This window comes from Pseudoalteromonas sp. PAB 2.2 (assembly GCF_001938575.1).
Taxonomy (GTDB): domain Bacteria; phylum Pseudomonadota; class Gammaproteobacteria; order Enterobacterales; family Alteromonadaceae; genus Pseudoalteromonas; species Pseudoalteromonas lipolytica.
On sequence record NZ_LYPI01000008.1, the window covers coordinates 1 to 57,671 of the forward strand.

45 protein-coding genes and 1 pseudogene (1 of these 46 running past the window's edge) are annotated in these 57,671 nt (G+C 41.8%); 21 read left to right on the forward strand and 25 right to left on the reverse strand.

The annotated features are described in order from the left end of the window. From BWD47_RS04085 to BWD47_RS04095, 3 genes are all read right to left on the reverse strand, one after another. A partial coding sequence (locus BWD47_RS04085; RefSeq protein WP_178387078.1) for a transposase domain-containing protein occupies positions 1 to 204 on the reverse strand: 204 nt, incomplete at its 3' end. A 130-nt stretch (positions 205 to 334) separates the two neighbouring features. Beyond that, a complete protein-coding gene (locus tag BWD47_RS04090; RefSeq protein WP_074989413.1) occupies positions 335 to 733 on the reverse strand; it encodes a DUF2750 domain-containing protein in 399 nt (132 codons plus the stop codon). A 632-nt stretch (positions 734 to 1,365) separates the two neighbouring features. Beyond that, positions 1,366 to 1,947 carry a TetR/AcrR family transcriptional regulator gene (locus BWD47_RS04095; RefSeq protein ID WP_036967802.1) on the reverse strand — a complete coding sequence of 194 codons (582 nt, stop codon included), beginning with the start codon at positions 1,945 to 1,947 and terminating at the stop codon, positions 1,366 to 1,368. A 126-nt stretch (positions 1,948 to 2,073) separates the two neighbouring features. Here BWD47_RS04095 and BWD47_RS04100 point away from each other — a divergent pair, with 126 nt between their 5' ends. The 5 genes from BWD47_RS04100 to BWD47_RS04120 all read left to right on the forward strand — a co-directional run bounded on the left by BWD47_RS04100 (position 2,074) and on the right by BWD47_RS04120 (position 12,589). Continuing rightward, entirely contained in the window at positions 2,074 to 3,117 is a 1,044-nt protein-coding gene (locus BWD47_RS04100) for an alkene reductase (protein ID WP_075593470.1), read from the forward strand. A gap of 120 nt (positions 3,118 to 3,237) precedes the next feature. Then, the gene (recC, locus tag BWD47_RS04105; RefSeq protein ID WP_075593471.1) at positions 3,238 to 6,540 is read left to right on the forward strand and encodes an exodeoxyribonuclease V subunit gamma; all 3,303 of its coding nucleotides are present in this window, start codon (positions 3,238 to 3,240) and stop codon (positions 6,538 to 6,540) included. Beyond that, positions 6,527 to 10,108: an exodeoxyribonuclease V subunit beta gene (recB, locus tag BWD47_RS04110; RefSeq protein WP_075593472.1), complete on the forward strand. Its 3,582-nt coding sequence runs from the start codon at positions 6,527 to 6,529 to the stop codon at positions 10,106 to 10,108. Before recC ends, recB begins: the two co-directional genes overlap by 14 nt. A gap of 5 nt (positions 10,109 to 10,113) precedes the next feature. Continuing rightward, positions 10,114 to 12,147, forward strand: a complete 2,034-nt coding sequence (recD, locus tag BWD47_RS04115) for an exodeoxyribonuclease V subunit alpha (protein WP_083633640.1) — start codon at positions 10,114 to 10,116, stop codon at positions 12,145 to 12,147. Continuing rightward, a complete protein-coding gene (locus BWD47_RS04120; RefSeq protein WP_036967814.1) occupies positions 12,134 to 12,589 on the forward strand; it encodes an N-acetyltransferase in 456 nt (151 codons plus the stop codon). The genes recD and BWD47_RS04120 overlap by 14 nt, the downstream gene beginning before the upstream one ends. Before the next feature lie 53 nt (positions 12,590 to 12,642). On the opposite strand, the gene BWD47_RS04125 is transcribed toward BWD47_RS04120, so the two are convergent. Next, on the reverse strand, positions 12,643 to 13,932 hold the full coding sequence (locus BWD47_RS04125; protein ID WP_075593473.1) for an amidohydrolase: 1,290 nt from the start codon (positions 13,930 to 13,932) through the stop codon (positions 12,643 to 12,645). Between the two features lie 54 nt (positions 13,933 to 13,986). On the opposite strand from BWD47_RS04125, the gene BWD47_RS04130 reads away from it, so the two are divergent. The 6 genes and pseudogenes from BWD47_RS04130 to BWD47_RS04155 all read left to right on the forward strand — a co-directional run bounded on the left by BWD47_RS04130 (position 13,987) and on the right by BWD47_RS04155 (position 20,017). Further along, positions 13,987 to 14,649, forward strand: coding sequence for a Crp/Fnr family transcriptional regulator (locus BWD47_RS04130; protein ID WP_065978513.1), 663 nt, complete (start codon positions 13,987 to 13,989; stop codon positions 14,647 to 14,649). A gap of 53 nt (positions 14,650 to 14,702) precedes the next feature. Continuing rightward, entirely contained in the window at positions 14,703 to 15,107 is a 405-nt protein-coding gene (locus BWD47_RS04135; RefSeq protein WP_075593474.1) for a hypothetical protein, read from the forward strand. Positions 15,108 to 15,199: 92 nt separating this feature from the next. Further along, complete coding sequence (locus tag BWD47_RS04140) at positions 15,200 to 15,703, forward strand: DUF962 domain-containing protein (RefSeq protein ID WP_075593475.1); 504 nt, start codon at positions 15,200 to 15,202, stop codon at positions 15,701 to 15,703. Positions 15,704 to 15,738: 35 nt separating this feature from the next. Beyond that, complete coding sequence (locus tag BWD47_RS04145) at positions 15,739 to 16,527, forward strand: SDR family oxidoreductase (RefSeq protein ID WP_065978510.1); 789 nt, start codon at positions 15,739 to 15,741, stop codon at positions 16,525 to 16,527. A gap of 176 nt (positions 16,528 to 16,703) precedes the next feature. Then, a pseudogene (locus BWD47_RS04150) lies at positions 16,704 to 17,705 on the forward strand (branched-chain amino acid aminotransferase); the annotation flags it as partial. A 158-nt stretch (positions 17,706 to 17,863) separates the two neighbouring features. Further along, positions 17,864 to 20,017 (forward strand): prolyl oligopeptidase family protein, encoded by a 2,154-nt coding sequence (locus BWD47_RS04155; protein WP_075593477.1) that lies wholly within the window; start codon positions 17,864 to 17,866, stop codon positions 20,015 to 20,017. A 79-nt stretch (positions 20,018 to 20,096) separates the two neighbouring features. Here the strand turns inward: BWD47_RS04155 and BWD47_RS04160 are convergent, their stop codons facing one another. Both BWD47_RS04160 and BWD47_RS04165 read right to left on the reverse strand, forming a co-directional pair. Continuing rightward, positions 20,097 to 21,188 (reverse strand): YdiY family protein, encoded by a 1,092-nt coding sequence (locus tag BWD47_RS04160; RefSeq protein WP_083633631.1) that lies wholly within the window; start codon positions 21,186 to 21,188, stop codon positions 20,097 to 20,099. Positions 21,189 to 21,285: 97 nt separating this feature from the next. Continuing rightward, positions 21,286 to 22,581: an anti-phage deoxyguanosine triphosphatase gene (locus BWD47_RS04165; protein ID WP_036967839.1), complete on the reverse strand. Its 1,296-nt coding sequence runs from the start codon at positions 22,579 to 22,581 to the stop codon at positions 21,286 to 21,288. A gap of 214 nt (positions 22,582 to 22,795) precedes the next feature. On the opposite strand from BWD47_RS04165, the gene BWD47_RS04170 reads away from it, so the two are divergent. From BWD47_RS04170 to BWD47_RS04185, 4 genes are all read left to right on the forward strand, one after another. Then, positions 22,796 to 23,614: a glucosaminidase domain-containing protein gene (locus BWD47_RS04170; RefSeq protein WP_075593478.1), complete on the forward strand. Its 819-nt coding sequence runs from the start codon at positions 22,796 to 22,798 to the stop codon at positions 23,612 to 23,614. Positions 23,615 to 23,696: 82 nt separating this feature from the next. Further along, the gene (locus BWD47_RS04175) at positions 23,697 to 24,275 is read left to right on the forward strand and encodes a DUF2987 domain-containing protein (RefSeq protein WP_371915636.1); all 579 of its coding nucleotides are present in this window, start codon (positions 23,697 to 23,699) and stop codon (positions 24,273 to 24,275) included. A 387-nt stretch (positions 24,276 to 24,662) separates the two neighbouring features. Next, the gene (locus tag BWD47_RS04180) at positions 24,663 to 25,022 is read left to right on the forward strand and encodes a MerR family transcriptional regulator (RefSeq protein ID WP_075593480.1); all 360 of its coding nucleotides are present in this window, start codon (positions 24,663 to 24,665) and stop codon (positions 25,020 to 25,022) included. A gap of 46 nt (positions 25,023 to 25,068) precedes the next feature. Further along, on the forward strand, positions 25,069 to 25,644 hold the full coding sequence (locus BWD47_RS04185; protein WP_075593481.1) for an NAD(P)H-dependent oxidoreductase: 576 nt from the start codon (positions 25,069 to 25,071) through the stop codon (positions 25,642 to 25,644). Between the two features lie 74 nt (positions 25,645 to 25,718). Here the strand turns inward: BWD47_RS04185 and ttcA are convergent, their stop codons facing one another. From ttcA to ccoN, 11 genes are all read right to left on the reverse strand, one after another. Then, entirely contained in the window at positions 25,719 to 26,624 is a 906-nt protein-coding gene (gene ttcA / locus BWD47_RS04190) for a tRNA 2-thiocytidine(32) synthetase TtcA (RefSeq protein ID WP_065978506.1), read from the reverse strand. A 95-nt stretch (positions 26,625 to 26,719) separates the two neighbouring features. Further along, a complete protein-coding gene (uspE, locus tag BWD47_RS04195) occupies positions 26,720 to 27,643 on the reverse strand; it encodes a universal stress protein UspE (RefSeq protein WP_036967857.1) in 924 nt (307 codons plus the stop codon). A gap of 102 nt (positions 27,644 to 27,745) precedes the next feature. Beyond that, the gene (locus tag BWD47_RS04200; protein ID WP_036967860.1) at positions 27,746 to 28,480 is read right to left on the reverse strand and encodes an FNR family transcription factor; all 735 of its coding nucleotides are present in this window, start codon (positions 28,478 to 28,480) and stop codon (positions 27,746 to 27,748) included. Between the two features lie 38 nt (positions 28,481 to 28,518). After that, the gene (locus BWD47_RS04205; RefSeq protein WP_036967863.1) at positions 28,519 to 29,190 is read right to left on the reverse strand and encodes a sulfite exporter TauE/SafE family protein; all 672 of its coding nucleotides are present in this window, start codon (positions 29,188 to 29,190) and stop codon (positions 28,519 to 28,521) included. Then, complete coding sequence (gene ccoS / locus BWD47_RS04210) at positions 29,183 to 29,350, reverse strand: cbb3-type cytochrome oxidase assembly protein CcoS (RefSeq protein WP_036967866.1); 168 nt, start codon at positions 29,348 to 29,350, stop codon at positions 29,183 to 29,185. Before ccoS ends, BWD47_RS04205 begins: the two co-directional genes overlap by 8 nt. After that, positions 29,347 to 31,722 (reverse strand): heavy metal translocating P-type ATPase, encoded by a 2,376-nt coding sequence (locus tag BWD47_RS04215; RefSeq protein WP_075593482.1) that lies wholly within the window; start codon positions 31,720 to 31,722, stop codon positions 29,347 to 29,349. Before BWD47_RS04215 ends, ccoS begins: the two co-directional genes overlap by 4 nt. Before the next feature lie 9 nt (positions 31,723 to 31,731). Beyond that, positions 31,732 to 32,223, reverse strand: coding sequence for a FixH family protein (locus tag BWD47_RS04220; RefSeq protein WP_036967874.1), 492 nt, complete (start codon positions 32,221 to 32,223; stop codon positions 31,732 to 31,734). A 150-nt stretch (positions 32,224 to 32,373) separates the two neighbouring features. After that, complete coding sequence (ccoP, locus tag BWD47_RS04225; RefSeq protein WP_065978503.1) at positions 32,374 to 33,339, reverse strand: cytochrome-c oxidase, cbb3-type subunit III; 966 nt, start codon at positions 33,337 to 33,339, stop codon at positions 32,374 to 32,376. Continuing rightward, positions 33,336 to 33,521 (reverse strand): cbb3-type cytochrome c oxidase subunit 3, encoded by a 186-nt coding sequence (locus BWD47_RS04230; protein ID WP_010373992.1) that lies wholly within the window; start codon positions 33,519 to 33,521, stop codon positions 33,336 to 33,338. The genes ccoP and BWD47_RS04230 overlap by 4 nt, the downstream gene beginning before the upstream one ends. 5 nt (positions 33,522 to 33,526) lie before the next feature. Beyond that, entirely contained in the window at positions 33,527 to 34,201 is a 675-nt protein-coding gene (gene ccoO, locus BWD47_RS04235) for a cytochrome-c oxidase, cbb3-type subunit II (RefSeq protein ID WP_036967880.1), read from the reverse strand. Positions 34,202 to 34,213: 12 nt separating this feature from the next. Next, positions 34,214 to 35,647: a cytochrome-c oxidase, cbb3-type subunit I gene (ccoN, locus tag BWD47_RS04240; protein ID WP_036967883.1), complete on the reverse strand. Its 1,434-nt coding sequence runs from the start codon at positions 35,645 to 35,647 to the stop codon at positions 34,214 to 34,216. Between the two features lie 343 nt (positions 35,648 to 35,990). On the opposite strand from ccoN, the gene BWD47_RS04245 reads away from it, so the two are divergent. The 3 genes from BWD47_RS04245 to BWD47_RS04255 all read left to right on the forward strand — a co-directional run bounded on the left by BWD47_RS04245 (position 35,991) and on the right by BWD47_RS04255 (position 41,168). After that, positions 35,991 to 36,413, forward strand: a complete 423-nt coding sequence (locus tag BWD47_RS04245; RefSeq protein WP_083633632.1) for a hypothetical protein — start codon at positions 35,991 to 35,993, stop codon at positions 36,411 to 36,413. A 576-nt stretch (positions 36,414 to 36,989) separates the two neighbouring features. Further along, a complete protein-coding gene (locus tag BWD47_RS04250) occupies positions 36,990 to 39,692 on the forward strand; it encodes a TonB-dependent receptor (RefSeq protein ID WP_075593483.1) in 2,703 nt (900 codons plus the stop codon). A gap of 108 nt (positions 39,693 to 39,800) precedes the next feature. Further along, the gene (locus BWD47_RS04255; RefSeq protein ID WP_075593484.1) at positions 39,801 to 41,168 is read left to right on the forward strand and encodes a hypothetical protein; all 1,368 of its coding nucleotides are present in this window, start codon (positions 39,801 to 39,803) and stop codon (positions 41,166 to 41,168) included. Positions 41,169 to 41,194: 26 nt separating this feature from the next. On the opposite strand, the gene BWD47_RS04260 is transcribed toward BWD47_RS04255, so the two are convergent. The 8 genes from BWD47_RS04260 to BWD47_RS04295 all read right to left on the reverse strand — a co-directional run bounded on the left by BWD47_RS04260 (position 41,195) and on the right by BWD47_RS04295 (position 52,932). Beyond that, positions 41,195 to 41,458, reverse strand: a complete 264-nt coding sequence (locus tag BWD47_RS04260; protein ID WP_036967891.1) for a lipoprotein — start codon at positions 41,456 to 41,458, stop codon at positions 41,195 to 41,197. Positions 41,459 to 41,469: 11 nt separating this feature from the next. Then, positions 41,470 to 42,303 (reverse strand): peptidoglycan binding protein CsiV, encoded by an 834-nt coding sequence (locus tag BWD47_RS04265; protein WP_075593485.1) that lies wholly within the window; start codon positions 42,301 to 42,303, stop codon positions 41,470 to 41,472. Next, complete coding sequence (mfd, locus tag BWD47_RS04270; protein ID WP_075593486.1) at positions 42,303 to 45,776, reverse strand: transcription-repair coupling factor; 3,474 nt, start codon at positions 45,774 to 45,776, stop codon at positions 42,303 to 42,305. The genes BWD47_RS04265 and mfd overlap by 1 nt, the downstream gene beginning before the upstream one ends. Positions 45,777 to 45,798: 22 nt before the next feature. After that, positions 45,799 to 46,692: a carbon-nitrogen hydrolase gene (locus BWD47_RS04275; protein WP_036967897.1), complete on the reverse strand. Its 894-nt coding sequence runs from the start codon at positions 46,690 to 46,692 to the stop codon at positions 45,799 to 45,801. Next, positions 46,685 to 47,743, reverse strand: coding sequence for an agmatine/peptidylarginine deiminase (locus tag BWD47_RS04280; RefSeq protein ID WP_075593487.1), 1,059 nt, complete (start codon positions 47,741 to 47,743; stop codon positions 46,685 to 46,687). The genes BWD47_RS04275 and BWD47_RS04280 overlap by 8 nt, the downstream gene beginning before the upstream one ends. An 84-nt stretch (positions 47,744 to 47,827) precedes the next feature. After that, complete coding sequence (locus BWD47_RS04285; protein WP_065978500.1) at positions 47,828 to 48,421, reverse strand: hypothetical protein; 594 nt, start codon at positions 48,419 to 48,421, stop codon at positions 47,828 to 47,830. Positions 48,422 to 48,538: 117 nt separating this feature from the next. After that, positions 48,539 to 51,712 carry an efflux RND transporter permease subunit gene (locus BWD47_RS04290; RefSeq protein ID WP_036967904.1) on the reverse strand — a complete coding sequence of 1,058 codons (3,174 nt, stop codon included), beginning with the start codon at positions 51,710 to 51,712 and terminating at the stop codon, positions 48,539 to 48,541. A 14-nt stretch (positions 51,713 to 51,726) separates the two neighbouring features. Further along, positions 51,727 to 52,932, reverse strand: a complete 1,206-nt coding sequence (locus BWD47_RS04295) for an efflux RND transporter periplasmic adaptor subunit (RefSeq protein ID WP_075593488.1) — start codon at positions 52,930 to 52,932, stop codon at positions 51,727 to 51,729. A gap of 673 nt (positions 52,933 to 53,605) precedes the next feature. On the opposite strand from BWD47_RS04295, the gene BWD47_RS04300 reads away from it, so the two are divergent. The 3 genes from BWD47_RS04300 to BWD47_RS04310 form a co-directional block, all read left to right on the forward strand. Beyond that, the gene (locus BWD47_RS04300) at positions 53,606 to 54,166 is read left to right on the forward strand and encodes an RNA polymerase sigma factor (RefSeq protein ID WP_075593489.1); all 561 of its coding nucleotides are present in this window, start codon (positions 53,606 to 53,608) and stop codon (positions 54,164 to 54,166) included. Next, entirely contained in the window at positions 54,163 to 55,233 is a 1,071-nt protein-coding gene (locus BWD47_RS04305) for a FecR family protein (RefSeq protein ID WP_075593490.1), read from the forward strand. Before BWD47_RS04300 ends, BWD47_RS04305 begins: the two co-directional genes overlap by 4 nt. 125 nt (positions 55,234 to 55,358) lie before the next feature. After that, on the forward strand, positions 55,359 to 57,671 hold the 5' portion of the coding sequence (locus tag BWD47_RS04310) for a TonB-dependent receptor domain-containing protein (RefSeq protein ID WP_075593677.1). 594 nt of this gene lie beyond the right edge of the window; only the first 2,313 of its 2,907 coding nucleotides appear in the window; the start codon lies at positions 55,359 to 55,361; its stop codon lies beyond the right edge, outside the window.

Below are 57,671 nucleotides of genomic sequence, written 5' to 3' on the forward strand. Positions count from 1 at the left end.
AGCCATGGACTTATCGTTATAGATTGCCATTCCAACCAGTAGCCATGCCATCGACTCTAAAGTGAGCTTTCGCTTTCTTAGAGTAACCGTATCAGTGAGTTCGTAAGCACTATTGATAAGTTCAATGGGCAAAAGGTCTGCGAGTGTTTCAACTTGATTTGGTTTGTAACTGTTAATAATGTTGAGGGCTTGAGATACGTGCATAAAAAAATCCGATAAACAGGGTCTATCGGATTTTTACATATAGAGGGGATCATTCAACTGATCCGCCGATTAAAGTCTTAACTGATCGGCATTAGAGCTATTGCTCCCTTTTTTAAGTTATAAGCATGATTTAAAAACGTCTTTTTGGCACTCTTAGTTGCGAGTCAAATTCGTCAGGGAATAAAATAGTACCGTCATCTTGTTCAGTTGGAAAAACGGCAATCAGTAAGTCATCTTGTTCAAGGCCTGGCGTCCAGCGGCTCAACCAATCTTTGACGGGTATCGCTTTGGGCTCGCAATCTTGCCACTCTCCGGTTGCCCAACTTTGTGCAAACTCACGGCTAGGCCAAACGGGTACGCAGTCATCGTCTTCATTGGTAAGCATTACACAGCCGTGCTCATCATTAAGGATCCAAATCTGTTTAAATTCGTGAACCATTTCAAACATATAAGCGAGTCGTTTTTTTGTACCAAGGGCAAGGATTTCGTCTAATTCTGTTTCAACACGTTTTGCAGTTGCATTATTCATGACAGGCTCACTCTTTTTAGTTATACACAGCATTATCTTAATCATAAGGTGATAAATTAATATGACAAGTAATAAAGCGATTATCTCTGTGCAATGAATGGTGGTTAATGCGCCTTCACGGCTATTAACGTAAGCGGCCAGCCATTGGTGCATTCGTTGTTTATAAATTAGATAGTTGTTGGTTCGGTATGTGTTGATTTCGCACTTGTCGATTTAGATTTAAGTAACTGAAATCGTTCACTGGAAGGTGGCACCAATGCAAAAGATAAATCATTTATCCACGAAGAATTAATATTAACAGTGACATAAGCAGGGTACACGTGCACTTTTTCTACAACAGTAATCGTGCTGATAACGCTGTGAGTTGGGTCGTTAGGAAGGGTCAATTTATCGGGATGAGTAAACCTACAAAGTGGGATTATGGGGCAGGACAGTTAATTTAACACTGAGCTGTTCAATGAAGTCATGGTTACTTGCTGTGATTGTAAATATATATTTTCCAGGCTCAGTTGCTTTATGTGTATGTGTAATAAGAGAAAAGTGGTCTCCTAAATTGATCTGCTTTTTTGTAAGATAACTATTCGCTATTGGCGTGGCGACATAGTAGTTATTAATAGTGCGAGTGCCGTGAGTTAATTAAGAAGGGCACAATATAAATCATCGGCAAGCAGCTGTAGCGCTTTCGGATCGCTATTAGTGAGCGCATAAGTACGAATACCATAAATACCCATAACTAAAAAGCGCGCCAATTGCTGCGCGGTTTTACTGCTTTTAAATTCGTTGTTATCAAGGGCTTTTTGAATTTGTTCGGCAAGCGTATTTTCGTAGGCATTTAAGTTGCCACGTAGCACGCTGCAAATTTGTGGATCGTTGCCTTCTACCTCTGAAATACTCTTGGTGAGCAAGCACACTTTTGCTACTTCGCCTTTGATACACTCATCAACAATGAGGGTCAGATAATTTTTAAGTGTCTCTAAAATAGGTTGTTTATTATGAAATAGCGCTGTGAACTGTTGATTACGATCTTTTTGATATTGTTCTATAGCTCTTAAAAATATTGCTTTTTTATTGCCAAAGGCGCCGTACAGCGAACCGGGGTGAAGGCCAGTAACGTGCGTTAGTTTTTGCATGCTGGTTTTAGCATACCCAAACTCCATGAAGGCTAGCATGGCTTGTCTTAACACATAGTCATTATCAAATTCAGCGGTTCTCATTACGTCAACTTTTTGAGGTCATTATTTGCAGTCTACTTAATCTTGAACAAATATTCAAAAATAGCCTTGAATAATGATTCAAGAATCCCTATCTTGAATGTACATTCAAAAATAATTGAGACATTTATGGCTACTGATTTATTAACTCCCTTTAGGTTAAACGACACTATTGAATTGCAAAACCGTGTATTAATGGCACCGCTTACGCGCTGTATGAGTGATGATGATTTAGTCCCCACTCAAGCAATGGTTGACTACTATGCACGCCGTGCCGATGCCGGTTTAATCATTAGTGAAGCGACAATTATTCGCCCTGATGCACAGGGTTACCCAAATACCCCAGGGCTATTTACCAGCGAACAGATTCAAGGCTGGAAAAAAGTCACCGATGCAGTGCATGCGAAAGGCGGCAAAATGTTTGCTCAGCTTTGGCATGTAGGGCGTGTGGCTCACCCTCATTTTTTTGGTGGTGATGTACTTGCTCCTTCGGCAATCGGTGTAGAAGGGTCTGTGCCACGCATGCGTGAATTAACTTACGTGACACCAAAAGCAGCAACCATTGAAGACATTCAAGGTTTAATTGCTGATTACGCTAAAGCGGCTGAAAACGCTATAGAAGCGGGCTTTGACGGGGTTGAAATCCATGGTGCAAATGGGTATTTAATTGATCAATTCTTACACTTCGCTGCCAACCAACGCGATGACCAATACGGTCAAACACCTGAAAATATGTCACGTTTCGCCTTAGAGGTGGTAGATGCTGTAATCGCAGCCATTGGCGCAGATAAAACAGCATTACGTTTATCTCCGGGTGCATATTTTAATATGAGTGAAGATAACCGCGATAAGGCCGTGTTTGATTATTTATTAACAGCGCTTGAAAGTCGCAATCTTGCCTATCTTCATGCGGGTATTTTTGATGACAGTATGCGTTTTGCAAGCCTTGAAAATAAAACGACATCTGAATACTTACGTAGTGGATATAAAGGGACATTAGTGGGTGTAGGTAGTTATACGTTTGAGTCAGCTAATCAGGCAATCGATAACAACCAATTTGACTTAATCGCGATTGGACGCCCCTTTATCGCAAACCCAGATTACATTAGTAAAGTTACCCATGGTGAAGCATTAACACCTTACAGCGAAGAAATGCTGGCAGAACTTATCTAATCTGCAGATCGCTTAAATTGTCACCTAAGAGCGTACTTAGGTGACTCTTATACCTATCCCATCTAATTAAAATATCTTACACTGTGTCAATTAGTTAGTTTCAAGCAAGGACAGTGTAAAGTGCTGAATATAATTCAATCAAATCGCATGGAAGCACTGCAAGCGCGGTTTCACGCTCTTCTTAAAGTTAATCCGTTAACGAGTCCATTCAAAAAAGAAATTGTGCTTGTGCAGTCACCCGGTATGTCGCAGTGGCTAAAAATAGGCTTAAGTGAACATTTAGGCATTGCCGCACAGGTTGATTTTCCACTGCCATCTAGTTTTATTTGGCAGCTGTATCAGCAACTATTGCCCGATGTGCCCAGTGAATCTCCCTATAATAAAGCAAACCTTGCGTGGAAGCTGTTTGCTATTCTGCCTGATTGTATTGATGAGCCGTTGTATTTACCTCTAAAAACGTATTTAGATGGCGATACTGATGGCCAAAAGACCTTCGCATTATGTGAAAAAATCGCCGATGTGTATGACCAATACCTAATGTATCGTCCACATTGGATTGCCACGTGGGAGCAGGGCACAGATCAACTCGATGATGTTGATATAGGCATAGCACCTTGGCAGCCTGACCTTTGGCGTAGGCTGGTGGCGCACAGTAAACAACTTGGCCAAAGCCAATATCATCGTGCCAATATGCAAGACCAATTACTCGCTGCGCTTGAAACGATGGATAGCAGCTTATTACCCGAGCGTATTAGCTTATTTGGTATTTCGGCGATTGCCAGTAGTCAGCTTGAAGTATTCCAAGCCATTGCGAAAAAAACGCAGGTGTTTCTGTTTTTCTTCAATCCAAGCGAGCACTATTGGGGTGACACTTTAGATGAAAAAACGGCTGCTAAAATTGCTGCAAAATATGCCAAACGTCCGCACCTAGATGCGCTTGAAGACCACGCAAAAAATCCCGACCATGAGTACTTTTTTATTGGCAATCCGCTGCTATCGTCGTGGGGGAAATTAGGCCGAGATTACTTTGAGCAATTATTGCAGCTAGACGCGCAGTGGTTAGATGGTTTTGAGAATGAATTTGATGACACTTTATTATCGCAAATTCACGCCGAAATTTATCAATTAGCGTTTAAAGGCGAATCGCTTACACCCGATAAAGAATGGTTTATTAACGATGAAGGTAAACTGCCAATTAAAGCAGGTGATACCAGCATTGTGCTCAGTGACTGTCACACGCCACTGCGTGAAGTAGAGCGGCTTCATGATTACTTACTAAATTTGTTTAACCAAAACCAACACTTAACGCCGAAAGATATTATTGTGATGATGCCCGATGTTGGCACCTACAGCCCGTATATCGAGGCCGTTTTTGGTGGTGCAGAAGGTCGTCGTTTTATTCCTTATGCGTTAGCCGATTTAGCCATTGAACAAGAAAAACCTGTACTGAGTTCATTTGCAAGTTTGGCCGATTTACCTTACTCACGGTTTGGTGTGTCTGACATTCTTGATTTACTGCAAGTCACACAAATAGCCGAAAAGTTTAACTTAGAGGCTCATGAATACGAACAAATTGGCTTTTGGCTTGAGCGAGTGGGCGTTAAATGGGGCTTAGATGCCGCGCATAAAGACAGTTTTGGTCTTCCTGCTATTGATTTAAATACCTGGCAGCATGGGTTAAACCGGTTACTGCTAGGGGTGGCACAACGTGATGAGCACCTGCCATTTTCGGGAATTTACAGTGCCGATGAAGTCGAAGGCATGGCGTTAAATACCCTTAATAAATTAATTGAATTTATTGATGTATTGGCTCGTTATAAAGAAAAACTACACGATGATGCACCATTAAACGAAAAAGCCGCGATTTTAAAAGCCCTGCTTGGCGAAATTTACAGTGATGAGGGCGAGCAAAGCTGGGATTTACTGGTACTGCAAAAAGTGCTTGATACGTTAATTAAGCACTACGAAAACGGTGATTACCAAGGGGATGTTTCGCAGCGTATTGTTAGCTATTTAGTGAAGCAAGGTATTCAAGAGAAAGGCGTAGGACAGCGCTTTTTAGTTGGGCAAGTGAACTTTTGTACGTTGATGCCAATGCGTGCCGTGCCCTTTAAAGTGGTGTGTATGCTGGGTCTGAACGATGCCGATTACCCTCGTACCGTGCAGCCCATTGGTTTTGACTTAGTGCCGTATTCAAAACGCCAAAAAGGCGACCGTTCGCGTAAACTAGATGACAGGTATCTGTTTTTAGAAGCCATTTTAAGCGCCCGTGAAAACTTATATATCAGTTATATTGGGCGCTCGTGTTTTGATAACCAACCAAGAATGCCCTCAACACTCGTCAGTGAGCTGTTAGAATACATCGCCCGTAGCTTTAAGTTTGACGATGAAAAAGACTGTCACGCAGCACTGCCCGAGGCGCTGATTAATTATCAGCACTTGCAACCGTTTAATCCTGCTTATTATCTCAAGACTAAACAGCCTACGGTAACACAATTACACAGCTATAACCCGGTGTGGATACCCGCTCAAAGTATTACGCCAGAGCCACAGCAAGACCTGTGTGTATCACCCGAGCAAATTGTTGAGCTAAACCAGTTTATTCGCAGTGTGTGTCAGCCGCACGAAAGCTTTTATCAGCAGAGTTTGGGCTTAAGGTTGCCGCAATTTAATGATATTGCGAAAGATGAAGAGCCATTTAGCCTTGATGCACTGCGTCGCTATTTCTACTTAGATGAAATTTTAGAAGCCAGTATTCTAGAAACACCACTTAATAAAGCGCAAATCATGCAACGCGGTGAGTTGCCCCAAGCGCATGTTGGCGATTTGGTGTTTGAAAGTATGCAGCACCGTGTTGATGCGTTAGCAGGGCAGGTGAAAGCCCATATTCAAGATGATGAGTTGCTGCCAATTGAAGTCAAAATAACTCTTGAAAATACCACCTTAGAGGGCTGGCTTAACCACATTTACGGGCAAAAACAGGTGTTTTATCGTACCGCAAGCATTAAAGCCAAAGACGTGATTAAGGGCTTTATTCAGCATTTAGCTGCACAGATCATGGGCCAACATGTTGAAACCTTAATACTTGGTTTAGATAAACAAATTAGTTTTTCAGCGCTTTCACAAGACGATGCACGTGGTTATTTGAACGATTGGTTTATGCTCTATAAAGCATTACTTACACGGCCAGTGGCATTTTTTCCAGTAAGTGGCTACGAGTACATTAAAACAAATAAAGACATGGCAAAAGCGAATAATAAATTTGCCCCGCAATATATCGGTGTAGGTGAAGGAGAAAACCCCTATATTCGCCTAACCATTCGGAATCTAAAAGACTGCGAAGACGAGTTTATTCATTGGAGTGAGCTGCTTTTATCGCCGCTGGTTGAATTAGCGCAGGAGGCTGACCATGCAAACGCTTAATCCTATTAGCATGGAGCTTTGTGGGCAAAGCCTGATTGAAGCCAGTGCCGGTACAGGTAAAACGTACACTATAACGGGGTTGTATTTACGTTATATATTGGGCTTACAAAAAGCGACGGACGAAGATGGCACTGCGCTTTTAAATACCCCGCTCAGTGTTGAACAAATATTGGTTGTTACTTTCACTGAGGCGGCTACTCAAGAAATAAAAGACCGTGTGCGCGCACGTATAATCAATGCCAGAGATGCACTGCTGGGCAAAAATCCTGAAGATGAATTAATTAGTCAAATTATTAATGAAGTTAATGACAAACACGCGGCGTTTGATTTACTCGACGCTGCGGCCAAATCAATGGACGAAGCGGCGATTTTTACTATTCATGGCTTTTGTCAGCGCATGCTCAAACAGCACGCATTTGAGTCGGGTGTAGCGTTTAACTTAGAATTTATTTTAGATGAGCGAGAGCTCATTCAAGAAACACTCAATGATTTTTGGCGTGCCTTTGTATACCCACAGTCAAAAGCGCGCACAGAAGCTATTACTGATATTTTCCCGGTGCCAGCGTCGATGTATCCGCACGTGGTCAGTTTGCTCAGCAAACAAGGGGCGATTATTACCCCTGAATACAACCTTGATGAAATATGGCAAGCACGCGATAACTTTGTCGCAAAAGTACCTGCTTTTAAAAAAGCATGCCGTGACAGTGAATTTATCAATGCTGTAAAAGCGTCTGATCTGAGTGGTTCTAAAACGCCAGGCCGCAAAAACAGCCTTGCAGCGCTTGAAGAATATCTAAACAATGACGACACCTTTTTTGTATTTGGCACCAGCAAGTATTCGTTTGAAGTTTGGAGCACAGAGAATTTAAGCGACCCTGCGAATTATAAGAAAAACGGCAGTTTGCTTAATCACGCAATGACGACACAGTTTGATGAAATGGCCAAACTGAGTAGCCTTATTAATAACGGCTTGAATATTGCGATAGTGCAATATGCAACAAAATGGGTTGCGAATGCACTTATAAAACGTAAGCAGGAGCAAGGGGTTATCACCCCTGATGATTTGCTAACTAACTTGTATCAGGCACTTTGTAGCGACCAAGGAGACGTGCTAAGCGAAAAAATAGCGGCCTTATTTCCTGTTGCCATGATAGACGAATTCCAAGATACCGACCCAGTGCAATACGGTATTTTTAGCCGCATTTATAACGCCAAAAATACCACACTCGCTATGATAGGCGACCCAAAGCAGGCTATTTATGGTTTTCGTGGTGCAGATATTTTTACCTATATTGGTGCCAAAAAGGCGGTTGTTGCGCAAAAACAATACACATTAGACACTAACTTTCGCTCAAGTGAAGGGGTGGTCGAGAGTGTAAATCGCATTTTTTCTAAAAACGCTAATAGCTTTATTTATAACGATGCGATTCCGTTTCAAGCAGTTCATGCAAAGGGGAAGCCTGAAAACAAAGCGTTTTTAATCAATGGCGAAACCACCAATGCATTTGAGTTTTCAGTGTTTGTTGATGAATACGCTCAGGCTAATAATAAGCCAACCAGCAAAGGGGTTGCCCAGCAGGCGCTTGCCCAGCACTACACACAAAAAATCACACGCTTACTTAAGCAGGCGCATTCAGGTGAAGCCACAATTGCTGGCAAAGCGGTCACCGCTGCCGATATTTGTGTATTAGTGCGAGATAGAAACGAAGCACAACTGATGAAGTCGGCGTTGAGTGAGGCAGCCATTGCCAGCGTGTATTTATCTCGCGATAGCGTGTTTCAGCAAGAGCTTAGTCATCATTTATTAAACTTTTTAACAGCGCTTCATGGTCAGTACGATGAATCATTATTGCGCGGCGTACTGGCAGGCCCCTTGTTTTGCTTAAGCTATAACCGTATTTATGCGTTACATGAAAACGAAAGCGAATGGCAAGAACATTTAAACTTTTTCGCTCAGCTTTCACATATTTGGCATAAGCAAGGTGCGATGGCGATGCTTGAGCGCTTACTGAGCCACAATCAACTCGCTGCACGCTGGCAGGGGCTTGGTTATAACGTGGAACGTTGGCTGACAGATTTTCGCCATTTAGGTGAAATCTTGCAGCAAAAGCAAATTGAACTAGAAGGCACTCACCGATTATTGCGCTGGTTTGCGCAAAAGGTCAGCCAACAAGAGGGTGAAGCGGTGCAAGTTCGTCTTGAAAGCGATGCCAATTTAGTAAAAATCGTCACGATGCATGCTTCAAAGGGCTTGGAATATCCGATAGTGTTTATGCCGTTTGCTTGTGGCTACCGTGAAACCAAAGAAGCGCTTTATCATCATAACGGAAAACTGGTTTACGACCTTGCTAACAGTGATGAGGCCTTACAAAAAGCAGAGCAAGAACGCTTAGCTGAAGACTTGCGTTTATTGTATGTGGCGTTGACCCGTGCGGTACATTTTTGCTCAGTCGGTGTGTATAACATTGCACAAGGGCGCAGTAATCGCCCTGGTATACAAAGTACCAGTATTGGTCATGTACTGTTTGCAGGGGAAGAAATTAAATCGGCTGATGAGTGGCACAGGTTATTAAGCGATTTTTGTGCTCAGTCGGCGCATATGCATTTTGAAGCTTTTACGCAACCCGATGAGGTCACTGTGCTTGACCTAAGAAGCACAGATGCTGAGCAGTCATATCAAGTCAACACACTCGAAACCCACATTGAACGAGATTGGCGTTCAACCAGCTTTAGTGCATTAACCTTTAAAAAGCAGACTGATCATATTGAACTGGGGCGCAGTGATGAAGATCACGAAAAAGATGAATTTTTAGCGCAGCAAGCAGTGCAACTAACCCCCTATAGTTTCCCGAAAGGTGCAAAGCCGGGCAGTTGTTTACACGAAATATTTGAGCAATTGGACTTTACGGATCCCTATGCATTGAAACGACCTGACAACGAGCGTGACGACCATGCTCTTGATAAGGTAATAACAAAACTGTTTGCCAAGTATCACATTGATGATAGTTGGGAGGCAATGACCGAAAGCTGGATCAATGCCGCTTTAAAGTGTCCACTAAACGATAAAGGGCTTTGTTTATCGGCGCTTTCGCCTGAAGTGTGTTTAGTCGAAATGGAGTTTAATTTACCGTTATTATCGCTTTCAAGTGATAAGTTAAATCAAATTTTGGTAAAGCATTTTGGTTTACCGGGCAAACTCGACTTTACTGATGTGCAAGGTTTACTAAAAGGCTTCATCGATTTAATTTTTTGTTGGCAGGATAAGTATTACATTCTTGATTATAAGTCGAACTTTTTAGGCAACAGCGCAGCTGATTATCAACATGATCAGCTTGAGCAAGCGATGAGCAGTCACCAATATCATTTACAGTATTTGATTTACACTGTTGCACTGCATCGCTTATTACAACAACGTGTTAAAAATTACGACATAGAGACCCATTTAGGCGGCGTGTATTACACCTTTTTACGGGGCATGAGTGATGGCCAAGGGGTGTACTTTAATCAGCTTACAAAGCAGCAAGTAATTGAGCTGGATAGTTTATTTGCACGAGGAGCAATGTTATGAGTCAGATGACATTTGGCTTTGATGAACGTGAACCAGAGCAACCTCGCAAACACAAAGAACCGTTAAAGGAGCCTGTACAGGCATTAGAGGGGACTGAGGTTGAAATGAAAACACAGCCCTTACTGGACTTTTTGTTAGAGACGAAACGTATTCGCTTAGTGGATGTAAAACTTGCTGAGCTTTTAATAGGCACTGATACCTCCCAGAAAAATGAGGTGTTCTACCTTATTTTGTTGCTTGCCGTCGCTCAGCAAAGCCAGCATAGTTGCTTAGATTTAAACGCTATTAATTGGCAAAATCCGTTTGCAATTAGAGAACAGGCAGTATCGGAGGCAAGCATTGCTGCACCTGATATTATTTCGCCGTTTTCAGAAAACTATGACGCGCAGCAAGCTGAAACACAGCTCATGGCTGCAGCTTGTGTGGGTGATGACAAGCCACTGCTGCTGTTTGCTAATAAGTTATATTTTGCGCGATTAGCTCAGTATGAAACTGTGTTAGCGTCACGTTTGAGTCATTTGGCAGCAAAACCACTAAACATCGATGAAACGGCGTTAACTGCGCTTTTGACAGAGTATTTCCCTGATGAAGCTCACCGTGAAGACCCCGCAGATCCTATTAAAACGTTAAATTGGCAAAAAGTAGCGTGTGCCATAGCCGCCACCAAAGGCTTTAGTGTGATTACCGGAGGGCCAGGCACCGGTAAAACCACAACTGTCACCAAATTATTAGCTATTATGCAGTCGTTGTATGCCAGTGCACCGTTGACAATTAAGTTGGTTGCACCCACGGGTAAGGCCGCGGCTCGTTTAAGTGAGTCAATTTTGGGAGCGAAGCAAAAACTCAGTATGATCCCAAAAGACATCGCACCGCTTATTCCTGAAACGGCACAAACGATTCACCGCTTACTTGGCGTGATTCCGCACACGAATAAATTTCGCCATAACAAACGTAATCCACTGCATTTAGATGTGTTGATCATTGATGAAGCCTCCATGGTTGATTTATCGTTAATGGCAAAATTAATTGAGGCGCTGCCAAGTCATGCTCGGTTAATTCTGCTGGGAGATAAAGACCAATTAGCCTCAGTTGATACTGGCAGTATTCTCAGCGATTTATGCCAAGGATTAACACTTGAAAAAATGCCCGCCTACAGCCAAGCGCGGGCAGAGCAACTCAATCGGGTGTGTTTTAATAATCGCGCCGTGCTTTCACACAGTGAAGACAGTTACTTGTTAAGCGACTGTATTGCGTTTTTACAGCAAAGCTACCGTTTTGACGGCAAAAGCGGCATAGGTCAATTAGCGCAAGCTGTTAATACCAATAGCCAAGGGTTACTTGGGTATGTTGAGCAAACGGTGAACGAGGGCGGCTTTAGCGACCTTAAACTTAATTACAATGTGATTAACAAACCGATTGAGCATTTTGTTCAGTTAGCAGCCCAGCATTATCAGGCGTATTTAACACTGATACGCGAAGGTGCTGGGGTGGCTAAAGTGCACAATGCTTTTTCTGACTATCAATTACTGGCAGCGGTGAAAGAGGGCGATTATGGCGTAAACAGCCTTAATCTTCGAATTGAAAAAGCACTTTCACAACAAGGGCTTATTTCACCGTATCAGCGCCATTACCTGGGCATGCCCATTATGATCAGCCAAAACGATTATCAGTTAAAACTGTTCAATGGTGATATTGGTATTTTAATGCACGATGAGCAAGGTCAACTAAAAGCAATGTTTATTGATGAGCAAGAAAACATTCGTGCTTTTTCGCCAGCTCGTTTACCCGCTCACGATAAAGTGTATGCCATGACTATTCATAAATCGCAGGGCTCTGAGTTTGCGTATACGGCGATGATTTTACCGCCAATAAATCAAGCAAACCAAGGGATTAACAGACAGCTTGTGTACACGGGGATCACTCGTGCAAAAAACACCTTTGAGCTGGTGGCAGATAAAAACGTGTTACTAATGGCAATGAATAAATCAGTTACCCGAGCATCGGGTTTATTCGATAGGTTAAAACATGCAGCTAGTTAGCGTGACTGATGAGCATTTAACTAAGCTAATGGGTTGGTTTAACACAGAGGCGGAGCTGCGTATTTGGTCTGGGCCATTTTTTAACTTCCCATTTGATGCACACAGCTTTAAACAAGATTTAAATCTTGATGAACTGAACTCATACGCGCTGGTAAATAATGAGGGCCAGATGTTGGCTTTTGGCCAATATTACTTACGTGAAGGATGCTGTCATTTAGGACGTTTGGTCGTGGCTTTGAATATGCGGGGGCAAGGGCTTGCAAAAATACTGATTAATTTATTAAGCGAGCAAGGCAAACAGCAATTGCACTGTAATACAGTGTCGCTGTTCGTATATACCCACAATACCTTGGCCATTGCAGCTTATAAAAAATTAGGCTTTCAAGAATCCAAGTACCCAGCCCTAATGCCTTTGGCAGATTGTATCTACATGGTTAAATAAAAAGAGCCGATTAGTTCGGCTCTTTTTACAAGATTATTATTTAAGATAATCAACTATTTAAGGTAATCAACCACTAATTGCGTCATGGCGTTGACACCCAATTGTAATGCTTTCTCGTCTGCAAAAAAGTGTGGTGAATGGTTACTAGGCGCTGTTACGGCATCTTGACCTTTTGGCGTAACTCCTAAAAAGAAGAACATTCCTGGTGTTTCTAAGGCATAGTAACTAAAGTCTTCTGCCCCTGTTATTAATGGCGTTGTGATCAGGTTTTCTTTGCCAACCACACCTGCAAGTGTTGGTGTCATTTTCTTGGTTAATTCAACATCGTTCACGGTGACTGGGTAACCGTGATCAATGTGAACATGCGCTTCTGCGCCACCTGATTCAGCCACCATTTCGGCGGTTTTAGCTAAGCGTTTTTTAATATCAGCACGCATCTTTTGATCAAAAGTACGAATTGTACCGACCATTTCAACTTGATCAGGGATTATATTATTACGTACACCCCCATTAATGGCACCAAAAGAGACAACAGAAGGGGCTTTTGTTACATCAACTTGGCGTGATGCAATGGTTTGCGTTGCCATAATAATTTGTGATGACGCGACAATGGGGTCAACCCCATTCCAAGGACGCGAGCCATGAGTTTGGCGACCTTTTACAGTAATCGTAAACTTATCGGCGCTGGCCATTAGCGGCCCTTCACGAAAACCAATTTGCCCTGTGTTTAGTGAGCTGGTGACATGTAAACCAAAGATGGCTTCGGGTTTTTCTTTAAATAAGCCTTCTTTTAGCATTAGTTCAGCACCCCCTTCTTCGCCATCGGGTGCACCTTCTTCTGCAGGTTGGAATACAAATAGAATATCGCCAGCGAGATTATCTTTAATTTTTACCAAAGACTCAGCAGCAGCCATTAAGATTGCGACATGATTATCGTGGCCACAGGCATGCATAACACCCACGGTATTACCTTTATATTCAGTTGTTTGTGTTGATGCAAAAGGTAAATCAACTTGCTCTTTAACCGGCAGGGCATCCATATCTGCACGAAGCGCGATAAGTGGCCCTTTTTTGCCGCCTTTTAATTTGGCCACCACACCGGTGTGAGCTACGCCTGTTTGCACTTCTAGTCCTAATGAGCGAAGGTGTTTAGCAACATACTTTGCCGTTTCAAATTCACGATTGCTCAGTTCTGGATATTGATGCAGATGGCGGCGCCATTTTATGACCTTTTCACTGACACTATTGTTGGCTGATTTAAGTTCTGCCTCTATATCACTGGCAAATGCAGGAGCAGACATAGCACTGAGCAGTAAGCTGGTCGAAAGTAGTTTGTTAAACATCCTGTATCCTCTTATTATAAGTAATTGCACTCATAACAATGTAAGTATAAATAATTGAATGAACAAGACCTTTCGATAATTAACCACGATAAATGGTTTAAAAATCGCAGCCAAGAGTTTAAGCAACACTTACTTAAAAACGCTAAATTAATCACGTGTAATGCAGGTGATGCCTTATTTTTGCGCGGTGATGAAAATACGGGTTTGTATTGTGTAATAAGTGGGGTGTTACGTGTATCGGGCGTAAACAAACAAGGTAAAGAAGCGGTGCTTAGTTTTGTAACAAGTGCCATGTGGTTTGGTGAAGTGGCGCTTTTTGATGGCGGCAAACGCACCCACGATGTGTATGCCCATACTTCAGTGCGCCTTATACATGTGTCTGAACGAGCACTCACTCAATTGCTGAACGAACACCCGATATACTGGCATGACTTTGGGGTGTTATTAACCGAGAAAGTGAGAAGTTTGTTTGATTCTTTAGAAGATCATGCGTTACTTACGGCAAAGCAAAAAGTCAGTAAGCGACTGTATATGTTGTGCCACTCATCGGGGCAAACTAGGTTGCCACTTTCTCAGCAACAACTTGCCGATATGACTTATTTAACACGGCAAACAGTGAATCAAATATTACAATCATTGCAAACAGAGTCAGTTATTAGTCTTAAGTATCAGATAGTTGAAATAGAAAATTTAGATAAACTCTTAGCTCAATGTTAGCTTGGAACTAAAATTGCTACATCTTTTCAGACAAGTTTAAAGGACGATTACGTGTGGCTATTACTTTTCATAACCAATATAAAGCTTATCATTACTCAGGCACTAATAAACTTGAGCGAGCACTGGATGTATCAGAATCAAAATTGATGCCTCAAACGTCTTCTGATGCACAAAGTCTATTAAGAAAACAACCCGAACCAAGTTCATTTTTAGAGACAGCAAACGAAGCTCTTGTTTATCAGCGCTTAGGGGTAGATAAAGAGAAAATCGATGAAATCAAAGCACAAATAGAAAAGCTTGCGGAACAAATGCAACAACAAGGTGCAGATACCAAAGCACTGCAAGAAAAAATGAATGAGTTGCAAGGCATGCTTGATGAAGAATATCAAAAAGGACGCGAGCGCATGGATATGCAGCCAGAAGCCGAAAAAGGCAAGGTCATCGATGCGCTAATTTAATGCAGTTACTTTAAAATGTCGGCTAGTTGACATTCTTAGTGGTAAATTTTCTGCTAATCTGAGTTTTGAACACAGTTTTGGCAGGAATAATAATGAAAACTCTCAAACAACAGCTGAGCAATTACGCCCTTTATCACCGTTCAAAACGCAATATCTATACACATTTTATTGGTATTCCCTTGATTGTGTTTGCCATTATTTGTTTATTGCAACGCGCAACAATCATGCTTGAACCCGTTACGTTAACAGTGGCAAGTATTGTTATTGCGATTACGTGCCTGTATTACTTAATGCTCAGTGTTTCTATGGGGCTAATTATGGCTGTGTGCTTTGCTTTATTGAGCATTATTGCACAGCCTGTCGTTGTGCTTTCAACAACAATGTGGCTGGCTGTGAGTGTGGGCTGCTTTGTGGTGGGTTGGCTATTTCAATTTATGGGTCATTACTATGAAGGTAAAAAACCCGCCTTTGTTGATGACATTATTGGCCTCGTTATTGGGCCCTTATTTGTTGTCGTAGAAGCCTTAATCATACTTGGTTTTTATAAAGATGTTGCTGATTACATTGAGCAACATGCAGGTCCTCATAAAGCGTGATAACAGCAATAATAACAATAAGAAAAGGAACACACATGAATTTAAAAGATAAAATAGTTTGGGTTACGGGGGCATCATCAGGTATTGGTGAAGCACTGTGCGAACAATTGGCTGCAAAAGGGGCAATCTTGGTTTTATCTGCCCGTAATGAAGATAAATTAAAAGCGCTAAATACACGTTTAGGCGGAATGCATCATGTTGTGCCACTCGATTTAGCAGAGCCTGAGGCGCTGCTTAAAGAGATGCCTGCGGTTGTTGAACGTATTAAGCGCATTGATGTGCTAATTAATAACGGCGGGGTGTCGCAGCGCAGTTTGTTTTTAGAAAACGATTTCAGTGTGTATCGCCAGTTAATGGAGGTGAACTACTTTGGCCTTATTGCATTAACGAAAGTGGTCGTGCCGCAGATGGTTAAACAAGGTATGGGCATGGTTGTATCTATAAGCAGTGTGGCGGGTAAAGTTGGCTCTAAATTCAGAACCGGTTACTCGGGCTCAAAATATGCGGTTGTGGGGTTTATGGATTGTTTGCGTGCTGAACTGGCAGATAAAAATGTCAATTGTTTAACAATCTGTCCCGGATCAATCAAAACAGCCATTGCGCATAATTCGTTGGATGGGCAAGGTAAACCACAAAATAAACCCGAAGAATCGATTGAAAATGGGATGGATGTTGGCAGAGCTGCTGCGAAAATGATCAAAGCCATAGAAGCGGAAAAGGATGAGGTTGTCGTTGGTGAAGGGATCAGCGGTTTAGCGCCGACAATTAAACGCTTTTTCCCTCGCTTTTTTAATCGACTAACGGCACGAATGAATTACCGGTAAAAGCAAAAACGTGACCGTGAATGATTATTAATAAAAAACACGCAATTAAATTGCGTGTTTTTTATACTGTGAGGTGAAATTATTTGCACTTTAATCGATAAAAGGCATGCGTTAGCTATGGTTAAACGGGGAGGTATTAGCATACAATGGAGAAAAAGTAGTCCAAACAAGAGAGAACAACAATGGCCGCATTTGGTACTGTATTTATGCCACACATGATCCAAGCACGCTTTGCAGACAACACATGGAGTGAAAGCGCGCTGGTCCCATCTGATAAAATCGAATTACACGCAGGTGCTCACGTATTACATTATTCAAGCACGTGTTTTGAAGGATTAAAAGCATTTCGTCACGAAGATGGCTCGGTCTATATCTTTCGTATGGACGCAAATATTGCCCGAATGAAGCAAAGCTCAAAGCTATTAAACTTGCCTGATTTTGATGAAAGTATGCTTGAGCAAATGATCAAAGACATTGTTAAAGAGTACGCAGACGAAACGCCAGCCCCGCCGGGTTCAATGTATATTCGCCCAACTCATATTGGTACAGAAGCGGCAATTGGTAAAGCGGCTGCGCCTTCAATGAGTTCATTACTGTATGTGCTTCTTTCGCCTGTAGGTGATTATTTTGCAGGGGGTGCAACAGCACTTCGTGTATTACTTGAAGAAGACGGCATGCGCTGTGCGCCTCATATGGGTATGGTAAAAAGTGGTGGTAACTACGCCAGTGCATTAGGCCCTATTTTACAAGCACGCTCTGAGCATCAGGCTGACCAAATATTGTTCTGCCCAGGTGGTGACGTACAAGAAACGGGTGCTGCCAACTTCATTCTTATTGATGGTAATGAAATTATCACCAAGGCACTTGATAGCACTTTCTTACACGGTGTTACGCGTAATAGTATTTTAACTATTGCCAGAGATTTAGGTATGACGGTGTCTGAACGCAACTTTACCGTAAGTGAATTACTAGAGCGTGCCGCTAAGCCAGGTACTGAAGCTGCGCTTTCAGGCACTGCTGCAGTGCTGACGTCTGTTGGTACACTTATTCATAACGACCAAGAGTATAAAGTAGGCTCGGGCGAGCCGGGTGAGAAAGTGGCGAAGTTACGCCAAGCATTGAATAATATTCAATGGGGTAAATCACCGGACAACCACGGTTGGTTGACTAAAGTATAGGCACCTTTTTATTGCAGAGCCACGCACTTGCGTGGCTTTTTTATTGGTATTTTACATTGGTTTACAGCCTAGGCTGTGTTTAACCGCAAATTGCTAGACTTTCTATTTCATTAACTCTATTTTCTGTTTGTTAACAATAACTAAAAAGTATGAAGATTATGATTAAGAAGACGCTTGCATGTGCAATTCTAATTGCACTGGCTGGTTGCAGTGAATCAACCACAACGAAGACTGAACAAACAGTAAAAATTGCAGAGGTAAAAGCTGCCGTGAATTATCCTGAAACTAAAAAAGGCAATGTTGTTGACGAGTATTTCGGTGAAAAGGTTGCCGATCCTTACCGTTGGCTTGAAGACGACATGAGCGAAGAGACGGCGCAATGGGTTAAAGCCGAAAATGAGGTGACATTTTCTTACCTAAAGAATATTCCTTATCGAGATGAATTAAAAACGACTCTCGAAAAGCTAATGAACTATGAAAAAGTCACTGCGCCGTTCACTGAGGGCGAGTACACCTATTTCTACAAAAATGATGGCCTACAAAACCAATACGTTGTTTACCGTAAAAAAGGTGACTCAGAGGCTGAAGTTTTCCTTGACCCTAATACATTCAGTGCTGATGGCACAACCTCTATGTCGGGATTAACGTTTACCGAAGATGGCACGCTAGCTGCGTACCAGATTTCAGAGGGTGGAAGCGACTGGCGTAAAATTATTATTATTGATACTGCCACTAAGCAGCCTATTGAAGAGGCGTTAGTTGATGTGAAATTTAGTGGTATTTCGTGGTTAGGAAATGAAGGTTTTTATTATTCAAGCTACGATAAGCCAAAAGGGAGTGAGCTGTCGGCTAAAACTGATCAACATAAAGTGTATTATCATAAGCTTGGCACTTCTCAAGCGGATGATCAGTTAGTTTATGGTGGCACAGAAGAACAAAAACATCGTTATATTGGGGCTGCTGTTACCCGTGATAATCGCTACTTGATCATCTCGGCAAGTACCTCAACATCTGGTAATAAACTGTTTATTAAAGACTTATCTAATCCAGATAGCGAATTGGTGACAATTTTAGACAACACAGATTCTGATACATCCATTATTGATAATGATGGCAGTAAATTGTATTTGGTAACAAACTTAAATGCACCGAATAAACGTGTTGTGACAGTTGATGCGAATAATCCAAGCCCAGAAAACTGGCAAGATCTTATTCCCGAAACAGACAATGTATTGAGCCTGACTAAAGGGGGAAATTACTTCTTCGCTAAGTATATGGTCGATGCTATCTCGCAAGTTAAGCAGTACGATAAATCAGGTAAGTTAGTTCGCGAAATCAGTTTACCAGGTGTAGGCACAGCCTATGGTTTTAGTGGCAAGCATGACGCTGACACGCTGTATTATTCTTTCACGAATTACACGACGCCGGGTAACACTTACTCATTTGATATTGAGTCAGGGCAATCGGATGTTTATCGCAAGTCGGGTGCTAAATTTAACAGCGACGAGTACGTGTCTGAACAAGTGTTTTACACATCGAAAGACGGCACGAAAGTACCGATGATTATTTCGTATAAGAAAGGCACTGAACTTAACGGTAAAAATCCAACGATTTTATATGGCTATGGTGGCTTTAATGTAAGTTTAACACCAAGCTACAGCCCAACAGTTGCAGCGTGGCTTGAGCACGGTGGTGTGTATGCAGTTGCTAATATTCGTGGCGGTGGTGAATATGGTAAACAGTGGCACATTAATGGTACACAGCTTAAAAAACAAAATGTATTTGATGATTTTATTGCGGCTGCAGAATATCTAAACGATAAAAAATACAGCTCGCCAGACTATTTAGCTGTGCGTGGTGGTTCAAACGGTGGCTTATTAGTTGGTGCGGTTATGACCCAGCGCCCAGAGCTATTCAAAGTAGCATTACCGGCTGTTGGTGTACTGGATATGCTGCGCTATCACACATTTACAGCGGGTGCAGGCTGGGCGTATGACTACGGTACTAGTGAACAAAGTAAAGAGATGTTTGACTACTTGAAAGGGTATTCACCTGTTCATAACGTAAAAGAGGGGGTAACGTACCCTGCAACGCTTGTGACGACAGGCGATCACGATGACCGTGTTGTACCTGCTCATTCATTTAAATTTGCCGCTGAGTTACAAGCAAAAGGTGCAAAACAGAACCCTTACCTGATCCGTATTGAAACTAACGCGGGTCATGGCGCGGGTACACCAACCAGTAAGATTATTGATCAGTACGCTGATATCTATGGTTTCACGCTTTATAATATGGGTGTTAAATCACTTTAATTTAATGAGTGGTAACAAAAACGCCGAGCAAAATTGTTCGGCGTTTTTTGTTTTAAACGATCGTTTTTAAACGCGTATTTTATAAATCGATTCCCAAAGCAAAAATCATTTTATAGTCTTCCTTTTCAGGCACCACGGCATTCTCGTCGGCAATCGGGTCTGCTAAGTAATCCCAAACCAGAGAGATATCAAAATCAATGTCGTCAGTAATATCAATCTCGAAACTTGCCATAGCGTATTGAGAATCTCCTCCTGTATCACTTTTGGCCGTGAGGTAGCGATAATTGAAGGTAAAGTCGATTTTTTTAGTAAGTTCATGCTCAAAATTAGTGCCAATAAAGTAAGACATTGACGCATTACTTTTGTCTTCACCGGTGGTGACAGTATCAAATTCAGTTTTTTGATACGCAGGGCCAGTTGAAAAATCCCACTCAGTTTTGTCGGTATCCATCACGTAATAACCGACACCTGCGCCTACAGTGTATTTATTAGCAATGTTTTGAAAAGGGTCACGGTAATATTCAAAAAAGATAGGACGGAAATACATTTTTTGAGTGTAAAACCAGTCGAACGTGCCATTGGCTCTAATGTTGTTTTTAGTTACTTGTTCATCGCTGGTGGTACGGTAGCCTAAAAACTCGGCTAAAAAGCGACTCGATGCCGTACGACGTTTAATATCGGCTCTGGCAGAGTATTCTGTTTGGTCTGTATTACCTCGCGATAAATCAGCACCCAAGGAAATTTTTACTGTCCACGCGCTGAGCTCACTGTCGATTGAAGGGGCAATCGACACTAAATCACGATAGCGATACTTTGCCGGTAAGTCACCGACCTTTACATAACCGCCTGATATATTAAGTGTGCCACTGAGTTCTGTGCCGTCGTTAAAGCGTACTGTGTGATGGCGGTCAGAGACAATCATATAGATATCTTCACGGTCAATTACGAGGGTGTCGAGTACATCACTGTCAAATTCAAGCTCTTTATCGTACATTGTGATAAGTTCACCTTTGAGCCATTCACCTGAGTTGAGCCTTACCCAGTCAAATTGACTGGCATCTTTAATGATGACACCACGCTCTTCTAACAGTGGATCAGGCAGGGATTCATTTGCGAAGCAAGTTAAAGGAGAGAGTAAAAGCGTGCTAATAAGCAGGTATTTTTTGAGCATTATTCCAATCCATGTTTAATAAAATGCGAAAGAAAGTTGTTATAGTAATTAGGTACTAATTAAATACTAGCTCAATATTTTACCCTCTTCAAAGTCCTTAAGCAGAGGGTAAAAATAGGCGTTGATAGGTTTTATATGCGTATTCGTCACTCATCCCCGATAAGTAATCGCAGATAATACGCATTGCATTATCACCTTGTTGGTGTGCATTTAGCCACATTTCTTGGGTGGTTTCTGGTAGTAAACGCATTGGATCACTTGCAAACGCACTGAACAGTTCAATGAGTAAATTTTGCCCTTTAAATTCAACTTGCTGCATTTTCGGTTCACGAATTAAACGTTTAAATACAAAGTGTTTTAACACATTAAGAATGCTTGCAAATTCGTCGGGTAAACTAACCGTGTATTGCAAAATTTCTGATTCGAAATCAGCATTTTGCACCACTAAATTGGCGTGAATTATAAAAGTATTAACAAGCTCACCGATGGCATCTTTTCGCTCATATTCATGGTGTGAAAAAAGGCGCGCCGTAATAGAGCTTAAATGCGTTGTTAACCATGGTGAGTTTAGTGCTTGTAACTGCGTTAATGCATGGTTTTGCCAATCAGCTAATGTGAGTACTTCTGTGGCGATAGCATCTTCCAGGTCATGAACAGCATAAGCTATATCATCGGCGAGCTCCATGATGGCAGAGTCAATCGATTTATAGTGTGTTTTTGCTCTGAATTCATCAACGTTATAATGGCGACTTAAAATGTGCTGATCGTTTTTTGATAGTGGCGCGACAATCCAATCAAACACATCTTTGTCGTCTTTGTATAAGCCTTTTGCAGGACGCCAGTGATCAGCTTTAATAAAGCTGCGCTGCTCAGAGAGCGGTGGAATGGTGTGCCATAAGTCATCAATAAAAGCGGGGTATTTTATAAAACCAAGCAAAGTGCGGCGTGTTAGGTTCATACCATAGCCATTGCTGTATGGCTCAAGCTTAGAAACAATTCTTAGGGTTTGCGCATTTCCTTCAAAACCACCGTGTTCACGCATCATGTAATTAAGGGCTATTTCACCACCATGACCAAAAGGAGGGTGCCCAATATCATGAGCAAGGCACAAGGTTTCAAGTAAGCTACCACTGGGGAAATGGCTAAAATTTGGGTGTTGTTTTTTAAGGTGGCGCAGTAGACCACTGCCTATTTGTGCGACTTCAAGAGAATGGGTGAGGCGAGTACGATAAAAATCGTTTAGGCCAATGCCCATTATTTGAGTTTTAGCTTGTAAACGTCTAAATGCTGCCGCGTGAATTATACGAGAGCGGTCAACCTGCCAGGCAGTGCGGTTGTCGTTTGGGCGATATTTTTGCTGATCAATGATACGCGCTTGCCAAGACTGGCACATAAATAGAACCTTATAATTATTCGCTCAGTTGCCCTTTAGTATACGCAAGCACTTGAAAATTGCGAGTAAATTGGACGTGATTCGCAGCAAGTCATGTTGAGTTAGGGCAAAAAAATACGCTGATATTCGCGAAAAAATTAGCTCTTTGATATAATCCGCCTTTATGTGTGCGTGGCTTTACCGCACATGAGTTGTAGTTTATTTGAGAGAATACATGCTTAAGTACGTTTTTCGAGGTTTACTTACCGCTTTTTTTGCATGGGCGTTATTATCGCCTTTCATGGATCAAGATGTTGCAGTGGAGGAGGCCGACCAAACCGAGGCAACTCAACAGGGTAAACAGCGAGTAATTAAAAAAGAAAAGCCATTACATAATGTAAAGCTGCCTGACTTTGCGGGCTTTACTGATGTAAAAGAAAAGAAACAGGCGTTTTTTGATTTTATTCGTCCCCATGTTGAAGCTGAAAACAAGAAAATTCTACAGCAGCGTGCCAGCTTAGAAATTGCACGTATGATGCTAGAATATAATGAGCCTCTGACGAGTAAGCAGCTGTCTGATATTAAGAAAATTCTTACCAGTTATAAATTACCAACAAGTATTGATGTATTGTCTTTGACACAAGCACTGCGTCGTGTTGATATCATTCCAAAAGAACTTGCCTTAATGCAGGCGGCGAATGAGTCAGCATGGGGAACATCGCGTTTTGCGCGTATTGGCTTAAACTTTTTTGGCCAATGGTGTTATAACAAAGGCTGTGGCATGGTACCACGACGTCGTGCAAATGAGGCGGCTCATGAAGTGACGGCATTCAAATCTGTTCGTGCTGCTGTAAGCTCTTACTTTAAGAATATTAATACCCATGCGGCGTATAAAGATTTACGCACAATCCGCGCAGATTTACGTCGCCAACAAAAACCGATTGAAGCGACAAAACTAACCCAAGGGTTGTTATCGTATTCTGAGCGACGTGAAGCATACATAGAAGAATTAAACACGATGATTAATCAGAACAGAGCATATTTTGATGAATAAAATCTTTTTATTGTTAAAAGTGGTGGGTGTGATCAGTGCATTAAGCGTTACGAGCTTTAAAGCAACTGCCAGTGAGTTTGTGATTGCATATGACGGTTTTTACGACCGTTTAAAAGTCGTAAACAAGGGGGAGTTTCAGTACGCACAAGTTAACTTTTATTTAAGTGATATTGCCACTAACGAAGTATGTACGATTAAGTCAGGTAAAATTCTGACCGAAAAACAAGAGTTCGATTTAACGTACACCGACAATGCACAGCTGTTATTGCCTTTTGATAAGCAGTTAGACACGGATAAAGCTGTGATTGTCGTACAGCCTAAAAACCCTCAGCATGATTGCCAATTAAAGCTGCAAATTGAAGCAACAGAGCTTAGTAACTTTGCACTAACAAAAGCGAATTTATTTGAGCTTAACCAAGAGTTTGATGAGCTTTTATCTGATTTATCGGGCTTTTTTGTTAGCAAACTAATGTGGTTTTTATTACCTGAGCAACAAGGAGTCGTACTTAAATTTGACGCTCCTGCAAATATGTCGGGTGAGGGGGTTAGCTGTAAAGAAAACCGCTGCACGATTAAAATCACTGATGAGTGGCAAGATGATAAGACTCTGCTTAATAGCAGTGCAAATCTTATTAGTGCAATGCCGTGGATTGTAAAATAGCTGAGTCATCTTTTTGATAGCATAGCTTATTATACAAAAAAGGATCTTTACAGGTCCTTTTTTGTTGCTTTAAATTACGCTTTAATGATTTATACCATTTTGCAAAAATACTTAATCATTTTGAGTGATTAAACCAGTCGCTACCTACGTTAAAAATTTCTGATTTACGACTGCATGGATGCAGGAGGTAGAGCAATGCAGGAGCAATTGCCGAGAACAACTAAATAACTAAATTTTTGCCTTGTTATCAACGCGGTTTTATTGCCTCAAAATAGACCACTTAATTAAGCACAAGGTTATTAATCTGAAAAATCTATATCTAACACTATCTCTTAAATACAAACAAAGCATGTCACATAAATTGATTTGGTGGATAAGGACGTTCGAATGTATCTCAATGAGGTATCTAAACTGTATGGGGCAACACAAAGAGCAATAAGGCTCTATGGATCAGTGGGATTATTGACTGTTTCTAGGGTTGGAAAGTATCGAGTTTATAATCAAGAGAATATTTATTTAATCAAATTAATAAAAGAGGCTCAAACTCTGGGAGTTGCACTGTCAGATATGGTTGCTTTGAAGGGAGAAAACGAGGATTTTGATTGGCAGGCTGTCAGCCATTGCCTTATTCAAAAGCAAGCTGCAGTCGAAGAAAAGATAAAGGAGCTTGAACTTCAAAGAGAGCGCATTAAAAATTACCGAATTTCAATTGATAAGTGTATTCAAGAACTTGACTCTTACCCTTAGGTGAGAGTTTACACTGTGTCCTCACTCTAAATGGATATGTCAGTGTATGAAAAGAATATTAGTAATCAATGCTAACCCCAAACTAACCAGCCTGTGTAAATCTTTAGCGGAACAGTATGCAGCAGTTGCCATAAAAAAACATGACGTTAAGCACGTGAATATCGGTGACTTAAATTTCGAAATCAATTTAGCCGAAAGCTATGACAAAGTGATTGATTTAGAGCCTTGTTTAGCAGATCTCCAAGAGAAGATTCTGTGGTCTGAGCATATTGTGATTGTTAGTCCTGTTTGGTGGGGAACCATGCCTGCTAAGTTTAAAGGGGCGATTGATAGAGTTTTTTTACCGGGGTTTTCGTTTAAATATGTCGAAGGTAAATCAATACCGAAAAAGTTATTAAAAGGACGTACATCAGAGTTATTAATAACGTTAGATACCCCAGCTTTTTGGTATAAATACATTCAAGGGAATGTTATCTATAAGAACTTTAAACATTGTATTTTGGACTTTTCTGGCATTAAAAATAAAACCACTACATATTTTGGGCCAGTTATAAATTCCAGTAGCAATAAAAGAAAAGTCTGGCTTGAGAAAGCAGCTCGATTAGGAGCGAAAGTTAGTTAGATAATTTTTTACCAAAAATAAAAAGGAGAGCTTCTTTGCTCTCCTAATAATTAGTTGAATGTTTTTTTAAACCATTAGCTTAGGTTAATTGTCACAACGTCACTAATGTGCTCGTCATCAAGCGCAGGCTGTTTTGGGATATCTGGCTTATCAAGGGCGATATCGCCACCATCAATTACATCACCTGTTTGCAGGTCTTTAAAATTGAATAAGTCTTTATCAGCTAAGTGCGACGGCACGACGTTTTGCATTGCCGTGAAAATGCTTTCAATACGACCCGGATGCTGTTTATTCCACTCAGCAAGCATGGCTTTTGTGTGTTTACGCTGCAAGTTTTCCTGAGAGCCACATAAGTTACATGGAATAATAGGGAATTCCATACGCTCTGCGTATTTTTCGATATCGACTTCTTTACAATATGCCAGTGGGCGAATCACCATATGCTCGCCGTTATCGCTCATTAATTTAGCGGGCATACTTTTTAATTTACCGCCGTAGAACATATTTAAGAACAACGTCTCTATCATATCATCGCGGTGGTGACCAAGGGCAATTTTAGTCGCGCCCATTTCTTTCGCTGTACGGTATAAAATACCGCGACGAAGGCGTGAGCACAGCGAACAGGTTGTTTTACCTTCAGGAATAATATCGGTAACAATGCTGTAGGTGTCTTCTTCAACTATTTTGTATTCAATACCGAGTTTATCTAAGTATTCGGGTAAAACGTGCTCAGGAAACCCTGGTTGCTTTTGGTCTAAGTTAATGGCGAACAAATCAAACTTAACCGGTGCGACACGTTGTAGATGCTGTAATGTATCTAATAGGGTGTAGCTGTCTTTGCCGCCTGATAAACAGACCATGATACGATCGCCATCTTCGATCATATTAAAATCCATAACGGCTTGGCCGGTTAATCGACGTAAGCGTTTTTGTAACTTATTAAAGTTATATTGCGCTTTAGCTTCTGCTGAGTGAGACACTACGCCCCCTTATAAATACATGGGTAAAATAAAGGGGCGTATTATATTTGAAGCGCGGGTAAACAACAATTATTTGTTTCCCGCAACGATGAGAATTATTTTGCTAAAGGGCTCACGTAGCCATCTGGTTTTAGAGCCAATACGTCGCAATCTAGGCTATCAATTACATGCTCAGCTGTATTACCAACCAATGCAGCACTTAAACCGGTGCGGCCTACAGTGCCAATAACCACAAGCTCGCTGTTAAGTTTTGCAGCAACATCAGGGATCACATCTTCAGGAAGACCTTCTTCAATGTGGCATTGTGCTTCATCAATTTGAAAACTTTTTGCTAGTTCTAAGGTTGATTCAAAATGATGCTTTTTAACCGATTCGTTGTATACACCCGGGTTAAACTCAGGAATTTCGATAGCAATATTTACCGGTGTAGCAGGGTAGGCATTCACTAAATTAAGCTGCGCATTAGCAAGGTCACAAATAAAGCGTGCATCATTGATAATACGTTTGTTCAGCGCAAGGTGTTGCTCATTTTCACTGACTGCATTTACTGCTGCGAGTATGTTGCCATGTGCAGGCCACTCTTTTTCTTTAACTAATAACACCGGTGCAGGGCACTTACGAATGAGGTGCCAATCAGTCGGTGTAAAAATCACTGATTTAAGGGTGTCATGCTGATGTGTGCCTTTAACCACAAGATCATAACCGTCATTGATCACCGTATTAATAATGGCTTCGTAAGGGCGATTGTGCCAAACAACACAACTATCAATTGATAATTCAGGGTAAAGGGCGATTTGTTCATTTAACCAGACTTGACGGTCTTTGATGACAGCTTCGCGCATGGCTTCACGCTCATCAGAAGAAAGCATTGTGGTCATTTCGTAGGAGAAGTCATAAATACTAAGAAAAGCAGTGATGGTTGCGCCTGACTTTTTGGCTAGGTCAATTGAGCGGCTTAAACTATGCTGCTGTTCCTTGGTGGGATCTATTACTGCTAAAATTCGTTTTATTGCGTCCATATGCTGCTCCTTAACTGTTCTGCAAAAAGGTATACCTTGAGTGTAACCTAAATTCTGAGCAGTTAAAGGGGCAAGCAATAGAAAGTTGCGCTATATCAAACTCTATTTACATTTAATCGCGGCTGTTGAAGCAAGCGCCTGTTGATCTAAAATGGTAATAAATTTACCTTCAACTTTGATAATGTCGGCTTTTTGAAAGCGGCTTAGCAAGCGGCTAATTGTCTCGACAGTTAAACCAAGATAATTACCTATTTCGCCACGAGTCATTGTAAGACGGAACTCTTTACGCGAAAAACCACGTTCACCAAATCGTTCTGCAAGGTTGTAAATAAAGCTGGCTAAACGCTCTTCTGCTGATTTCTTATTAAGCAGTAACAACATTTCTTGGTCGTAATTAATTTCGTTACTCATCAAGCGCATAATTTGTTGGCGTAACTTTGGTAGTTTACCTGCCAATTCATCTAATGTATCGAATGGAATTTCGCATACCATTGATGTTTCAAGCGCTTGCGAAAAACTTTGATGAGACATTTTATTGATAGCATCAAAGCCAACGAGATCACCGGCTAAATGAAAGCCTGTGATTTGCTCATCACCTTGCTCCGAAAGCGTATAAGACTTAAATGAACCTGAGCGAACTGCATAAATTGCATTTAGCTTTTCACCCGACTCAAATAAAAAGTCGCCTTTGTGAAGAGGCTTTTTACGCTCGATAATCTCATCAAGACGATCCATTTCTTGGCCGTTAAGCGAAAATGGTAAACACAGCTGACTAATACTGCAATTATTACAGCTAATAGTGCATAAGCCTTTTGACTTGTTTTGTGAAAAGTCCATACATCAAATCCATTCTAATAAGTTAACAACTCGTAAGGTTAATGAACGAGCCTGTCAGTTGCTATAATTAATAAGTATACACCGTACCATATTATTACGCTTCCTAGAATAACCCTAGTCCAAACATGGTTTAAAAAAACGTTTATTTTTTGACTTGCGAGGCCAACACTGACCATCGCTGGAAATGTGCCTAGGGCAAAAAATAGCATAACCCCTGCACCATGAAGCGCAGAAGGGCTCGTCAGGGCCCATGTCAGTGCAGAGTACACTAATCCACACGGCAGCCAACCCCAAAGCGCACCATAAAGCAGGGCTTTAGGGGTTGTATTAACCGGCAATAAATAGCGATTTAATTTTGCTAAATGTTGCCACACGAGCGTTTTTCCAAGTTTTTCTAACCACTGTAATGTGGCAGCCAAACGCATAATATAGATGCCTACAAGTAGCATAAAAATGCCACTCAAAAATGATAAAGCGAGGGCGATACTGGTGTTCTGTGCTGCAAAGCGACTGCTGATACCCGCGACTAAAGCACCCGCTAACATATAACTCAGCGCGCGCCCTACATTGTAGGCAACAGAAAAGCTCACAGCACGATTTTTGTCGGCGGCAAGCTGTAAGCTACTTGCAATGCCACCACACATCGCTAAGCAATGGCCACTGCCAAGTAACCCCATAACAAATGCACTAATGAAAAGGGGATCAATCATTACTTTTGTTGTGCTGCTCTTTGTCATCTTCAAACAGGATACTGTGGCCCTGTTTATTTAAATCTGAGAATTGTTCACTTTTTACAGCCCAAAAAAATACACCAATAGCGATTATTACAAACAAAATCGCAATCGGGATTAACATGTAAATGATACTCATAGTTTTAATAACCTTAATGAGTTGGTAATAACCAAAATGGAGCTTGCAGACATGCCAATAACAGCCATCCAAGGCGCAACGAGCCCCAATGCTGCTAAAGGTAAAATCGAACCATTGTAAATAAGTGATAACGCCAAGTTTTGTTTCACAATTCTGCGCGTTTTTTTCGAGACGCTAAGCAGATGCTCAATGGCGCTTAAATCACTATTGAGTAATACCACATCGGCACTGTTTTTGGAAATATCTGCCCCAGTTTCCATCGCAATTGATAAGTGTGCACTTGCAAAAACTGGACTGTCATTAACGCCGTCTCCAACCATAGCAACCACAGCACCTTTACTTGCAAGGGCATCAACATGCGTTTGCTTATCTTGTGGGCTGCAGCCAGCGTGAACAGTGTCGAGATTTAGTTGTTTAGCCAATCGCTCCCCACTGTTTGAGGCATCCCCAGTTAACATATGGCACTTTATGTGTTGCGCATGAAGGTTTTTAATGAGTTTATCGGCATTATTACGCAAACTATCCGATAGGTAGAAGCGTGCAACAATCTGTTTGTTTACATATAAAGTGGCTTGGGCGTCTGCTTTATCGGTTTCAAACCAGCCACTTTTACCAATCGCAAAGTGCTCATTATTAAGGTTAGCAGTGATACCTTTGCCTGGTTCAATAGTGACATTTTCGAACGGATTGACGCTATTGTTAAACCCTGCAAAGGCATTGGCAATCGGGTGCTCGGAAAAGCTCTCTAGCTGAGCAGCAAGAGTTAATGCTTCAGCTTCTGAGTACGTATTATCTATTAACTCAATGCGCTCAATTGTAAAACGACCTTGTGTGAGTGTGCCTGTTTTATCAAAGGCGATATCACTTAGTTGAGGGAGTGTCTCTAAGACGTGGGCTTGTTTTATTAATATACCGCGTTTAGTTAAGCTTGCCACGGCGCAAGTGAGTGCCGTAGGAATCGCTAAGCTGAGCGCACACGGGCAGGTTGCAACCAATACAGAAATGGTGATCCAAAATGCATGTTCAGGATCAACTTGATACCAGCCAATAGCGGTGATTGAGGCAAAAAGCAATAAGCATGCGACAAACCATTGTGCCACTTTATCCGTTATCTCAACAAGTCGTGGACGCTTAGTTAGGGCTGTATGTTGCAATTTTATAATTTGATTAATAAGGGTGTTTTGGCCAATTTTATTAATCTCAATGCTGATCACGCCATCGTGGTTAATGGTGCCAGCAAATACTTGATGATTAACAAATTTATTAACGGGTTGATGCTCGCCTGTCATCATCGCTTCATCGACCGTTGTTTTACCTTTAATAACTATCCCGTCAGCGGGGATTGTTTCACCAGCTTTTATAAGTACCACGTCGCCCAGTTTGAGTTTTTTAGCGGCAATGATTGATTCTTGATGGGTGTTATCAATAATGCGTGCGGTAAGCGGGAGTAGTTTTTGTAGGTTTGCTGTGAATTCGCTGGCTTTTAATCGTGCTCTGAACTCTAAATACTTACCCAACAATAATAGAAAGGTAAACATACAGATTGATTCAAAATACACTTCGCCAACCGACATTATGGTTGCATAACAACTTGCGCCATACGCGCCAAAAATAGCCAAAGAGACGGGTAAGTCCATATTCAGCTGTTTTGCTCTTAATCCATTAATTGCATTCGTTAAGAAGGGTAATGCACTGTAAAGAATAACCGGCGAAGCAAGTACGAGGCTTATCCAGCGAAAGTATTGTTCAAAATTTTCTTCCATGCCAGAAAACATGCCAAAGTACATTGCAAAAGCAAACATCATTACCTGCATAGTCATCAGGCCGGCGACACCTAAGCGGCGAATATAGGCCTTTGCAGCTTGTTGCTTTTGGCTGGCTTCTAAGTCGGCTTGAAAGGGGTAGGCTTTGTAACCTATTTCATGTAATGCAGTAATTATTTTACTCAGTGGGGTGACTGATTTATCCCACTGGATCATGGCACGATTTGTTGAGGTATTTACATCTACGCGTCTGATGGCTGACAAATTAAGTAGCTGCTTTTCAATAAGCCAAGCACAGGCGGCACAGGTAATCCCTTCAACGGTCAGTAAAACCTCAGATAACTCTTGGGAGGTGGCAATAAACTCATCTTGAATATCTTCGTTATCGTAACTTTTTATAAGCTCTAATTGCTCTGGAACAAGTCTTTCAACTTTCCCAGAGCGAACAGTTCTAAACTTATAGTAATCGGTCATGCCTTGGGCAACGATATTCTCGGCCACTGTTTGGCAGCCAATACAACACATAGGCTGTGCCTTCCCATCTATTACGACAGTTGCATTAAAGCCTTTTGGCACACTTTCAAGACAATGAAAGCAATTATCAGACATGAGCGTTAACTACTTATATTCAGGGCTAATCGAAATTGTTTTAGCTGTTGGAAGAATAATGTCTTCTTTTAGTTTCCAACTGTTATCGACAGGTTCAATAAATACGGTATACGCACCATCAACATGAGCATCGAGCAGGGCTGTAAAGTCACCATGAGCATTTTTCATCAAGCTTACATCAAAGTCGTTAGCTTTAATGGTGCGATGATAAAATGACATTTTTAAAGAATGAACATTACTGGCATCACCTTTAGTAAAAACAAACGTGACTTTGTCATCAGCAACGTTTAAATCACCATGTAAATAAAGCGCTTTGGCTTTATTAAATTTACTAAGCTCTAAATTGATTGCTTTTCCTTTTTTATAATAATCATCAACAACCATGTCAGGTCCGTTGCCTATTGCCATATAGATAAGACCCGCACAACCGATGATAGCGGCAAGTGGAAAAGAGATTAAAAACCATGGCCAGAAATTTTTATACCAAGGAGTGGGATTCATAGTACTTACTACCTCAAAAAACGTTGTACGCATTTTATCGGATCTAAAAGCAAAAGACTAAAAAAAAGCCTCCAGATGGAGGCTTTTTTGATCTTAATTAATCTATTGAATTAAAAGATTAATTGTATATACATTTTATTAACCGCGCAGTTATTTTTCTTGTGACAGACTGTAAACGTACGCTGTTAAAAGATGTACTTTGTCTTCACCAAGAATGTCTTTCCATGCTGGCATCACACCTGCACGACCATTTCTCAGTGTTTCTTCAACAGCACGTTTAGAACCACCGTATAACCAGATATTGTCGGTTAGGTTAGGCGCACCAAACGGTAAGTTGTGAGCAACCGAACCTTTGCCGTCAGCACCGTGACACGCAGCACACATTGCAAATTTAGCAGCACCAGCTTCAGCGTCTTTTTGGTTAACTGTACGACCCGAAAGGCTCAGTACGTGAGCAGTCATTTCTTTAATGCCTTGCTCGCCAAGTGCATCACCCCAAGGTGGCATTGCTGCAACACGGCCGTAAAGAAGCGTTTCTTTAATTTTGTCTGGTGAACCACCGTATAACCAATCGTTATCCGTTAGGTTAGGGAAGCCTTGACCACCACGCGCATCTGAACCATGGCATTGAGCACAGTTTTGAGAGAATAAACGTTGACCAATCTCAAGCGCTTTTTCATCTTTTACAAGTGATTCAATGTCTTGTTTCGCGAACGACTCAAAGATTGGGCCAAAACGCTCATCTGCTGCAATAAACTCTTGGTCTAATTGAACGTTTACACCATTGGCTAACGCTTCTTCAGTAGCCTTTTTAGACTCTTCTAAAGACGTAATACCTTGGTTTGAACTTGTCCATTTACCTAAACCTTCCCAGTTACCTAAACCCGGGTAAGCAGCTAAGTAATAAACTGACCAAACGAATGTTGCAAAGAACATGTAAGTCCACCATTTTGGTAGTGGGTTATTCAGCTCTTCAATGCCATCAAATTCGTGACCACAGCTTTCGCCTTCTTTAACACCTGTGTAGTTTTTTAAGTTCCACAGAAGTAGGCCGAAGATGATAGCAAGACACGCAAGGGTTAATACAATAACCCATATACTCCAAAAGCTAGTCATTTCTCAGACTCCTTTTCCTCGTTAGAGATTGTGTTGTTGTGTTTTTTTTCATCTTCAAATATGGCATTAGCTGCGTCATCAAAACGACGTTTGCTACGCTTACTATATGCCCATACAACAATCACAATAAACAGTACCAAAATTACCAGAGTTAAAATGCCTCTGTATGTTCCGTAATCCATAATAATTACTTCAAGTGTGTGCCAAGCTGTTGTAAGTAAGCAATTAGAGCTTGCATCTCAGTTGCGCCTTCACCATTGTTCATGGCTTCAATTTTCGCAATGTCAGCTTGTAACTCTTCATCGCTTCCATAACCTTTACCGTCGTAACGGGTGCTTGCTTTATCAATTCCGAAGCTATCACGGAATATTTGAAGCTTTTTAAGAGTATGGGTCGTATCGACTCTGTTTTCGTCTAACCAAGGAAACGCTGGCATATTTGATTCTGGAACCACAGCACGTGGGTCCATTAAATGCGCATGATGCCAATCGTCTGAGTAACGCTCACCAACACGTGCTAGGTCTGGACCAGTACGTTTAGAACCCCATTGGAATGGGTGATCCCATACTGATTCACCAGCAACAGAGTAGTGACCATAACGCTCAACCTCGTCACGGAAAGGGCGAATCATTTGTGAGTGACAGTTGTAACAACCTTCACGTACATAAATATCACGACCTTCCATTTCTAAAGCTGTAAGAGGACGTAGGCCATCAACAGGCTTAGTCGTATCATCTTGGAACATCAACGGTGTAATTTCTACAAGTGCACCGAAGCTGATCGCAAAGACAGTCAAGATAGCCATAAGGCCAACATTTTTTTCGACTATTTCATGTTTGTTTTGTGAATTATTATTGCTCATCATCCTACTCCGTTATGCTAATTGTGCGTCAGCGTCTAATTGAAGCGAATCTTTCTTCGCAGCAATTGTACGGTAAACGTTGTAAGCCATAATTAGCATGCCCGTCACGATGAATACACCGCCAAGGAAACGCATGATGTAGAACGGATACGATGCTTCTAGTGATTGTACAAAGCTGTACATTAACGTACCGTCTGAGTTTACTGCACGCCACATAAGACCTTGCATTACACCTGAAATCCACATTGCTACGATGTATAGAACAACCCCTACAGTGTGTAACCAGAAGTGTGTATTAACCAGTTTAACACTGTACATACGACCCTGAGAGAATAGTGCAGGGATTAAGTGATAAATTGCACCGATTGAAATCATCGCAACCCAACCTAGCGCACCTGAGTGAACGTGACCTACTGTCCAGTCTGTGTAATGTGAAAGTGCATTAACAGACTTAATAGCCATCATTGGACCTTCAAACGTAGACATACCGTAGAAAGACAGTGAAACAACTAAGAAGCGAAGTACTGGGTCAGTACGAAGTTTGTGCCATGCACCTGATAACGTCATGATACCGTTAATCATACCACCCCATGATGGGACGAATAAGATAACTGACATAACCATACCTAAGCTTTGCGTCCAGTCTGGAAGCGCAGTGTAGTGAAGGTGGTGAGGACCTGCCCAGATGTATAAAGAAACAAGCGCCCAGAAGTGAACAACCGATAGACGGTAAGAATATACAGGGCGACCTGCTTGTTTTGGTACGAAGTAGTACATCATACCTAAGAAACCAGCAGTTAATAAGAAGCCAACAGCGTTATGACCGTACCACCACTGAACCATCGCATCTACTGCACCCGCATAAATAGAGTATGATTTAGTGAGTGACACTGGAATTGCCATGCTGTTTACAATGTGTAATACGGCAACAGTGATAATGAAACCAGCATAGAACCAGTTTGCAACATAAATGTGCGATACTTTACGTTTGATTAGCGTACCAAAGAATACAACGGCGTAGGTTACCCAAACTACCGCGATAAGAATATCAATTGGCCATTCAAGTTCTGCGTATTCTTTTGAGCTCGTGATACCTAACGGTAAGGTAATCGCGGCAAGTACGATAACAAGTTGCCAACCCCAAAAGGTAAAGGCCGCTAGTTTATCTGAGAAAAGACGCGTTTGACACGTACGTTGTACGACGTAATAAGACGTCGCAAAAAGTGCACTTGTACCAAATGCGAAAATTACTGCGTTCGTATGTAACGGACGTAGTCGAGAGTAAGTTAACCATGGTGTATCAAAGTTAAGTGCTGGCCAAGCTAATTGGGCAGCAATCAGAACCCCAACACTCATGCCAACGATGCCCCAAATCACTGTCATAATAGCGAATTGGCGTACAACTTTATAATTGTACTCAGTTTGTGATGCTACTGTTTGGCTCATTTTCTGGCTTCCGCTGCAATTAATGCGTTTTAGAAATGAATTACCCACTTAGTAATAAGTGGGGCCTACTATTACTTCACAAGCGTGTTACCCAAAGCTAGCTGTAGATGATAGCTTCAGAAAACAAACTCGAGAAACCCTTATTTTGCGATGGAAATGATAAAATTTTTGACCTTAAAAAGATAGGTCAATTGCATAAAATTATGACATCAATCAAATTTTCCCGCTTTGTTGGTTATTTTTTGTCAGTCATTGTATTTTTATTAACTTATTCTACTTAGCCTAGTTGTTTTTCATAGACGAGCGGACTAGTATCCGCTTTTATTTTATACAGGTAAGTTGAGTGCGAACTACAATAACCAGCTACATTTTGTTTTTGAGTGTTTTCATAGTTGCTTGTGACAGGCAAAGTATAGATGAGCCACAGACAAGTGCAACGTGCGAAAAAAATACACATTGTCAGTTTGCGAACGGTGTGGAAATTTGGTTGCCCAATTCAGTCATTAGCCCAGAAACTCCCTTTTCAATTAACCTTAAATTACCTCCAAATGCGTATAACGTTTCGGCAAAACTAGAAGGGGTTACGATGTATATGGGGTATATCCCTTTACAGTTTACCCAAAAAGGCAGTTATTGGTCGGCCCAGACGATGGTAGGAGTGTGCTCCGAACCTGTGATGACTTGGAAAATGACAGTCGTTTTTACCGATACGCAAAACCGTCAACAGAGTGTTTTTTATTACTTTGACTCTCGCCATGCTGTGTAAATAAGGTTGAGCATTAACAGCCTCCTCATTGCCTTATAATAGGTAATAGCTTTTTACGTTTGCCACTTATCTTGAATAACACGCTCTCACTGCTTTTTTGCATGGAAATTTAATCCGTGTGAACAAAATACAAAAACCATCCTCTAATACCTTGTTTAAAAGCTAACTTTGCCAATTTAGTTATTTTTTGTGAATAACTATGGTTAGCAGACATATTGACCTATTACGGTTTTTATAACGTTGTGTGATCAACTTGTAAAATTTTCATTTAAAGACAAATATCCATCACAGTTACACTTGATTACAAAGTGTGTGTAATTGATTTCAATCGTGTTTTTTTTGTTTTAAACATTTTGTACCTGTTTGTTTTGTATTGGTTTTTTATTGTTAACATTGATACATAGTGAAACCTTATTACCTTAAATGGGTACGTAATTTTTGGGGTGTTTTTTATTTAATCTAACATTCAGTTTTTGTTCAGTTAACTGCGCCTAAGTTGCCCTCCGCTGACTCGTGATTCTAATAATAACGAGCGCTACCTAACTAAAGGTAAATTTCCAACAAGTAGGGTTTCACATGAAAAAATCAATTCTTGGTTTAGCTGTTGTTTCAGCAATCCCAATGTTCTCAAGCATGCAAGTATTAGCTGCTGATAATGCAGCAGAGTCTATTGAAAAAATTCAAGTTACGGGTTCTCGCATTAAGCGTTCTGACATGGAAAACGCAAGCCCAGTAACAATTATCGGCGCAGACGATATTAAAGCGATGGGTGCAACAAGCATCGATAGCGTACTACAAAAAATGACTGCCACTGGCGGTGCGATGACTAACCCAGGTATCAACAATGGTTCTGGTGGTAATGCACGTATCGATTTACGTGGTCTAGGTAGCAGCCGTACATTGGTTCTTGTTAACGGTCGCCGTATGATTGCATCGGGTACTGGTGCAGCTTCTACTGTTGACTTAAACACAATTCCTGTATCAATGATTAAATCAGTTGAAGTGCTTAAAGATGGTGCTTCTGCAGTTTATGGTACTGATGCGGTAGCAGGTGTTGTTAACATCATTCTTAAAGATGATTTTGAAGGCCTAGACATGAACGCAAATACTGCGATCACTGGCGAAGGCGATGCAACAGAAAACTCAGTTGACTTCACTGTTGGTACATCATTCGATAAAGGTAATATCGTAATCGGTATGCAGTACACTGACCGTGGTAAAGCATCTCAAGCTGACCGTAGCTTCTCTGAGTGTCCACTAGCTGAAGGCAGCAATGGTCTTTACTGTACTGGTTCATCTTACAACGAAGGTGGTCACATCTGGAATGGTAACGGTGAGAAAGGTCTAACGGTTAATGCTAAAGGTGAAGATACACCAGTATCTCTTATCGACGACAGCGGTGTAACGGGCCGTGGTGGTGAATATCACCGTTATGGCAATGCTGATGCATATAACTACTCACCAGCAAGCTACCTTTATACGCCAATGGAGCGTTTAAACCTGACTGGTTTAGCAACTTATGAATTATCAGATAATACATCTCTATTCACTGAGTTCACTTACACGAAGCGTTGGTCAGAGCAACAAATGGCACCACAGCCAGTATGGTTTGACTTTGAATACACTGAAAACATGGGTAATTCACTTCTTAGCCAAAGCTATGATCAACGTGTTGATCTAGATGGTGACGGTTACTTAGATAAAAATGCTGATGGCAGCTACGTGACTCAAGAAATGAACTACAAATATGGCGACAAGATCTCTTACGGTCGTCGTATGTCTGACACCGGTGCTCGTTTCTTCGAACAGTCTGTAGATACAGTTCGTGCTGTTGTTGGTGCACAAGGTTTTGTAGGCGACTACTCATGGGATGTATCTGCTAACTTCGGTCGTAACGACTCTGTAGATAAGCTAAGCAACCTTCACAACATGGGTGCTATCCAAGATCAAATTACTGCGGGTACTTTTAACCCATTAGACCAAGCAGCATGGGTATCTGAAGATTTCCGTAAAAATGTTTACACAGAAGTAAACAATGGTGGTAGCCAATTATTCATCCTAGCAGCATCAGTATCTGGTGAAATGTTTGAAATGCCAGCAGGTTATGCTGCATTCGCTGCAGGTGTTGAGCGCCGTCAAGAGAAAGCATGGTACACACCAGACTCTCTAACAGCACAAGGTCTTGCAAATGACCCTATGGTTGAGCCGACAGCAGGCGGTTTTGATGTAAATGAAGCATATATTGAATTTGCATTACCACTACTAGCTGATGCACCATTTGCACAAAATGTTGAACTAAGCGCAGCAATCCGTGCGTTTGATTACAGCACATTCGGTTCAGATGAAACATGGAAACTAGGTTTAACATGGAAAGCAAACGATGAATTAATGCTACGTAGCGTTGTGTCAACTGCGTTCCGTGCACCAACTGTATCAGAGCTTTACTCAGGTAACTCACCATCGTTTGAACAGATCACTTTCCCGGGTGCTCAGGACCAAGCTGAAGTAACTGTTGGTGGTAACTCTCTACTTACTCCAGAAGAAGCTGATACGTTCACTGCTGGTATCGTGTACGAGCCAGAGTGGTTTGAAGGCTTCAGCATGACACTTGATTACTACAAAATTGAAATTGAGAATGCGATTGCGTCAGTTAATGAGCAATACATTGTTGATCAGTGTTTAGCAACGTCTGACAATGCTAATACAGTGCTATGTCAATCAGCGAATATCAGCATGGATAGCACGGGTCGTGTTAAATTCAACAACCAATTACAAAACATTGGTTCTGAGAAGACTTCTGGTATCGACTTAAACCTAACTTACAGCTTTGAAGCTGCAGGTCTTAACTGGAAAGCGGGTCTAGATACTACTTACCTAGACGAGTACGTTGTAACAGTACTTGATGATACGACTGATTACGCGGGTCTTATCACTTCTGGTTCTGGTGGCTACGCTGATATCAAGTCTAACTTTACATTATCAGCACGTGGCGAAAGCTGGGATGCAACATACAAGGCACGTTATATCGCAGGAATGGATAGCTACCTATGTAAAAGTGATCCATCAAGCTGTTTAGCACCTACAACACCATCAGTTGTTTATCATGACATCAGTGGTTCATACTTACTATCTGATACAGTGACTCTATCTGCAGGTGTTAATAACTTGTTCGATAAAGAGCCACCTTACTACACAGGTAACAATGACTCAAACACTGACCCGTACACATACGATGTACTAGGTCGTCGTTTCCACGCTGGTGTGAACGTTAAGTTCTAATCTAGTTTGAAATGATTATTAAGGTCCGGTTTTTACTGGGCCTTTTTTATTGTCTGAAAAGCTATCTCGGCGTAAACTTACAGTGTAAAAGTAAACAACGAGGTGATATTGCTTAAACAAGACGAAAACCTATCTTTTATTATCGAACCTGAGCTAAGTCCCCGCGCAGAGCAGCGTCTCGATCTGTATTTTTCTATTCCAAATGAAATGAGTGTCAACCCGCAAACACTCAGTGAAGAAGCGTACTTTAACAACCACTTTAAGTCGCACCTAGCTTACAATGCGAACAATATTCACTTGCCACTGGTGCGAAGTCGGTTTGTGAGTAAAAACAAAGGTGAGCAACAAGATTATAGGCAAAACCTAAATTTATATTGTTATCAGGTTCGTCTAGCACTCAATGCAGATATTAAAGACACCCTAAAACATAACGAAGCTGACGAGTTTTATCCAGCGGCGATGGAGTTGTGTGAGCAAACTGAAGGGTTACTTAAAAAACTACGTCGTTATACCCCAGATGATGAAAAGTTGCTGCCATTTTATAAAAATGCCGATAACTATTTAAGCTGGCATGTTGAACAATCATTTTTAAAGTTATTAGACGAAGGGCCGCGCAGTAGCGATTTTGCAAAAGAGCGTGGTGAGTTGCTCGATTTCTGTAAAGCAGAAAACAGCTACCGAGAAGAACAAGAGTATAATTCGCAATCAACCCTTGAAGATGCAAACCGCATTACAAATAAAATGCGTTTATTACAACGCTTAATTGAGCATGGCGTTATCTTAAATCGCACCACACGTCATCTTAATAGTTATCTAAAGCGAATGGTTAAAGGCACTGTCACTGCCGTTATAATGGCTTTTGTGATGCTGGTTGTACTTAATGCACGCTCAACCTTTACTGAAGTAACAGCGACATTAATTTTGATTTTAGGGGTGATCTACGGGCTGCGTGAAATATTTAAAGAAGATATAACCCGTGTTATTTGGCGTGCCATTGTGAGAGGCCGGCCGAAATGGCGTTTTCAGTTTAAGAACAGTATTACAAAAGACAGGATCGCCAGTCAGTACATCTGGCTCGAATACACCTCGTTAAAGCGGATCCCAAAAAAAGTGCGTCAGATATTTTCTAAGCGTCGCCATCAAAACAAACAAGCAGCACAATGGTTACACTTTGCCAGTGAAACACACGTCAATGCAAAAGAGTTTTTGCCCGGGTATGATACGTTGCAACAAACTGTCAGCTTTAGCTTAGCGCCGTTTGCGCGTTACTTAAAACGTGGTGAGGGAAAACTCTATCATCTCGACAGTAATAAAATATCAAAGCAGGCAGTTGAGAGGCGTTACCAATTAAATTTGGTGTTAGTTTTTTCAGAAAATGAGCACGAAACTAGGTATGAACGCTACAAAATTACGTTAAATCGCAGCAAAATTATTAATATAGAGCTGATCCACAGTCAATTAGATAAGAGTGAGTAGGGTGGCTATATGCCACCCTTACAGGATTATTTAGCGTCTAAACCTGTTTTACTATAAAGCGATACTTTATCTGAAACTAAAGTGATTTCGATATTTTTATCATTATCACCCCAGATACAGTTCGTATGCAGTGTTTTCTCTTCGCACTTATCAGCCGAGCCTAAGATAGCTTCAACTTCTGCTTTATCCATACCGATTTTTATTTTTTCATAGTTCTCAAGGTTTACTTTAGAGCAGCCTGCTAATGTTAACACTGCAGCGGCAGCAGCAATTGCCATGTATTTTTTCATAATAGATTCCATTAATGGTTGTAGCGTCTTATTTGCACGATCATGCCCATACGAGGATGATCGAAATAATGTATTTCGTTGCTGATCACACGCTTAAATTGTGAAAAGCGGGCTTTTTCATAATCACCGGTTTCTAAACGCTGACTAATATCAAAATCAGCATTTATAAAAAGGTAATGACGAACGTAAATTTTCATTAAACCATCTAATTCCCAATCAGGCGTTTGTTGCAAACTCTCTGGAATATATTGCTCTGATGGAGTTACTAGGCTAATAAAGTCATTGTTATCTGGTTCAATAGCAGGTGAACTTGCTGCTAAATGTTTGCCTGCAAATAACCGAATACTTTGAGCGCGTGATTCACTCATTTCAGGAAAACGCCAACCGGTGTGTAATAACGGTGTTAAACCTTTTCTATCAAGCTGGTTTTTCTGTTCAGTAAATTGCAGTTGATCAGGCGCCATTAAATAAATTTCGTCGGTGTCTTCACGTGGTTCGACAGGGGGAGAGACTGGTAATTCGTTGTAGCTTGCTAAAAAATCAACGCTGTCGTCACAGACATTCGAATATGGGTTTGAATTAATCAATTCATCAGTAAATGACTGTGAACGAAAACGACTATCACCGTTAATACAAGCTTGTTTAGCGTGCGCTTTGTAGACAGGTGATAATAAGTCTTTCGAACGTTTTGCATTGATTTCATCATGTTTTAACGAGAAATCTTCTTGTAAGTAGGGCGCAGGACGTTGTTTATAAATAAGCACTTCTATTTCGAACCAGCGTGCTGCAAACGATGAGCTTGTAAATAAGCAACAAAGTAAAATAAAACTATTTCTAAACAACATTAATGGCTAACCTTTTTTTCGAAATCTGCAATCATTGCAGTGACCATTTTCAAGCGTTCACGAGGGTTCGCCTCGCTGATCGCAAAACGCAATTTATTTGCGCCGTCCATTTTATATATATGCGGAGCACTTTGTATCAAACCTATAATGAAGCTAGGGTTAACCTTTGTATGCTGGCTAAACTCAAAATAGCCGCCTTTCGGGTTTGCTTCAATCTTTTTGATGCCAATATTGCTGGCTTGCAATTTCAGTTGTTGCAAACTAAATAAGTTTTTCGTGGCATCTGGGAGTAAACCAAATCGGTCTATTAACTCGACCTGTAGCTCGTCCATGTCATTGAGATTAGCACAGCTTGCGATGCGTTTATAGATTCCTAAGCGTGCATTTACATCATGAATATAATCATCCGGTAATAAGGCTGGCAGTTTTAAATCAACCTCAGTCTGTTGACCTAGCAGGTTCTCCAGTGTTGGCTCTTTGCCTTCTTTTAGTGCGTTAACGGCTTGCTCAAGCATTTCCATATAAAGGCTAAAACCGATGCTCTGCATTTGCCCTGATTGATCATCACCGAGTAGCTCACCCGCGCCACGAATTTCTAAATCATGCGTCGCTAACGCAAAGCCTGCGCCTAAATCTTCTAAAGACTCGATGGCCTCAAGGCGTTTTACTGCATCTTTGGTTAATGACTTTGGATTGCCTGTTAATAAATACGCGTACGCTTGGTGGTGACTTCGACCAACGCGGCCGCGAAGCTGATGCAGCTGAGCTAGGCCAAGCTTGTCGGCTCTATCCATTATGATGGTATTTGCAGTCGGAACATCAATGCCGGTTTCAATGATTGTTGTACACACAATCACATTGTATTTTTGGTGATAAAAATCACTCATGATTTGCTCAAGCTCGCGTTCACGCATTTGGCCGTGTGCAGTGGTAACGCTTGCTTCTGGTACCCACTCAGTAATTTCTTCAGCAACACGGTCGATAGTTTCAACATTATTGTGTAAGAAATAAACTTGGCCGCCGCGCTTAATTTCACGCAGAATAGCTTCGCGAATGAGCTCAGCATCACGTTGTCTTACAAAGGTTTTAACAGCCAATCGTTTAGCCGGTGGTGTGGCGATAATCGATAAGTCGCGCATGCCGCTCATTGCCATATTCAGTGTACGCGGAATCGGGGTGGCGGTGAGGGTTAAAATGTCGACATCGGCGCGCAGTGCTTTTATTTTTTCTTTTTGACGAACACCAAAGCGATGTTCTTCATCAACGATTAATAAGCCTAAGTCTTTAAATTTAATGTCTTGCTGAATTAATTTGTGAGTACCTATGACAATATCTAGCTTGCCTTCGGCCATTTTATCCAATGTTTCTTTTTGCTCTTTTGTCGAATTAAAACGCGATAAAACACCGACTTCTATTGGCAAATCAGCGAAGCGATCTTTAAAGTTTTCAAAATGTTGCTGTGCAAGTAACGTGGTCGGGACTAGCACGGCGACTTGCTTGTTATCATTTACGGCAACAAAGGCAGCGCGCATGGCGACTTCTGTTTTACCAAAACCCACATCACCACACACTAATCGGTCCATAGCCTGTTTACTTTGCATATCGCCCAGTACAGCTTCGATGGCGTTGCGTTGGTCGTCTGTTTCTTCAAATGGAAAGCTGTCGCTAAATTGGCGATAAGCACTGCCGTCAAGCTTAAACATATTGCCAGGTTTAGCTTGGCGTTTTGCGTAAATATCTAACAGCTCAGCAGCGACATCGCGTACTTTTTCGGCGGCGCGTTTTTTCGCTTTTTCCCATGCATCTGAACCCAGTTTATGAAGTGGGGCACTTGCTTCCTCTCCACCTGAATAACGGCTCAACATATGAAGTGCAGAAACGGGCACATAGAGTTTGGCTTCGTTTGCGTAGATGATCGTAACAAACTCGGTAATCACCCCCGCAGCATCAATGGTTTCAAGACCTTGATAACGACCCACACCGTGATCAAGGTGCACAATTGGTTGACCTTGACGCAGTTCTGCCAGATTGCGAATTAATGCATCTTGGCTTGCTTCGTATTTATGTTTTCGGCGTCTGCGCTGAGACACCTTAATACCTAATAACTCTTGCTCTGTAATGATGGTTAAACGGGGTTTACCATCCAGTACCACACTTTGCTCAAGGGGCGAGACGATTAAACCCACATCACTAGAGCTTTGGGTAAAGTCGGTGAATGAATTAAATTCTTTAAACTTTAAACCACTTGGTTTTAACAGTGTCAGCAGCGATTCACGTCGTCCGTCAGACTCTACAGACAGTAGCACACGGCCTTTTTGTTTTTTTTCACTGGCAACATAGTCAATTAGGCCTTGATACGGCTCATGCAATTTATGATCAATACGTACATTGGGTAAATCGTTGCTGGCTAAATTTGTGTGTCCTGCTTTCGTACCAAGCTTTGCCTGTGATAAACGTATTCGCGCGTAGTGTGCAAACTCACCAAACAGTTCATTGACACTTTGATAAAGTTTTATAGGCTCAAGAAGCGGTCTAAGAGGGTCTACACGGCGGTTTTCATAGCGTACATTTACATCATGCCAAAACTGCTCAGCGGCATGCTCAATATCACCAAAGTGCATGAAAGTGGTATTGTTGGGAAGGTAATCGAAAATTGTCGCTAGTTGATCGAAAAACAGCGGCATGTAATATTCAATCCCCGCAGGCCAAGTGCCTTTGGTTACCTGCATGTAGATAGAATCTTGCTCGGAGCTGGCACCAAATTGTTCACGATAATTAATTCTAAACCGTTCTATATCTGCATCGTTTGTCGGGAATTCGTGGGCCGGTAAGAGCTCTATTTTATCGACTTTTTCATCAGAACGTTGGCTTTCTACGTCAAACAAGCGGATGCTGTCTAGTTCATCGTCAAAAAAGTCTAATCTGAATGGGTGAGGACTCCCCATCGGGTATAAGTCAACAATTGAGCCACGTATTGCATATTCACCATGCTCCATCACTTGTTGAACATGTAAGTAGCCTGCTTGCTCAAGGTTATCACGTAGGGTGTGAGTATCTAGCGTGTCACCCACCGTAAAATTAAGGGTTGAACCATAGATAAATGACGCGGGAGCAGTGCGTAGCATCAAGGTCGACACGGGCACAATTAACACGCTTTGTTGTTCTTTTTTTAAGGTGTTAAGAGTGGCAAGACGCGCAGAGATAATATCCTGATGCGGTGAAAAATGATCATAAGGTAACGTTTCCCAGTCAGGGAAGACCATGACTGGGTTTTCAGGTAATAAAAATTCGAGTTCAGTTTCAAGGCGAAGGGCGCTTGGTGTATCTGGGGTGACAATCACAACAAGTTCGTTATGTTGTTTCACACCTTCGGCTATTGCGATACTCAGCCCGCTGCCGGTTAGTTGTCCCCAATGAATTTTATCTTTCTCAGATTTTACCCAAGGCAATGCTGCCCATTGCGCAAACGCCATTTACTACTCCTTTAAACTGTGTTTAGTCTCGATAAATTTTTGTTAGATCCTGATAGTGGTCGATACGACGATCACGTAGGTATGGCCAAATACGGCGAATGTTTTCGCTGCGTTGTTGGTCAAGTTCAACAACAAGTAACTGCTCGTCGCTGTTATTTGCGTGTGCAAGGATTTCACCTTGAGGGCCTGCGATAAACGAATTACCCCAAAACTGAATACCCTCGCTTTGCGCACTTGGATCACTTTCATGACCAACGCGGTTACAGCTAATAACGGGCACACCATTGGCAACAGCATGCGCACGCTGTGAAATAACCCAGGCGTCTTTTTGACGCGTTTGCTCGTCTTTATCATCACGAGGATCCCAGCCGATGGCTGTTGGGTAAATTAAGATTTCAGCTCCCGCCATCGCCATTAAGCGTGCGGCTTCAGGGAACCATTGATCCCAACATACTAGCACACCGAGTTTACCCACTGAGGTTTGAATTGGTTGAAACCCTAAATCCCCCGGTGTGAAGTAAAACTTCTCGTAAAACCCCGGATCATCCGGAATATGCATTTTACGGTATTTACCCGCAATGCTGCCGTCTGTTTCAAGTACAACGGCGGTGTTATGGTAAAGGCCTGTGGCACGCTTTTCGAATAATGATGACACGATCACCACATTTAACTCTTTTGCCAGCGCACCCAGTGTGTCTGTACTTGGGCCTGGAATTGTTTCTGCTAAATCGAAAACATCAACGTCTTCTGTTTGGCAGAAATATAAACTGCGGTGTAGTTCTTGAAGAACAACCAGTTTAGCGCCTTGGCTTGCTGCATCACGAATGCCTGCAATTGATTTTGCCATATTTTCTTGGGCGTTATCAGAATTAGATTGCTGAACAAGGGCAACCTTTAAATGCGTTGGTTTAGTCATTGTTTGCTCCTGCTAAAAAGCCGCGCGGTAATTGCATCGTAATGCAGTGTAAACTGCCAAACTGATGGATAATTGGTAAACAGTTAATACCCAGTACGGTGTGTTCTGGGTAGGCCATTGCAATTTGAGCTAATGCCAGTGAGTCATGTTCATCACCGTAAATTGGCACAAGCACTGTTTTATTGATGATTAAATAATTGGCATAAGTGGCGGGTAATCTGTCACCGTCATTGTTAAACACCGCTTTAGGCCAAGGAAGAGCGATAAGCCTGTAATCTTCACCTTGGTGTGTTTTAAACGTGTGTAACTGTTTTTCCATCGCGTCTAATGCAGCAAAATGCTCATCATTTTCGTCATCACACTTAACGTATACAAGCGTATTGTTTGGTGCAAAACGCACTAACGTATCAATGTGGCTGTCTGTGTCATCACCCGCTAAATAGCCGTGATCAACCCATAAAAACGATTCGGCACCTAATTGTTCTTTAAGGATTTGCTCGATGTCTGTTTTAGATAACGATGGATTACGATTCGGGTTTAGCAAACATTCACTGGTCGTCAACAGCACACCGTGCTCATTAATTTCAACGCCGCCACCTTCAAGCACTAAATCACTTTGCTGATAAGCCGTGTTTGGGTTTGCTAGTTGTTTGACGAGCACTTGATTAATATGGTTATCAAGCTGGCTTTCGAATTTATTGCCCCAGCCATTAAAAATAAAATCCATGATTTTTAAATCAGCTGCGTTATCAAGGTTCGCACAGGTTAACGGTCCATGGTCGCGAGCCCATGTATCGTTGCACGGGGTAACGACATAGTGAATACGGTGTGCATCAACACCCGCGTCGGCCAGTAGGGCACTTATGTGGTTTTTAAGTGCGTCGTTATGAGCGACAATCACCACATCTTGTTGTTGGCTAATTGCTTGACATAGGGCGACGTAAACGGGTTCTACAACCGTTAAAATTGCAGCCCAATCGGTATCTTGGTGCGGCCAAGTGAGCATCACAGCGTCTTGCTCAGCCCATTCAGGTAAAAGTCTAAATTTCATGAAGGTATTAAACAAACAAAGGTGGGGCTAGTTTAGCATTTTAGCCATAGATGTCAGCTTTTTGTGCGCGATAAAGCAGGATTTTTAACTGCTTTGCGACGTGTTTTCTTGTTGACGTTTTTTAAGCTGGCGAGTTTGTGCATGTAATGCTGCCCGAACGACTAAATCTTGGTCTGCATCGCGAATGGCAGTGAATAATAAAGTGTATTGGTATTTATCATCATCGCGCTTTTCAATCGCAACTAATTCGGTATAACAATATATCGCTGATGCTTCATGCTGCAAAAATAGTTTGGTTCTAAACGTTTGCCCTAATTCGTATACCTCAGTCGATGTGAGTTTTACGCCACCGCCACCATAACTATCACAATAATTTGCATTATCTTCGGGCTGTTCAGAGGCCAGAATGTGACTCATAATCAAGTCTATTTTACGTGATTGAGCTTGCAAAAATATGGCCAGCTCTTGAGCTATGTCACCTAAATTACGCAGTGGGCGTAATGTACTTTGCTCAAGTTCATTCACTTCATTTGCAAGCTTAAATAGGGCGGGAATATCGGCTTCAAGTTCAGCATGCGTTTTCGGCACAACATGTGGCTCAACAGCGTATAAGTTCACGCGGTTGCTTTCTTCTATCTGAAAGTATTGCTCAAATTCGCTTAATTTTTGATTGTTCATGCTGTACTCCACACATATTTAGTTAATATTAGCGCCGCAAAGCACAAATTACCAGTAATGAAATACTGACAAATGACTTATAAAAAAAGGGCAAACTTATTATTTGCCCTTCGTTTTTTATAAGTTGCCTTCTTGCGTATCGACATGCTCTTGCTTATGGTGCGCAGCAATTTCATCAGCAAGCTCTTGCCTTGAACGTTTTTCAGTTAACTTACGCTCAGTCAGCCAATAAAAGAACAGCGGTACAAAGAACACTGCGAGGAAGGTAGCCGCCATCATGCCGCCCATTACGCCTGTACCAACGCTGTGACGGGCTCCAGCACCCGCACCTGAGCTTAACACCAATGGTACAACACCCAATATAAAGGCTAATGAGGTCATAATAATGGGTCTAAAACGTAAGCGAGCTGCTTCCAATGCAGCAGTACTTGCGCTCCACCCTTGTTGATGTTTCATTAGCGCATACTCAACGATTAATATGGCATTTTTACTCGCTAAACCGAGTAGGGTGACTAAGCCAATTTGGAAGTAAACGTCGTTAGTCATGCCTACCAGCCAAACAGCAATCAATGCACCAAACGTACCAAAGGGTAATGCTAGCATCACTGAGAGCGGTAATGACCAACGTTCATACAATGCTGCCAGAATTAAAAACACCATGATCACAGCAAGCCCTAGTGCAATACCCGTTGTCCCTGAACTGCGTTTTTCTTGGTACGCAGACCCTGTCCATTCGTAGGTCATGTTCGGGGGGAGCACCGCGTTTGCGATCCGTTCTACTTCGGCAATTGCTTGGCCTGAGCTATAACCTGGTGCTGCATTACCCATTAGTTTTACGGCTGGTAAGTTATTGTAGCGGTTTAAGTTCTCAGGGCCTCGGCTGTACTCAATCGTTGTAAACGCTGACAAGGGCACCATATTGCCTAGGTTGTTTTTAACATAGATACGTTTGATGTCATCAGGTTTCATTCTAAATTCAGCATCCGCAGACATAAGCACTTGCCATGCACGGCCAAACTTATTGAAGTCATTTACATAATAGGTGCCTAGGTTACCAGCCAGTGCGGTAAAGGCATCGTCTATTTCAACCCCCATTGCACGAGCTTGCTCGCGGTCAACATCAACACGCAGTTGCGGGGCATCTGGGCGCCACAGAGTTTGAAGGCCACTAATGATAGGGCTCTTTTGTGCTTCTGCTGTCATTAACTGCATCGCTTGTTGCAGTTTATCAGGGTCACTGTCACCTTTGTTTTGAATATAAAACTCAAAACCACCAGTATTTCCCAGACCAAAAATAGCGGGGGGATTAAAGGCAAGTACCAGCGCTTCTTTTATCCCGGCTGTTTTCATAAACAATTCTTGAACAAGCGCTTTCGTGTCGACCTCGCGTTCATCCCAATGTTTTTGAGTGACAAACAAGGTTGCAGCACTGTTTTTATACCCGCCACCGATAAAGTCAAACCCCGTAAATGCCACGACGTTTTCGTTGGCAGGGTTTGATTGCACCGCTTTAACAACTTGTTGAGTAACGTGCTCTGTACGCTCAAGCGATGAACCATCGGGTAAGAAAATAGCCGAAATGTAATAGCCCTGATCTTCGTCTGGTACTAATGAACCGGGTGTGTTCTGCCACAGTCCGATTGTGGCAGCAATCATTGCAGTCATGAGTATTAAGCCGAGTAATCCACGACGCACCATAAATCCGACGGCACCAACATAACGGCTCGTAATTTTTGTGAAGGTTGCATTAAACCATAAGAAAAACCGCGCGGTTTGTTTATGCTCTTGTTTTAAGATTAGGACGCACAGTGCAGGTGTCATGGTTAGCGCAACTACGCCCGATAAGCTCACCGCAATAGAGATGGTGATCGCAAATTGACGGAACAATTCACCGGTTAAGCCGCCTAAAAATGCAATAGGCACAAACACAGAACACAGCACTAAAACGATTGCAACAACAGGGCCACTGACCTCACGCATTGCTTTAATTGCCGCTTCGCGTGCACTTAAGTGTTCTTCGTGCATAATACGCTCAACGTTTTCGAGTACCACAATGGCATCATCAACCACGATACCTATCGAGAGCACCATACCAAATAACGTCAATGAGTTAATCGAATAGCCAAGCATGTACATGCCGGCAAATGTTCCAAGCAGAGACACAGGCACAGCAAGGGTGGGGATTAATGTTGCGCGCCAGTTTTGCAAAAATAAATACACCACCAAAAATACCAATACCATGGCTTCGAGCAGTGTTTTAACAACTTCACGAATTGAGACTTCAACAAAACGTGTCGTGTCGTAAGAAGTTAAATGTGAGAGACCGGTTGGAAACTGGCTTTTCATCTCTTCGATGACAGTATTTACTTCGTCTGCGACATCAAGTGCATTCGCGCCGGGTTGTAAGAAAATACCCAACAAGACCGCTTCTTTACCGTTGATTGTGCCTTTAAAGTTGTAATCTTTGGACCCGAGCTCAACACGCGCGACATCCTTTAAGCGTAAGCTACTGCCATCTGGGTTTGAACGAATAATAATGTTTTCAAACTGTTCAGGCTCAGAGAGTCGGCCTTGTGCCGTTACACTATAAACAAGCTCTTGTGGTGAGGATGCAGTGGGGGTAGCGCCAATTTTACCTGCGGCATATTGGGAGTTTTGAACGCGAATCGCTCCGGCCACCTCTTCGACAGTCACGCCTAATTGACTCATAACATCAGGACGCAACCAAATGCGCATAGCGTAGTCCTTGGCACCGAAAATCTGCACACTCGTAGTGCCTGGAATACGTTTTACACGGTCTAGCACGTTCATGGTGACATAGTTTGATGTCCATAAACTTGAGCGAGAACCATCCGGTGAATAAAAGGCATGCACTTGTAAAAAGCTGGATGAGCCTTTTTGAACAACCACACCTTGACGGCGTGTTTCTTCAGGTAAACGCGCTTCAACTTGTTTAACACGGTTGTTCACATTTACTGCGGCTTGGTCTACGTCTGTGCCAATTTCAAACGTGACTTCAATAGTGGTTGAACCTGCACTCGTAGAGGTTGATGACATATACATCATGCCTTCAACACCGGTGATCGCATTTTCAATTGGGGCAGCAACTGTTTGCTCAAGTACGTCTGCAGACGCACCTGGGTATGCAGCTGTTACTTGAACGACTGGGGGCGCAATTTCAGGGTATTGGGCAATGGGTAAACTGCGCATGGCAGCAAGACCTGCCAAAACGATGACAATAGATATAACAAACGCAAAAATAGGTCTATCTATAAAATAACGAGAAAACATAAGACTCCCTGTATTTATTCTGCGTGGTTTGAATTTGCAGGCGATTGGCCAACATTCACTGGCATACCAGGGAAGAAAATACGCGCCATTCCATCAACTATCACGTTATCGCCTTCTTTTAGGCCACTTTTAATCAGCCAAAAGTTCTGATATTGCTCGTTATTTGGTTGTTTAACCCATTCTCCTACCGTTACGGGAGCCGGCAGGGCAACATCCATGCCTTGCTCATTTTTACTGACAACGTACACAAACTTACCGGTGCCGTTATCCAGTACAGCACGCTGTGGCACAATGATCGCATTTTCACGCACAGCACCACTTAACTCAATACGGACGAATTGACCAGGACGTAATTGAAAATCAGGGTTTGGAATAATCGCTTGAAATTCACTGGTGCCTGTATTTGGGTTAATACGCACATCTGAGAAGTTAACTTCACCTGTTTTGCCGTACACAGAGCCGTCTTGAAGTTTAATTTTTGTTTGCCAATGGCCTTGCTCAGGTAAGGTCAGAGAGCCATTTTGAACATCTTGACGCATTTGTAACTGCTCTCGCTCAGATAAACCAAAGCGGATACGGATTGGATCAAACTGTGTCATTTGTGTAAGCAATAAATCGGGCCCCGATACAAAGGTCCCTTCTGAGACAAATTCACGACCCATTACACCGGCAACCGGGGCTTTAACTTGTGCATATTCAAGGTTCAACTGCGCTTGTTTTAGGGCAACTTTCGCCGCCTCGAGATCTGTTTTTGCAATGTCGTAGGCTGAACTCGCATTATCGTAATCGCGTTGCGACACAGATTTTTCTGCGCGTAATTTAGCTAAACGTTTTACATCTCTGTTAGCTTGTACTAACGCTGCATTGGCTCCATCAAGTGCAGCTTGAGCACGGTCAACCGCTAATTGATAAGGTTCAAGGTCGATAGTAAATAAAGAGTGACCTTGTTCAACACGTTGACCTTCTTCAAAATTACGTGATTCAAGAATACCCGCAACGCGAGCACGAACTTCGACTTCTTTTGAACCAGACAACGTAGCAGGTAATTCGATAGTAAAGGGGGCATCTTGCGGTGTCATTGTCATAGTTGCTACCGCGGCAGGGTGCATTTGACCCTGTTGCTGCTGAGGTGCTTCTGAGCAACCTTGTAATAGTAAAGGTGCAGTTACAAAAAACAACGCAGATAATGATAATTTGGCAGACGCGAAAGGCAGGCGCATGTTTACTCCACAGTCCAATTGTTAAGTAGGTAAGCATAGAAAATAGCCTATACACTATCGAAAGGCGATACTATGCAGAAATTAAGCGCGTTTAGTTTATACCCAAATTAGCGAAAGGTACACCCTTTAGTTTACTTTTTACAGGTGAGATAAGCAGAGAATTAAATGCTATCTTCACAAAGAGATAGCGCACATACAGTGTACTCTAATTGCGTGTTAGTGTTTAAATAATTTAGCCAGTTCATCCATACCAATTTGCTTAACGAAGTGAGCTATTTTGAGGCGATAAACGTCGTTGCTAACGAGGCAAAAGAGTCGTTATTTAGTTGTTCTCGGCAATTGCTCCTACATTGCTCTATCTCCTGCATCCATGCAGGCGTAAATCAGACATGTTAGCGCAGATAGCGACAGGTCAATCCCTCAGAATGATTCAGTATTATGACAGATTGGTATAATTGTATTGACTTGATAGTCTGGTTTTTTGCCTGTCGGCACAGTGGCTCACAGGAGGCCATATTAAGTTGTTTTGTAGTTTAGCAACTCGTAAAAACAGACTTTGTATGAGTTTATGAAATCTTTGTTTACGTGAGGAACAAAAATTTAACAAATACGCTTGTATTTATAATGAAAACTCGTACCCTAAAGTAATAAAAATAATAAAGGTGAGTTAGGGATGACGAAACACATTGGGGTAACATCAACGTTTGCTGAAATATCTAATAAGCTAAGGCGCTTTGTATCTCGCATTGTGAGCCCAGATGATGTCGAAGACATAGTGCAAGAAACCTTTATTAAAAGTTATGAGGCTGATCTCAAGCAAAATATTGAATTTACGCACAGTTATATGCTTAAAACAGCGAAGCACATAGCACTTAATCATGTAGCTAAATGGGATAATAAATACAAAGATTCATTGGATGAACAGCAGCAAGTTGAACGTCATATGCGCACAATGGCGTTGGAAGATGAAGTCACCTCTAAAGAGCGATTTTTGTTCTTTTGTCGTGTAACAAATGAATTGAGCCCACAAGTTAAAAAGTGTTTTATCCTTAAAAAAGTATATGGTTTGAGCCAAAAGGAAATTGCTAAAGAAATGAACCTAAGTACGAGCACTGTTGAAAAACATATCGCTAAAGGATTGTTACATGCGCACCGTGCGATGAAAGCCCACGATATTCAACAAAACAATTACCCTGAAACAAACACATTTACAGCCAAAGAGGTGAATAAATGAGTAATGTTCACCCATTTACCTCACACGACATGATTCAAGCGCAGGCAAGCCGTTGGATAAGCGCGATTGACCGTGGCTTATCAGATGAAGAAGTTAAACAATTACAAGTTTGGGCAAGTCAAAGCAGAGCGCATCAGGATGCATTGTTTGAGTTAGCACAATTATGGGATGAAATGAGTGTGCTAAATGAATTAAGCAGTTTGTTTCCACATAAAGCGCCTACAAAACAAAGTACTTCATTTGGGATGGCTACCGCTGCGAGCTTTTTAGTGGTGATGCTACTTGGTTGCATCATGTTAATCTATTCAAGCTATTGGCATTCAGCTGAAAACGATCATGCTAAATTTACAAAAATTTACCGAACAAAAGTCGGCGAACAAGCCACCTTTGTCCTGCCAGACAGTACTATTGTTCAGTTAAATACCAACACAAATCTTGAAGTTGCATACACAGGTAATCGTCGCCAACTCATTTTGAATCGAGGTGAAGGACGATTTAATGTTGCAAAAGATGCGAGTCGTCCATTCACTGTGATAGCGGGTGATAAATCGTTTACAGCATTAGGCACTGTGTTTAACGTGCAGCGGAACACGGCATCAGATCTAGAACTCGTTGTAACAGAAGGCAAAGTAATGATTGCCGACCCCAGTACTCAGGTTGACGCCACTGATTTTAATCGTCTTAAAGATGCAACAGACACCAGCAACGATATTAAAAAACTTAAAGCGAATGTTGTTGTTTCAGGTGAAAAAGCATTGATTAAACACAGTAAAACAGAGCCAATAAAACAATTATCAGCAGATGATGTGCAACGTGATTTAGCGTGGCAACATGGCATGCTTATTTTTAATGGTGAGCCCCTCAGCGAGGCATTACAGGAAGTGAGTCGATACACCGCAACACGCTTTGAACTCCTTGACCCTGAACTCTCAACATTGAAAGTGGCGGGAGTATTTAAAGCTGGCGACATTAAAGGGTTACTTGATTCTTTGGCCGCTAACTTAGCTGTTGAACATCAACGATTAGGTGAACATCGTGTTACTTTGACCTTAGCGACTAAAAGTTAATATTGCCTATGAGAGCACACTTATTTCATGCAGTTAATGGTGCAGACGCTGCTTGTCATAAAAAATTAAACACAAAAAAATTAAATTTATGTAGTGGATTTTTCTTTCTCAACTGTTTGGTTAAGTTGCGCAGTAAACATGTGTATTTGTTACCAGCGGCCTGTTTTGTTTATGGACTGAATGTAAGTCAAACAGTCATCGCTGCTGAAAAACAAATGCTGCAATTTGATATTAAAGCGCAACGAGCTGATTTGGCTTTGATTGAATTTGCAAAGCAAACCGACCAAACAGTCATATTTTCGTTCGATTTAGCAAAGCAATATCAAGCGCAATCTGTGTTTGGTTTTTACACCAAATTAGATGCGTTAGATGCCATGCTAAAAGGCACTGAGCTCGATGCGGTTGTTGATCAAAATGGTTTACTGAGTATAAAACTCAAACAAATCAATAGGAAAGATAACAACATGAAAAACCTTTCAGGGATCAGCGCTGCAGTCGTGCCGTTACTGCTTGCTTCGAATACACAGGCGGTAGCTGCTGATCAAGCTGCACAGGAAAATATTGAGAAAATAGCTGTCGTGGGTAGCCGTGTCGCAGGGCGTTCAGTTGAAGATTTACCTGTACCGGTAGATATTTTAAGCGCAGAAGCACTGGAAAATACAGGTCAAACTGAGGTTGGCCGTATGTTGCAAGCCATTGCGCCTTCATTTAACTTTTCCAGCTCGTCTATCAGCGATGGTACAGATGCGTTAAGACCAGCAACATTGCGCGGTTTAGGGCCTGATCAAACTTTAGTTCTGATTAATGGTAAGCGCCGTCATCAGGCAAGTATTATTCATATCAATACCTCTGTTGGTCGTGGTACGGCCGGTACAGACATGAATGCGATTCCTGCTGCATCCATCAAACGTATTGAAGTCTTGCGTGATGGTGCCGCAGCACAATATGGTTCAGATGCGATTGCGGGCGTTATCAACATCGTATTAAAAGACGCAGAAGAAGGCGGTAAAGCGGCGATTAATTATGGTGAGTACTCAGAGGGCGATGGCGAAACAGTTAATATCGATTTTAATAAAGGGTTTGCGTTAGGCGACGAAGGGTATTTAAATACGACGATTAATTATCGAGATCGTGCGCCAACAAACCGTGCAGGCTTACATGGTTCATGTCAATTTTATGGCTGTACTGAGCTTGAAGATGGCACATTACTCGCGGGCGATCCTCGTGAGCTAACAGCCCCGCGCGATACTTTTAGAATTGGTGATGCAGATTCACAGCAATTTGCCCTCACAGTTAATACAGGCTATGAACTTGCTGGTGGTGAGCTTTATGGTTTTATTACTTATTCGAACCGTGAAAATGAATCAGCTGCATTCTTCCGTCATAATGCCAATGCAAGTGGTAACCCTGTTTTACAAGATGGCGATGCAACCATTCCTATGGGGTTTCTACCAAAAATTAACACAGTAATCGATGACGTGTCCTACAATGTTGGTTTCAAAAAATCATTTGATAATGACGCGAGTATTGATTTGTCATACACCTATGGCGAAAACAGCATCGATTACACCACAAGCGATACGATTAATGGCTCGTATGCTAATTACCTTCGTTATGAGCAAGGCTTAACGGCTGACGAAATTCGAACTACGATCCCGCGCTCGGCGTATGCCTATGGTCTTGAGTTATCACTACAAACACTCAATCTTGACTACACCAAAGATTACGAGCACTTTTCGCTGGCGTTGGGTGCTGAGCTTCGTACCGATGAATTTCGCATCCTAGAGGGAAGTGAGTATGCGTATCGTGATTACGATACAGTTGATGGGGTAAGTATTTATGCAGGCCTTAATGACGGCATAGGAAGTGTTGATGCTGCAAGTGGTGCTCAAGGGTTTGGTGGTTCCGATCCGGCCTCGTCAGTGGATGAGTCACGCGATGTAATTTCATTTTATTTAGACGCTGAAACGTATGTAATTGATGATGTGATTATCTCAGGTGCACTTCGTTACGATAACTATAAAGGTTTTGGCGATACCGTTAACTTTAAACTGGCGGGTAACTGGTCAATCACTGAAGATGTTTCGTTACGTGGGGCTGTGAGCACAGGATTCAGAGCGCCTTCAATGCAGCAGCTGTACTTTAATAACGTAAGCACACAGTTTGTTGTTGGACCAAATGGTGACTTAATTGCAGAGCAAGTGGGCACCTTCAGAAATGACAGTACGTTGGCGCAATCTATTGGTATTCCTAAACTTAAAGAAGAGAAATCGCAAAATCGTAGTTTAGGGATTGTTTACAACGTCACAGATAACATCAACCTGACTATTGACTACTATGCGATTGATATCGATGACCGTATTGTGATCAGTAACCGTTTAGGGAAAGGATTATCCGACACATTAGATGCAGCGTTAGAAAGCGCTGGCGCGGGAGCT

Excerpts from the sequence above, each read along its gene's own strand:
- BWD47_RS04090 (WP_074989413.1), bottom strand. The coding sequence starts at position 733 with ATGAATAATGCAACTGCAAAACGTGTTGAAACAGAATTAGACGAAATC.
- BWD47_RS04095 (WP_036967802.1), bottom strand. The coding sequence starts at position 1,947 with ATGAGAACCGCTGAATTTGATAATGACTATGTGTTAAGACAAGCCATG.
- BWD47_RS04100 (WP_075593470.1), top strand. The coding sequence starts at position 2,074 with ATGGCTACTGATTTATTAACTCCCTTTAGGTTAAACGACACTATTGAA.
- recB (WP_075593472.1), top strand. The coding sequence starts at position 6,527 with ATGCAAACGCTTAATCCTATTAGCATGGAGCTTTGTGGGCAAAGCCTG.
- recD (WP_083633640.1), top strand. The coding sequence starts at position 10,114 with ATGACATTTGGCTTTGATGAACGTGAACCAGAGCAACCTCGCAAACAC.
- BWD47_RS04120 (WP_036967814.1), top strand. The coding sequence starts at position 12,134 with ATGCAGCTAGTTAGCGTGACTGATGAGCATTTAACTAAGCTAATGGGT.
- BWD47_RS04125 (WP_075593473.1), bottom strand. The coding sequence starts at position 13,932 with ATGTTTAACAAACTACTTTCGACCAGCTTACTGCTCAGTGCTATGTCT.
- BWD47_RS04140 (WP_075593475.1), top strand. The coding sequence starts at position 15,200 with ATGAAAACTCTCAAACAACAGCTGAGCAATTACGCCCTTTATCACCGT.
- BWD47_RS04145 (WP_065978510.1), top strand. The coding sequence starts at position 15,739 with ATGAATTTAAAAGATAAAATAGTTTGGGTTACGGGGGCATCATCAGGT.
- BWD47_RS04155 (WP_075593477.1), top strand. The coding sequence starts at position 17,864 with ATGATTAAGAAGACGCTTGCATGTGCAATTCTAATTGCACTGGCTGGT.
- BWD47_RS04160 (WP_083633631.1), bottom strand. The coding sequence starts at position 21,188 with ATGCTCAAAAAATACCTGCTTATTAGCACGCTTTTACTCTCTCCTTTA.
- BWD47_RS04165 (WP_036967839.1), bottom strand. The coding sequence starts at position 22,581 with ATGTGCCAGTCTTGGCAAGCGCGTATCATTGATCAGCAAAAATATCGC.
- BWD47_RS04170 (WP_075593478.1), top strand. The coding sequence starts at position 22,796 with ATGCTTAAGTACGTTTTTCGAGGTTTACTTACCGCTTTTTTTGCATGG.
- BWD47_RS04180 (WP_075593480.1), top strand. The coding sequence starts at position 24,663 with ATGTATCTCAATGAGGTATCTAAACTGTATGGGGCAACACAAAGAGCA.
- BWD47_RS04185 (WP_075593481.1), top strand. The coding sequence starts at position 25,069 with ATGAAAAGAATATTAGTAATCAATGCTAACCCCAAACTAACCAGCCTG.
- uspE (WP_036967857.1), bottom strand. The coding sequence starts at position 27,643 with ATGGACGCAATAAAACGAATTTTAGCAGTAATAGATCCCACCAAGGAA.
- BWD47_RS04200 (WP_036967860.1), bottom strand. The coding sequence starts at position 28,480 with ATGGACTTTTCACAAAACAAGTCAAAAGGCTTATGCACTATTAGCTGT.
- BWD47_RS04205 (WP_036967863.1), bottom strand. The coding sequence starts at position 29,190 with ATGATTGATCCCCTTTTCATTAGTGCATTTGTTATGGGGTTACTTGGC.
- ccoS (WP_036967866.1), bottom strand. The coding sequence starts at position 29,350 with ATGAGTATCATTTACATGTTAATCCCGATTGCGATTTTGTTTGTAATA.
- BWD47_RS04215 (WP_075593482.1), bottom strand. The coding sequence starts at position 31,722 with ATGTCTGATAATTGCTTTCATTGTCTTGAAAGTGTGCCAAAAGGCTTT.
- BWD47_RS04220 (WP_036967874.1), bottom strand. The coding sequence starts at position 32,223 with ATGAATCCCACTCCTTGGTATAAAAATTTCTGGCCATGGTTTTTAATC.
- ccoP (WP_065978503.1), bottom strand. The coding sequence starts at position 33,339 with ATGACTAGCTTTTGGAGTATATGGGTTATTGTATTAACCCTTGCGTGT.
- BWD47_RS04230 (WP_010373992.1), bottom strand. The coding sequence starts at position 33,521 with ATGGATTACGGAACATACAGAGGCATTTTAACTCTGGTAATTTTGGTA.
- ccoO (WP_036967880.1), bottom strand. The coding sequence starts at position 34,201 with ATGAGCAATAATAATTCACAAAACAAACATGAAATAGTCGAAAAAAAT.
- ccoN (WP_036967883.1), bottom strand. The coding sequence starts at position 35,647 with ATGAGCCAAACAGTAGCATCACAAACTGAGTACAATTATAAAGTTGTA.
- BWD47_RS04250 (WP_075593483.1), top strand. The coding sequence starts at position 36,990 with ATGAAAAAATCAATTCTTGGTTTAGCTGTTGTTTCAGCAATCCCAATG.
- BWD47_RS04260 (WP_036967891.1), bottom strand. The coding sequence starts at position 41,458 with ATGAAAAAATACATGGCAATTGCTGCTGCCGCTGCAGTGTTAACATTA.
- BWD47_RS04265 (WP_075593485.1), bottom strand. The coding sequence starts at position 42,303 with ATGTTGTTTAGAAATAGTTTTATTTTACTTTGTTGCTTATTTACAAGC.
- mfd (WP_075593486.1), bottom strand. The coding sequence starts at position 45,776 with ATGGCGTTTGCGCAATGGGCAGCATTGCCTTGGGTAAAATCTGAGAAA.
- BWD47_RS04275 (WP_036967897.1), bottom strand. The coding sequence starts at position 46,692 with ATGACTAAACCAACGCATTTAAAGGTTGCCCTTGTTCAGCAATCTAAT.
- BWD47_RS04280 (WP_075593487.1), bottom strand. The coding sequence starts at position 47,743 with ATGAAATTTAGACTTTTACCTGAATGGGCTGAGCAAGACGCTGTGATG.
- BWD47_RS04285 (WP_065978500.1), bottom strand. The coding sequence starts at position 48,421 with ATGAACAATCAAAAATTAAGCGAATTTGAGCAATACTTTCAGATAGAA.
- BWD47_RS04290 (WP_036967904.1), bottom strand. The coding sequence starts at position 51,712 with ATGTTTTCTCGTTATTTTATAGATAGACCTATTTTTGCGTTTGTTATA.
- BWD47_RS04295 (WP_075593488.1), bottom strand. The coding sequence starts at position 52,932 with ATGCGCCTGCCTTTCGCGTCTGCCAAATTATCATTATCTGCGTTGTTT.
- BWD47_RS04300 (WP_075593489.1), top strand. The coding sequence starts at position 53,606 with ATGACGAAACACATTGGGGTAACATCAACGTTTGCTGAAATATCTAAT.
- BWD47_RS04305 (WP_075593490.1), top strand. The coding sequence starts at position 54,163 with ATGAGTAATGTTCACCCATTTACCTCACACGACATGATTCAAGCGCAG.